This is a genomic window from Pseudomonas sp. SK (genome assembly GCF_012975065.1).
GTDB classification, from domain to species: domain Bacteria; phylum Pseudomonadota; class Gammaproteobacteria; order Pseudomonadales; family Pseudomonadaceae; genus Aquipseudomonas; species Aquipseudomonas anuradhapurensis.
In genome coordinates this window covers 2113895-2170369 of record NZ_CP051857.1, presented here as the reverse complement: position 1 = coordinate 2170369, position 56475 = coordinate 2113895, and the positions used below count along the sequence as shown (strand labels likewise).

The 56475-nt window shown below is 64.7% G+C and carries 53 protein-coding genes and 1 riboswitch (1 of these 54 running past the window's edge); of the genes, 31 read left to right on the top strand and 22 right to left on the bottom strand.

Annotated elements, in window-relative coordinates:
* Positions 1 to 92: 92 nt before the first annotated feature.
* Genes HG549_RS09955 through HG549_RS09945 form a run of 3 tightly spaced genes read left to right on the top strand, consistent with a single transcriptional unit; the run spans position 93 to position 2531 of the window.
* Positions 93 to 1016 carry a LysR family transcriptional regulator gene (locus tag HG549_RS09955; RefSeq protein ID WP_170029327.1) on the top strand — a complete coding sequence of 308 codons (924 nt, stop codon included), beginning with the start codon at positions 93 to 95 and terminating at the stop codon, positions 1014 to 1016.
* A 49-nt stretch (positions 1017 to 1065) separates the two neighbouring features.
* Positions 1066 to 1896 carry an AraC family transcriptional regulator gene (locus HG549_RS09950; protein WP_170029326.1) on the top strand — a complete coding sequence of 277 codons (831 nt, stop codon included), beginning with the start codon at positions 1066 to 1068 and terminating at the stop codon, positions 1894 to 1896.
* Positions 1897 to 1946: 50 nt separating this feature from the next.
* A complete protein-coding gene (locus tag HG549_RS09945; RefSeq protein WP_170029325.1) occupies positions 1947 to 2531 on the top strand; it encodes a LysE family translocator in 585 nt (194 codons plus the stop codon).
* A 51-nt stretch (positions 2532 to 2582) separates the two neighbouring features.
* Here the strand turns inward: HG549_RS09945 and HG549_RS09940 are convergent, their stop codons facing one another.
* On the bottom strand, positions 2583 to 3782 hold the full coding sequence (locus HG549_RS09940) for a sugar transporter (RefSeq protein ID WP_170029324.1): 1200 nt from the start codon (positions 3780 to 3782) through the stop codon (positions 2583 to 2585).
* A 206-nt stretch (positions 3783 to 3988) separates the two neighbouring features.
* Between HG549_RS09940 and HG549_RS09935 the strand changes: the two genes are divergently transcribed.
* Entirely contained in the window at positions 3989 to 5305 is a 1317-nt protein-coding gene (locus HG549_RS09935) for a hypothetical protein (protein ID WP_170029323.1), read from the top strand.
* Between the two features lie 60 nt (positions 5306 to 5365).
* Here HG549_RS09935 and calA read toward each other — a convergent pair whose 3' ends face one another.
* Positions 5366 to 6418, bottom strand: coding sequence for a vanillin reductase (gene calA / locus HG549_RS09930; protein WP_170029322.1), 1053 nt, complete (start codon positions 6416 to 6418; stop codon positions 5366 to 5368).
* A 180-nt stretch (positions 6419 to 6598) separates the two neighbouring features.
* On the opposite strand from calA, the gene HG549_RS09925 reads away from it, so the two are divergent.
* Complete coding sequence (locus HG549_RS09925) at positions 6599 to 7504, top strand: AraC family transcriptional regulator (protein ID WP_170029321.1); 906 nt, start codon at positions 6599 to 6601, stop codon at positions 7502 to 7504.
* 35 nt (positions 7505 to 7539) lie between these two features.
* Here the strand turns inward: HG549_RS09925 and HG549_RS09920 are convergent, their stop codons facing one another.
* Positions 7540 to 8136 carry a TetR/AcrR family transcriptional regulator gene (locus tag HG549_RS09920; protein WP_170029320.1) on the bottom strand — a complete coding sequence of 199 codons (597 nt, stop codon included), beginning with the start codon at positions 8134 to 8136 and terminating at the stop codon, positions 7540 to 7542.
* A gap of 92 nt (positions 8137 to 8228) precedes the next feature.
* On the opposite strand from HG549_RS09920, the gene HG549_RS09915 reads away from it, so the two are divergent.
* Positions 8229 to 8825 carry an NAD(P)H-dependent oxidoreductase gene (locus tag HG549_RS09915; RefSeq protein ID WP_170029319.1) on the top strand — a complete coding sequence of 199 codons (597 nt, stop codon included), beginning with the start codon at positions 8229 to 8231 and terminating at the stop codon, positions 8823 to 8825.
* A 1-nt stretch (position 8826) separates the two neighbouring features.
* Here the strand turns inward: HG549_RS09915 and thpR are convergent, their stop codons facing one another.
* A complete protein-coding gene (thpR, locus tag HG549_RS09910) occupies positions 8827 to 9372 on the bottom strand; it encodes an RNA 2',3'-cyclic phosphodiesterase (RefSeq protein WP_170029318.1) in 546 nt (181 codons plus the stop codon).
* A gap of 119 nt (positions 9373 to 9491) precedes the next feature.
* Here thpR and HG549_RS09905 point away from each other — a divergent pair, with 119 nt between their 5' ends.
* From HG549_RS09905 to HG549_RS09865, 9 genes are all read left to right on the top strand, one after another.
* Entirely contained in the window at positions 9492 to 9905 is a 414-nt protein-coding gene (locus tag HG549_RS09905; RefSeq protein ID WP_170029317.1) for a hypothetical protein, read from the top strand.
* 313 nt (positions 9906 to 10218) lie between these two features.
* A complete protein-coding gene (lpxO, locus tag HG549_RS09900) occupies positions 10219 to 11118 on the top strand; it encodes a lipid A hydroxylase LpxO (RefSeq protein WP_170029316.1) in 900 nt (299 codons plus the stop codon).
* 133 nt (positions 11119 to 11251) lie between these two features.
* Positions 11252 to 11596 (top strand): carboxymuconolactone decarboxylase family protein, encoded by a 345-nt coding sequence (locus HG549_RS09895; protein ID WP_170029315.1) that lies wholly within the window; start codon positions 11252 to 11254, stop codon positions 11594 to 11596.
* A 78-nt stretch (positions 11597 to 11674) separates the two neighbouring features.
* The gene (locus tag HG549_RS09890; protein WP_170029314.1) at positions 11675 to 12244 is read left to right on the top strand and encodes a GNAT family N-acetyltransferase; all 570 of its coding nucleotides are present in this window, start codon (positions 11675 to 11677) and stop codon (positions 12242 to 12244) included.
* Positions 12245 to 12441: 197 nt separating this feature from the next.
* Complete coding sequence (locus HG549_RS09885; RefSeq protein ID WP_170029313.1) at positions 12442 to 13608, top strand: DUF1624 domain-containing protein; 1167 nt, start codon at positions 12442 to 12444, stop codon at positions 13606 to 13608.
* A gap of 28 nt (positions 13609 to 13636) precedes the next feature.
* A riboswitch (cobalamin riboswitch) is annotated at positions 13637 to 13833 on the top strand.
* A gap of 107 nt (positions 13834 to 13940) precedes the next feature.
* Complete coding sequence (locus HG549_RS09880; protein ID WP_170029312.1) at positions 13941 to 14951, top strand: ABC transporter substrate-binding protein; 1011 nt, start codon at positions 13941 to 13943, stop codon at positions 14949 to 14951.
* Positions 14952 to 14953: 2 nt separating this feature from the next.
* Positions 14954 to 15967, top strand: coding sequence for an iron ABC transporter permease (locus HG549_RS09875; protein ID WP_170029311.1), 1014 nt, complete (start codon positions 14954 to 14956; stop codon positions 15965 to 15967).
* A complete protein-coding gene (locus HG549_RS09870) occupies positions 15964 to 16752 on the top strand; it encodes an ABC transporter ATP-binding protein (RefSeq protein ID WP_170029310.1) in 789 nt (262 codons plus the stop codon). Before HG549_RS09875 ends, HG549_RS09870 begins: the two co-directional genes overlap by 4 nt.
* Positions 16753 to 16768: 16 nt before the next feature.
* Entirely contained in the window at positions 16769 to 18109 is a 1341-nt protein-coding gene (locus HG549_RS09865; protein WP_170029309.1) for an OprD family porin, read from the top strand.
* Between the two features lie 47 nt (positions 18110 to 18156).
* Here the strand turns inward: HG549_RS09865 and HG549_RS09860 are convergent, their stop codons facing one another.
* On the bottom strand, positions 18157 to 18480 hold the full coding sequence (locus HG549_RS09860; protein WP_170029308.1) for a hypothetical protein: 324 nt from the start codon (positions 18478 to 18480) through the stop codon (positions 18157 to 18159).
* A gap of 219 nt (positions 18481 to 18699) precedes the next feature.
* Between HG549_RS09860 and HG549_RS09855 the strand changes: the two genes are divergently transcribed.
* From HG549_RS09855 to HG549_RS09835, 5 genes are all read left to right on the top strand, one after another.
* A complete protein-coding gene (locus HG549_RS09855) occupies positions 18700 to 19179 on the top strand; it encodes a hypothetical protein (protein WP_170029307.1) in 480 nt (159 codons plus the stop codon).
* A 79-nt stretch (positions 19180 to 19258) separates the two neighbouring features.
* A complete protein-coding gene (locus HG549_RS09850) occupies positions 19259 to 20830 on the top strand; it encodes a sensor domain-containing diguanylate cyclase (RefSeq protein ID WP_170029306.1) in 1572 nt (523 codons plus the stop codon).
* 91 nt (positions 20831 to 20921) lie between these two features.
* The gene (locus HG549_RS09845; RefSeq protein ID WP_170029305.1) at positions 20922 to 21332 is read left to right on the top strand and encodes a DUF2946 family protein; all 411 of its coding nucleotides are present in this window, start codon (positions 20922 to 20924) and stop codon (positions 21330 to 21332) included.
* 68 nt (positions 21333 to 21400) lie between these two features.
* Entirely contained in the window at positions 21401 to 23551 is a 2151-nt protein-coding gene (locus tag HG549_RS09840) for a TonB-dependent siderophore receptor (RefSeq protein ID WP_170029304.1), read from the top strand.
* 150 nt (positions 23552 to 23701) lie between these two features.
* Positions 23702 to 24460: a hypothetical protein gene (locus HG549_RS09835; RefSeq protein ID WP_170029303.1), complete on the top strand. Its 759-nt coding sequence runs from the start codon at positions 23702 to 23704 to the stop codon at positions 24458 to 24460.
* 7 nt (positions 24461 to 24467) lie between these two features.
* Here HG549_RS09835 and HG549_RS09830 read toward each other — a convergent pair whose 3' ends face one another.
* Genes HG549_RS09830 through HG549_RS09815 form a run of 4 tightly spaced genes read right to left on the bottom strand, consistent with a single transcriptional unit; the run spans position 24468 to position 27309 of the window.
* Positions 24468 to 25202: an amino acid ABC transporter ATP-binding protein gene (locus HG549_RS09830; RefSeq protein WP_170029302.1), complete on the bottom strand. Its 735-nt coding sequence runs from the start codon at positions 25200 to 25202 to the stop codon at positions 24468 to 24470.
* Entirely contained in the window at positions 25189 to 25839 is a 651-nt protein-coding gene (locus HG549_RS09825) for an amino acid ABC transporter permease (RefSeq protein WP_170034128.1), read from the bottom strand. The genes HG549_RS09830 and HG549_RS09825 overlap by 14 nt, the downstream gene beginning before the upstream one ends.
* Entirely contained in the window at positions 25836 to 26501 is a 666-nt protein-coding gene (locus tag HG549_RS09820) for an amino acid ABC transporter permease (protein ID WP_170029301.1), read from the bottom strand. The genes HG549_RS09825 and HG549_RS09820 overlap by 4 nt, the downstream gene beginning before the upstream one ends.
* Before the next feature lie 22 nt (positions 26502 to 26523).
* Positions 26524 to 27309 (bottom strand): transporter substrate-binding domain-containing protein, encoded by a 786-nt coding sequence (locus HG549_RS09815; RefSeq protein WP_170029300.1) that lies wholly within the window; start codon positions 27307 to 27309, stop codon positions 26524 to 26526.
* A 278-nt stretch (positions 27310 to 27587) separates the two neighbouring features.
* Between HG549_RS09815 and HG549_RS09810 the strand changes: the two genes are divergently transcribed.
* Together HG549_RS09810 and HG549_RS09805 are read left to right on the top strand one after the other, a co-directional pair.
* On the top strand, positions 27588 to 28271 hold the full coding sequence (locus HG549_RS09810) for a FadR/GntR family transcriptional regulator (RefSeq protein WP_170029299.1): 684 nt from the start codon (positions 27588 to 27590) through the stop codon (positions 28269 to 28271).
* Positions 28272 to 28425: 154 nt separating this feature from the next.
* Positions 28426 to 29763: an MFS transporter gene (locus tag HG549_RS09805; RefSeq protein ID WP_170029298.1), complete on the top strand. Its 1338-nt coding sequence runs from the start codon at positions 28426 to 28428 to the stop codon at positions 29761 to 29763.
* A 134-nt stretch (positions 29764 to 29897) separates the two neighbouring features.
* Here the strand turns inward: HG549_RS09805 and HG549_RS09800 are convergent, their stop codons facing one another.
* From HG549_RS09800 to HG549_RS09790, 3 genes are read right to left on the bottom strand one after another with little or no spacing between them, the layout of a single operon-like run.
* Positions 29898 to 33044, bottom strand: coding sequence for a CusA/CzcA family heavy metal efflux RND transporter (locus HG549_RS09800; RefSeq protein WP_170029297.1), 3147 nt, complete (start codon positions 33042 to 33044; stop codon positions 29898 to 29900).
* 16 nt (positions 33045 to 33060) lie between these two features.
* Positions 33061 to 34260, bottom strand: a complete 1200-nt coding sequence (locus HG549_RS09795; RefSeq protein ID WP_170029296.1) for an efflux RND transporter periplasmic adaptor subunit — start codon at positions 34258 to 34260, stop codon at positions 33061 to 33063.
* The gene (locus HG549_RS09790) at positions 34253 to 35506 is read right to left on the bottom strand and encodes a TolC family protein (protein ID WP_170029295.1); all 1254 of its coding nucleotides are present in this window, start codon (positions 35504 to 35506) and stop codon (positions 34253 to 34255) included. The genes HG549_RS09795 and HG549_RS09790 overlap by 8 nt, the downstream gene beginning before the upstream one ends.
* 219 nt (positions 35507 to 35725) lie before the next feature.
* On the opposite strand from HG549_RS09790, the gene aroQ reads away from it, so the two are divergent.
* Both aroQ and HG549_RS09780 read left to right on the top strand, forming a co-directional pair.
* Positions 35726 to 36175 carry a type II 3-dehydroquinate dehydratase gene (gene aroQ / locus HG549_RS09785; RefSeq protein WP_170029294.1) on the top strand — a complete coding sequence of 150 codons (450 nt, stop codon included), beginning with the start codon at positions 35726 to 35728 and terminating at the stop codon, positions 36173 to 36175.
* Positions 36172 to 37023, top strand: coding sequence for a shikimate dehydrogenase (locus tag HG549_RS09780; RefSeq protein ID WP_170029293.1), 852 nt, complete (start codon positions 36172 to 36174; stop codon positions 37021 to 37023). The genes aroQ and HG549_RS09780 overlap by 4 nt, the downstream gene beginning before the upstream one ends.
* Before the next feature lie 96 nt (positions 37024 to 37119).
* Here the strand turns inward: HG549_RS09780 and HG549_RS09775 are convergent, their stop codons facing one another.
* Both HG549_RS09775 and HG549_RS09770 read right to left on the bottom strand, forming a co-directional pair.
* A complete protein-coding gene (locus HG549_RS09775) occupies positions 37120 to 37635 on the bottom strand; it encodes a thioredoxin family protein (RefSeq protein WP_170034126.1) in 516 nt (171 codons plus the stop codon).
* A gap of 10 nt (positions 37636 to 37645) precedes the next feature.
* Positions 37646 to 37921, bottom strand: a complete 276-nt coding sequence (locus HG549_RS09770; protein WP_170029292.1) for a DUF2790 domain-containing protein — start codon at positions 37919 to 37921, stop codon at positions 37646 to 37648.
* A gap of 218 nt (positions 37922 to 38139) precedes the next feature.
* Here HG549_RS09770 and HG549_RS09765 point away from each other — a divergent pair, with 218 nt between their 5' ends.
* The 4 genes from HG549_RS09765 (at position 38140) to HG549_RS09750 (ending at position 41520) form a co-directional block, all read left to right on the top strand.
* Positions 38140 to 38880 carry a response regulator gene (locus tag HG549_RS09765; RefSeq protein WP_170029291.1) on the top strand — a complete coding sequence of 247 codons (741 nt, stop codon included), beginning with the start codon at positions 38140 to 38142 and terminating at the stop codon, positions 38878 to 38880.
* Complete coding sequence (locus HG549_RS09760; RefSeq protein WP_170029290.1) at positions 38877 to 40163, top strand: HAMP domain-containing sensor histidine kinase; 1287 nt, start codon at positions 38877 to 38879, stop codon at positions 40161 to 40163. Before HG549_RS09765 ends, HG549_RS09760 begins: the two co-directional genes overlap by 4 nt.
* 238 nt (positions 40164 to 40401) lie before the next feature.
* A complete protein-coding gene (locus HG549_RS09755; RefSeq protein WP_170029289.1) occupies positions 40402 to 41019 on the top strand; it encodes a ferric reductase-like transmembrane domain-containing protein in 618 nt (205 codons plus the stop codon).
* Between the two features lie 12 nt (positions 41020 to 41031).
* Positions 41032 to 41520, top strand: a complete 489-nt coding sequence (locus tag HG549_RS09750) for a DoxX family protein (RefSeq protein ID WP_170029288.1) — start codon at positions 41032 to 41034, stop codon at positions 41518 to 41520.
* Between the two features lie 138 nt (positions 41521 to 41658).
* Here the strand turns inward: HG549_RS09750 and HG549_RS09745 are convergent, their stop codons facing one another.
* The 7 genes from HG549_RS09745 to HG549_RS09715 form a co-directional block, all read right to left on the bottom strand.
* Positions 41659 to 42357, bottom strand: coding sequence for a DUF2063 domain-containing protein (locus HG549_RS09745; RefSeq protein ID WP_170029287.1), 699 nt, complete (start codon positions 42355 to 42357; stop codon positions 41659 to 41661).
* Entirely contained in the window at positions 42350 to 43198 is an 849-nt protein-coding gene (locus tag HG549_RS09740) for a DUF692 domain-containing protein (RefSeq protein ID WP_372241549.1), read from the bottom strand. Before HG549_RS09740 ends, HG549_RS09745 begins: the two co-directional genes overlap by 8 nt.
* 73 nt (positions 43199 to 43271) lie before the next feature.
* Positions 43272 to 43763 carry an EF-hand domain-containing protein gene (locus tag HG549_RS09735; protein WP_170029286.1) on the bottom strand — a complete coding sequence of 164 codons (492 nt, stop codon included), beginning with the start codon at positions 43761 to 43763 and terminating at the stop codon, positions 43272 to 43274.
* Between the two features lie 164 nt (positions 43764 to 43927).
* Positions 43928 to 44479, bottom strand: coding sequence for a DUF4174 domain-containing protein (locus HG549_RS09730; protein ID WP_170029285.1), 552 nt, complete (start codon positions 44477 to 44479; stop codon positions 43928 to 43930).
* Between the two features lie 195 nt (positions 44480 to 44674).
* Entirely contained in the window at positions 44675 to 49168 is a 4494-nt protein-coding gene (locus HG549_RS09725; protein WP_170029284.1) for an NEL-type E3 ubiquitin ligase domain-containing protein, read from the bottom strand.
* An 81-nt stretch (positions 49169 to 49249) separates the two neighbouring features.
* Positions 49250 to 51610: a DNA polymerase II gene (locus HG549_RS09720; protein ID WP_170029283.1), complete on the bottom strand. Its 2361-nt coding sequence runs from the start codon at positions 51608 to 51610 to the stop codon at positions 49250 to 49252.
* A 275-nt stretch (positions 51611 to 51885) separates the two neighbouring features.
* Positions 51886 to 53076, bottom strand: a complete 1191-nt coding sequence (locus HG549_RS09715) for an MFS transporter (RefSeq protein ID WP_170029282.1) — start codon at positions 53074 to 53076, stop codon at positions 51886 to 51888.
* 117 nt (positions 53077 to 53193) lie between these two features.
* Between HG549_RS09715 and HG549_RS09710 the strand changes: the two genes are divergently transcribed.
* Positions 53194 to 54090 carry a LysR family transcriptional regulator gene (locus HG549_RS09710; RefSeq protein ID WP_170034122.1) on the top strand — a complete coding sequence of 299 codons (897 nt, stop codon included), beginning with the start codon at positions 53194 to 53196 and terminating at the stop codon, positions 54088 to 54090.
* On the opposite strand, the gene HG549_RS09705 is transcribed toward HG549_RS09710, so the two are convergent.
* Positions 54071 to 54991 carry a LysR substrate-binding domain-containing protein gene (locus tag HG549_RS09705; protein WP_170029281.1) on the bottom strand — a complete coding sequence of 307 codons (921 nt, stop codon included), beginning with the start codon at positions 54989 to 54991 and terminating at the stop codon, positions 54071 to 54073. The two genes, HG549_RS09710 and HG549_RS09705, sit on opposite strands and share 20 nt — an antisense overlap.
* A gap of 159 nt (positions 54992 to 55150) precedes the next feature.
* On the opposite strand from HG549_RS09705, the gene HG549_RS09700 reads away from it, so the two are divergent.
* Positions 55151 to 55939, top strand: coding sequence for a YqcI/YcgG family protein (locus HG549_RS09700; protein WP_170029280.1), 789 nt, complete (start codon positions 55151 to 55153; stop codon positions 55937 to 55939).
* Positions 55940 to 55941: 2 nt separating this feature from the next.
* Positions 55942 to 56475 carry the 5' portion of a LysE family translocator gene (locus HG549_RS09695; protein ID WP_170029279.1) on the top strand. It continues 93 nt past the right edge of the window, so the window shows 534 of its 627 coding nt (coding positions 1-534); it begins with the start codon at positions 55942 to 55944; its stop codon lies off the right edge, out of view.

Genomic DNA, 56475 nt, shown 5'->3' with positions numbered 1-56475 from the left:
GAAATCGAACGGGGATGTGCCGGCAATCCTATCTTCCCGGCAAAAAAGAAAAACCGGCACAATGTAACAACACTTTAATTCCGGGAGTGAAAATGCTGCGCATCGCCGACCTCGAACTGTTTGTCCGCAGCAGCGTGCTGGGCAGCTTCACCGCCGCCGCCCATGAGGCCGATCTGCTGCCCGGCCAGGTGGCCGCCGCGATCAAGCGCCTGGAACGCGACCTCGATGTACGCCTGTTCGCCCGCACCACCCGCAGCCTGCGCCTGACCGCCGAAGGCGAGCTGTATCTGCCGACCGCAGTGAACGTGCTGGAAAGCCTGCGCCAGGGCCGCGAAGACCTGCATGGCAACTCCAGCATGCTGCGTGGCGTGCTGCAGGTGTCGGCACCTTCAGACCTGGGCCGCAACCTGCTGCTGCCATGGCTGAGCGCCTTTCGCCGCGAGCATCCGGCGCTGCACCTGCGCTTGTTCCTGTCCGACCAGATTGCCGACCTCAACCGCGACCCGGTGGACGTGGCTATCCGCTACGGCCTCAACCAGGATGCCAACTACATTGCCCTGCCCCTGGCCGACTGGAACCGCCGGGTGCTGGTCGCCTCGCCCGACTACCTCGCCCGCCACGGCCGCCCACTCACGCCTGAAGCCCTGCAGCAGCACGCCTGCCTGCTGTACATGCAGCACAATCGGGTCTACGACAAATGGCGGGTGGGCAACCGTACCGTGCAAGTGCGCGGACCGCTGGTCAGTGACGATGCCGACGTGATCCGCCGCCTGGCCTTGCAAGGCGAAGGCATCGTCTACAAGTCGTGGCTGGATGTGAGCGCCAACGTGGTCGCCGGCGAACTGGAAATCATCCTGCCCGAGCACCTCGGTGAGGCTGCCCCGGTCACCCTGGTATGCCCGCACCGCAAGCAACTCACGCCCGCGATCAGGCAATTGCATGTGTGGCTGCGCGAACGCTTCGAGGCCCTGCGCACACGGGCGCTGAGCAACGGTTGCACAATCGTTCCAGACTGAGCCAGGCCTTTACGCTAAGGTGGGCATTTTCCACCCGGGCACGCCGCCAATGAGCAACTGGATCGACCTCAAGCAGGACGCCGATACCGGCATCGAGTCGGTCCGCGCGCATTTCGTCGGGCATGCCTACGACCCGCACTGGCACGACAGCTTCCTGGTCGGCGTGACCGAACAGGGGGTGCAGCAGTTCAACTGCCGCCGGGTACGCCATCGCAGTACACCGGGGCAGGTGTTCCTGCTCGAGCCCGGCGACCTCCATGACGGCCTGGCACCGACCGCGGAAGGCTTCACCTATTCGACGCTATACCTGCAGCCCGCCTGGCTCGACCAGCAACTGCGGGCGCTGTTCGAGCACGTGCCAGGCGACAGCCTGCCCAGCTTTGCCGATACCCTGTGCCAGGACGAGCACCTGGCCCGCGCCACCGCCCTCGCCTTCCGGGCCGTGCACCAGCAGGACTGGCGGATTGTGCGCCAGACCGCCATGGACGACCTGCTGGCTTGCCTGACTCGCCACCTGCATTGGCGCCGGCGCCTCAACCCCGACCCGCGCCTGCCGCTGACCGCGCAGCGAGCGCGGGATTACCTGCACGCCCACCTGGCATGCGACATTGGCCTCGAAGACCTGGCCCAGGCCTCTGGCATCGACCGCTTCCGCCTGACCCGCGCGTTCAAGGCTGCATATGGCCTGGCGCCGCACGCCTACCTGATCCAGCTGCGCCTGGCTCGCGCGCGGCGCCTGCTCGCCGAGGGCCAGACACCCACCGAGGTGGCCATGGCCCTGGGCTTTGCCGACCAGAGCCACCTGGGGCGCTGGTTCCGCCGTGCCTACCAGCTGACCCCAGCCGACTACCGCAAGCGCTGCTCAAACCTTCCAGACTGAACGGCGGCAACCAGCCAGCATGGTGCTTCGTTCATCAGGAGCCATTGACCATGTCGCAGTCGCTGTTGCCTTTCATCCTGTTTGCCCTGGTGTCCAGCATCAGCCCCGGGCCAACCAACCTGTTGATCCTTGCGCATGGCGCCCGCGCTGGCCTGCGCGCGAGCCTGGCGCCGATCGTGGCGGCCTGTGGCGCAGCCGCCGCGATCGTGCTGATGGTCGGCCTGGGGCTGGGTGAGCTGCTGCTGCGCCACCCGCTGGCTCAGCAGTTGATGAGTGGCGCCGGTGTGCTGTGGTTGAGCTGGCTGGCGTGGAATATGCTGCGCAGTGCGGGCGCCCCGCTGCAGGCAGCCACGGGGCAAGGTTTCAGTGCGCTCAGCGCGGCCGCGTTGCAGGTGGTGAACCCCAAGGTGTGGCTGATGGCCGTGGCCGTGGTCGGGGTGTTTGCCGCACCGTCGCTGCCGGTGTGGCAACTGGCGCTGGTGTTCCTGCTGATCGCCCTGCCGTGCATGGCAGCCTGGGCGCTGCTGGGGGCAGGCAGCGCGCTCTGGCTGCAGGCGCCGCAGCGGTTGCGGCTGTTCAACCAGGTGCTGGCAATGGTGCTGCTGGTGTCTGCGTGGGCTGCCGTGCTGGCCTGAGCTGTCTGCGCAGGTCTGCAGGGTATCCGAGGAGCGCGTGCCTGCGTCAGCTCAGTGTGCCAGTGCCTCGCGGAACCGCGGTGCACTGGCAACCGCCAGCAGCAACCCGAGCACCGCCACGCTTCCGCCCACCATGCCGATGTACGCCACGTCCAGCTGGCTGCTGACGATACTGCCGAGCAATGCGCCACCGCCGATGCCGATGTTGTAGATACCCGAGAACAACGCCATGGCCACGTCGGTTGCATCGGAGGCCAGCTTCAGGGTCTTGGACTGCAGCGACAGGCTGAAGCTGAGGATTGCCACACCCCAGAACATGCTCAGCACAGCGAACGCATAGAAATTGCCTGACAGCGGCAACAGGAGCAGCAGGCACGCCGCCAGCAGACCGATCGAGCCGACCAGGAAGCCATGCGGGAAGCGCTCGCTGTAGCGGCTGAACAGCAACGAGCCGAATACCCCGGCGCCACCGAACAGCAGCAACAGCAAGGTGGTGCGTTCACCGCCAATCTGCGCCACCTGCAAGGCGAACGGTTCGATGTAGCTGTAGGCCGTGAACTGCGCGGTAATCACCAACGTCACCAGCACATAGGTGATCACCAGCGCCGGGCGCTTGAACAGGATCGGCAGGCTGCGCAGCGAGCCGGAGTTCTGGCTGGGCAGCAGCGGCAGCGACTTCATCAGGCACAACATGGTCGCCAGCGCCACACCGGCAATGCTCAGGAAAGTCACCCGCCAGCCCAGTGCCTCACCCACCACGCGGCCCAGCGGGATGCCCAGGACCATGGCCAGGGTTGTGCCCGTGGCCAACAGGCCCAGCGCCTTGGCCTGCTGGCCCGGCGGCGCCACACGCACCGCCAGCGAGGCGGTGATGGCCCAGAACACCGCATGCGCCAGGGCAATGCCGATCCGGCTGACCAGCAACATGGCAAAGCTCTGTGCCAGCCACGACAGCAGGTGGCTGACAATGAACACCAGGAACACCAGCAGCAACAGGCGCCGCCGCTCGATGTTGCGGGTCAGCAGCATCATCGGCAACGAGGCCAGCGCCACCACCCAGGCGTAGATCGTCAGCATCAGGCCGACCTGGGCGGTGCTCATGGCGAAGCTGCGGCCAATGTCGCTGAGCAGCGCCACCGGGACGAACTCGGTGGTATTGAAGATGAACGCCGCCAGGGCCAGGGCAATCACGCTCAGCCAGCTGCCGCTGCCGGCCGTAGGGGGCATGTGGGTGGGTATGGGTCCATTCATGGGTTGCAACCGGTTCTCCGCAGACAAGGCAACAGACCGCGCGCCAGCCACCCGGTTGCACTGGGTGTCGACGTACGCTTTGTTATTGGAAGGAATGCCCGGCATGGTACGCGTCACACCCGGGCCTCACAACCGCGCATCGGGCAGAAGGAGTACCATGCGCGCTTTGTGTGAAACGTGTATGCAACTTGGAGCCCGACCCGCACATGGACAAGCAGCCTCCCCAGCAACAGTGGCACCAGGCGGTCACCGCCTACGCCCAGGCCGTCAACGACTACGTCGCGCAGGGCCGCGCACACGGCTGGGACCACCTCGAAGCACCGCAGGCCGCTGCCACCGAGCACTTGCTGGAGGCCTGGCTGGCAGCCCTGCAGGCGGCCAACCGCCCCGGCGTTGATGACCAGCAGCGCCAGGCCTTCCGCGAGGCCTGGCCGCCTGCGCACCATCCCTTGCTGCCGTTGCTCGATACCCACGGCCAGGGTATCAGCAGTGTCCTGCTGCTGGATGACGGCAGCCTGCTGGCGCGCATCGGCATGCCCTATGAAAAAGGCCAGGTCGTACATATCGACAACCTCGGGGTAACGCCGGTGATCGGGGTCGAGCATTTCGGCCGCTGCCCTGGGCGTCGCTACTTCGCGCTGGCCAATGCCGAAGGCATACGCGTGACCGATGGCTGGGGCGGCCCCCAGGTACAGCGGCTGGCCTGGCCGACGGGGCTGGAGGGGTTGCCGCCAGGTTACCCGTTCGAGCCGTTCGAGCTACCGCCCACCCCCACCGCATTGATTCCCTTCCCGGATGGCCAGCGGGTACTGCTGGTAAGTGCCGAGGGTATCTTCCTGCTGACCTGCCAGGGCGCGACCCAGCTACTGCCGCAGCAGGCGCGGGTGCTCGATGAACTGGCCGAAGGCACCGACCCGGACGACATCAGCCTGGGGCTGAGCATGGAGCACGGTGCGGTGTCGGCGGATGGCCGCTTGATCGCGGTCGGTGAGCAGGGCAGCCGCCACCTGGTACTGGACGACCAGCTCAGGCCCGTGGCCGCAATCGGGCCGGCCAGCGAATACCCGCACTTCGCCCTGTTCAACCGCACCGGGGACCAGTTGATACTCAACGCCTGCCATTTCTACAGCGGTGCCACGCTGGCGGTCAGGGTGGCCGACCTGCCAGGGCTGGATACCGATTACTACAGCCAGGACCCGCGTACCCCGCAGGTGCAGGATGGTGCACGGGTGTATGCCGCCGTGGCGCGTGACGGCGAATACATCGTTGGCGATGCGTATGGTTACCTGCGGGCGTTTGGTGAAGATGGCGTGGAGCATTGGCAGCATTACCTGGGCTCGACCATCAGCGCGATGGATGTCAGTGCCGATGGGCGGACGCTGGTGGCGGCCAGCCATGCCGGGGTCGTTTCGCTGATTGCGCTGGACAGCCAGCGGCCAGCCTGGCAGATCGGCACCGGGGAACATGGTGAAGTGCGGCGCTGGTTGTTCTGGAAGGGCTGGGACAGGCCGATGGCCTGGTAACCGTGCGCGCAGCCCCGCGCCCGCGGTGCATGGACCAGCGGGAGCGGGATTGCCCGAGCATCAGCCCTGAAGTGTGGCCATGTCGATGACGAAGCGGTACTTCACATCGCCGGCAATCATCCGCTCGTAGGCCTGGTTGATGTTGCCAATATCCAGCAGTTCGATATCACAGCGAATGTCGTGCTCAGCACAGAAATCCAGCACTTCCTGGGTTTCGGCAATCCCGCCGATCAGCGACCCTGCCAGCACCCGACGCTTCAACACCAGATTGGCCGCATGCAGCGCGGGGTCGATCGGTTCGATCAGGCCCACCAGAATATGCACGCCATCGAACTTCAGTGTTTCCAGGTAGGGGTTGAGGTCATGCTGGACCGGGATGGTGTCGAGCAGGAAATCGAACCGCCCGGCAGCCGCGCGCATCTGCTCGGCATCGGTAGATACGATTACATGGTCGGCGCCCTGGCGACGCGCCTCGTCGGCCTTGGCCTGCGAACGGGTGAACAGCGTGACCTCGGCGCCCAGGGCCTTGGCCAGCTTGATGCCCATGTGGCCGAGGCCTCCCATGCCGAGAATGCCAACCTTGTGGCCAGGGCCGACGCCATGGTGCTTCAGTGGCGAGTAGGTGGTGATCCCGGCACACAGGATCGGCGCAGCGCTGGGCAGGTCCATGCCGGCCGGGATGCGCAGCACGAAATGCTCGTTGACCACGATGCTGCTGGAGTACCCGCCCATGGTATTGCTGCCGTCGACCCGGTCCGGGGTGGCGTAAGTCATGGTCGGGCCTTCAAGGCAGTACTGTTCAAGGTCCTTGGCACAGGCGTCGCAATGGCGACAGGCGTCGACCATGCAGCCAACGCCAACCAGGTCACCGACCTTGTGCGCAGTCACTTTGTCCCCGACTGCGGTGACCCGGCCGATGATCTCGTGGCCAGGCATCAGCGGGTACACGGCAATGCCCCATTCGTTGCGTGCCTGGTGGATGTCGGAGTGACACACGCCGCAATACAGGATTTCGATGGCGACGTCGTCCGGGCGCGGGCTGCGGCGCTCGAAGATGATGGGGGCCAGGGGGCTGGTTGGCGTCTGGGCGGCATAGCCGATGGCAGTGTACATACAGGGCCTCGCTGTGGAGTGAAACGATTCAGGCGGCGCATTTTGCGCGCCATGTACCGCCCCGCCCACCGCTGATCCTCCGGCATTCATGCCTGATTCTCCGAAGATGCCCTGCCGCAGCTGGCGCCCAGCCTCTAATCTGCGATGATCAAACTGTCTGATTCTCTGCCCTGGTCCACCATGCAACTGACCCGCCACGTCGACGCCAACGCGCCGCTTTGCGCGCTGATCCGCAGCCTCGCCACACGTCCAGGCTTCGTGCCCACACACCTGCCCCAGGTACAAGTACTGAGCTGGGACCATTACGTGGCCAGCAGCCCGCAGATCTACGAACCCAGCCTGATGATCCTGGCTCAGGGCAGCAAACTGGCACGCCTAGGGCTTCGAACCTTGGAGTACGGCGCCGGGCATTACCTGGTGCAGGCATTGTCGGTGCCGTTCATGTGCGAAACCTTCGCCACCCCCGAAGCGCCCTTGTTGGGCGTGGCAGTACACATCGACCGCGGCGTGCTCGGGGAGCTGGTACAAAGCATGGACCTGGCCGCGGATGCAGCGGTGCAGGCACAAACGCCGCAATCGATGACTTCGGCGGCGCTCGATGCACCAATGCGCGAATGCGTGGAACGCCTGTTGCACTGCCTGCAGGACCCGCTGGATGCAAAGGTGCTGGGGCCAGCGCGGGTACGCGAGGTGCTGTATACCGCCTTGCGTGGCCCACAGGCGGGCGTATTGCGGGCATTGGTCGAGCAACAGGGACATTTTGCCCGCATTGGCGCCGCCCTCGCCCACCTGCGCCAGCACTACGCCGAGCCACTGAGCGTGGAGGCGCTGGCCGCGCGCGCCAACATGAGCGTTTCCACCTTTCACGAACATTTCAAGCGCTGCACTGACATGGCGCCGATGCAATACCTCAAGCGCCTGCGCTTGCTCAAGGCACAGCAGATGCTGATTGGCGAAGGCCTGGGGGTGGCCCAGGCTGCCCACCGGGTGGGGTACCAGAGCACCTCGCAGTTCAGCCGCGAATACAAGCGCCAGTTCAACCGCAGCCCCGGCGACGAATTACCCTATCAAAGCTTGCCGGTTTGAGCTGATGGGCTTTGCAGCCGGGCAATCTCGAACCTTCACTGGCGCTCGACCATCGCCATGATGGCGGCCTGCAGTTCGGCCTTGGCCGCCTCAGCTTCCAGCTCTCCCGCCGCAGCCGCCTGTGACAAGGCATCCGCTGCCCCCACCAACAGGCGCATGCCAGCAGCCCCGACGGTACCGCTGGGGGAAAAGCCGGCCAGCGCCTCCCGGCATTTGTCCAGGAAGGGCTGCTCATAGGCCCGCTTGAGCGCTTCCATCTCCGGCGACCCGGCCAACGCGGCCGAGACACCAGGTATTTCCAGCCCCTGGCTCATCACGCAGTCGACATAGGCCTCGGCTATCACCCTGGCGCGGCTGGCCAGGCTGGCGTCACAGCGCGCCAGGGCCTGTTCCAGCATTCGAGACTGGCGGGCATCGTATTCCTGATACAGCGCCACCAGCAGCCCGGTACGGGTTTCGAAATGGTCATACACCACCGGCTTGGTCACTCCCGCCTGCTCGGCCAGACGGCCCAGGCTGAGGGCATCGGTGCCCTCCTCGCGCACCAGCTGCCAAGCCATGTCGAGCAGCTGGCGACGGCGCTCGTCACGGCTCAGGCGCTTGCGCGAGCGGGTTGGATCATCGCTTGACATCGCTAACCTACCAAAAGTAACTTACTGGACGTAACTTACCTTGAGTATATAGCGCTGAAGGTAACCCTGCATCCTCATCCAGGAGATTCACCATGCACGCCCTGATTGTTGTCGGCCACCACGACCCTCACTCATTGACCCACGCCCTGGCCCGGCAGGTCGCCAATGGCCTGGCCGAAGCCGGCCACAGCAGCGAAATCGCCGACCTCGCCAGTGAAGGTTTCGACCCCCGGTTCGGCCTGGCCGACCATGCCGTGCACCGTCGCCTGGCTGCCCCGCCGACGGATGTGCGCAAGGAGCAGGCACGCATCGAACGCGCCGATGCCCTGGTGCTGGTGTACCCGATTTACTGGTGGTCGCTGCCAGCCTTGCTCAAGGGCTGGGTTGAGCGGGTGTTCAGCAACGGTTGGGCGTTCGACTATGACGGCAGCACCACCGTGAAGAAATTGCGCGGCATGAAGGTGCACCTGGTCGGCGTCGCCGGCGCCGACCGCGGTACCTTCGAACGGCATGGCTATGGCGAAGCGATGCGCGTGCAGATCGAGCACGGCATTTTCGACTATTGCGGCGCCGAGGTGCTCAGCTCCACCCTGCTGGAAGATAGCGAAGGCGTGGACCCGACCCCGCACTTGCACACGGCGCGCACGCTGGGTGAACAGTTGTTCGCAGATTGCGAAGTGCCGGCCTGAATCAGTTCGACAGCGGCCACTGCGCCAATGGCCAATAGGCGCCCTTGCGCGACTCGTAGAGGGTGAAATGGCGGGCAGCGAGGAAGAAATCCGGCGTACTGCTGGCTTCTGGCGGCCGGCCGCGAAAGTCCCTGGCCAGGGTCAGGTGCGGGCGATAGTCACGGCTGGCCGCTTCCACGCCTAGCGGCAGCAGCGTTTGCTGCAGGCCGTACACCAGTTGCAACAGCGCCGCAGGAGGCTGTTGTGCCTCCAGCACCAGGGCGTTGGCCCGCTGCCACACCTGCAAGCGGTCGAGCAGCAGACGAGGGGGTGTGGTGGGTAGCGCCAGTTGATCGACCGCCGCGCAAATCGCAGGCACCTGAGCGGCATCCACAGCGCCGAGAAACAGGAGTGTCACATGGAAGTTGGCGGCTGGTACCGGCTTGCCGCTGCGCAACGCAAGGCCCCTTCGCCACTGCGCCACAGCCCGGCTTTGTTGCGCACTGAGCGGCAAGGCGAAGAACAGACGCTTGAATGGTTTTTCGATATCTCCGTAGACCGGTGCCATCGTGCCGCTCCTCAAGATGCGCGCGGTAGCCAGGATTGTGCAACTAGCAGTTCTACCAGTTTCGCGGACAGGCCGACAGCCATACGCTTGGGCCTCCATTCAATGATCTGGAGATGGCTATGACAATGCACCAGAAAAAACAAAACGACCTGTCGGTTATGGACGCAACAGTGATTGAGGCCACCGGGAATGGATTGGCCTTCGAGGGCCGTGACGTTACGACAGACTTCGAGGATAAATACCGTACAGTTACCGCCTCCTACTTCCTCGAGGATCTTAATCTTACCCACAGCATAACGTTGTATCTGGAGAAGGATCGCATCCGTGGAGGTGCAACCCTCGAATTCATCCCGGGCCCGCACTCTCCATACCATGTCCTTTATGCGTTGTCGGATGTAAAGCAGTGGGCGATCGCAGGTAAGATCACAATTACCAAGGTGGATGGTCCGTCGTTCAGCGCTACGTTTAGCTTTGAAACACCCGGTGGACATCACGTTGAGAACGGCTCGTTGTACTTAGCGGTCGCTTCTTAATCCGCTTGAATAGCCCAAGTCCCTGTCACTGGGCCACCCATGCAAGGCACTACAACGACGGCACCGGTCGCGTTCAGGCCAGACTCGACCCGCCGACAATTCCGCCGCTGCCACGGCACGGAGCAACGCATCATCGGATGGCAGCATCAACCTGGCTCTGGCCTGAAGCATCGCGATGCAGGCCTTGTACGGCGGTTGCGCTCGTACCAAGGTCTGCCATCGCTACGTAACATTCTTCTATAAAGCATCGGCTCGATTGTTTATGCTGGCGGGCTTAGCCATCACACATGGCCACTACTTGACGTATCCGCCCATGAAAATCGCCTTAGTCCTCCTCTTCGCCCTCTCGATCGCCTATGTTCACCTGCGCGGTCGGGTTCGCCACAAGCTGACCCGCCAGCTGGGTGATCACTCCAGCTTCCTGGCCCCGGTCAACAGCTTCCTGTACCTGTTTTCCAGGCACCCGGCCAAGCCTTACCTGCCGGTGGAAGCCTTCCCGGAACTGCAGACACTGCAGGACCACTGGCAGGAGATCCGCGAAGAGGCGCGCCAGCTGCTGCATGTGGGCGAGATCAAGAAGTCCGACAATTACGATGACGTCGGTTTCAATTCCTTCTTCAAGACCGGCTGGAAGCGCTTTTATCTGAAATGGTACGGCGAAAGCCACCCCTCGGCGATGACCCTGTGCCCGCGCACCACCGAGCTGCTCAAAGGCATCGGCACGGTCAAGGCGGCGATGTTCGCCACCCTGCCACCGGGCGCCAAGCTGGTGCGTCATCGTGACCCGTATGCCGGCTCGTACCGCTACCACCTGGGCCTCGACACACCCAACGATGACGGTTGCTACATCGACGTCGACGGCGAGAAGTACTCGTGGCGCGATGGTGAAGGTGTGGTGTTCGACGAGACCTACATCCACTATGCGGCCAACACTACCGAGCACAACCGCATCATCCTGTTCTGCGACATCGAACGCCCGCTCAAGTACCGCTGGGCAACTGCGTTCAACCGCTGGTTCAGCCGCAACGTCATGGCCGCCGCCGCCGCACCCAACGATGCAGGCGACAAGACCGGTGGCATCAACCGGCTGTTCACCCGTATCTACAAGATCCGCGAACGGGGCAAGGCGCTGAAAAAGCGCAACCGCACCCGCTACTACCTGGAAAAGTGGGCGTTCGTCGCTGCACTGGTGCTGGTGTTCATCTACATCTGAGCGGCCCGCTGGCAATTGCACAAGCGGCCGGGTCTGGCCGCTTCAACGCTGGCCAGCACCAAAGTACAAGTCTCTCTTGCCGCGCTTCGACTAGCCTGAAAGCTCCACTCGCAACCTTACCAAGGTGAAGACAATGAGCATGATGGACTGGGACGCCTACCGTAAGCAGTTGATGGCCGGCATCGGCGATCTCAAGCAACTCTCCCCCGACACCGTTGCCGGCTACATGACCGCCAGCGGCGCCGGCGCCAAGACCAACCACCTGGACGCCAAGACCCGCGAGCTGATTTCCCTCGCCGTGGCCGTGACCACCCGCTGCGACGGCTGCATTGCCGTGCACTCGCAGCAAGCCGTCAAGCACGGTGCCAGCCGCGAGGAAATCGCCGAGGCCCTCGGCGTGGCCGTGGCGATGAATGCCGGTGCTGCACTGGTCTACTCGGCACGGGCCATGGATGCGGTGGGCAAGGCGACCGACTGAGCGCAATCGGCGTCGCCGCCCTTGCGCGACGGCGCCGCGCCCACCAGACTGGGCGGCCCAGCCCTTGCAGGAACCCGCATGATCCATATCCGCCCCATGATGGCCGACGACTTCGAACGTTTCTGGCCTACCTTCCAGGCTGTCGTCCAGGCCCGCGAAACCTACGCATTCGACCCGGCGCTGAGTTTTGAACAGGCGCGCCAGCTGTGGCTGGAAATGCCGTTGCGTACGCTGGTCGCCGAGGACGACGGCGAATTGCTCGGTTCGTACTACCTCAAGCCCAACGCCGCCGGGCCTGGGGCGCATGTGGGCAATTGCGGCTACATGGTCTGCGAACGCGCCCGTGGCCGGGGTGTGGCGCGGTTGATGTGTGAACACTCGCAGAAACTGGCGCGCCAGGAGGGCTTTCTGGCCCTGCAGTTCAACTCGGTGGTCGCCACCAACGAGGTGGCCGTGGCGTTGTGGCACAAGCTCGGCTTCGAAACCGTCGGGCGTCTACCCAAGGCCTATCGCCATGCCAGCCTGGGGCTGGTGGACTGCCTGGTGATGTACAAGTGGCTGGCGGATGAACCGGTGCTGGAGAAACCACCGCTGCTGATCGGGCGCAAGAATATCGAGGCGCGGGTTTCGCGGCGGCGCGGGCGCTAAGCGTTTCTTCCCGAACTGGGCTTTTCGCGGGCACGCCCGCTCCCACAACTATCGCGCGGCTCGCCAGGCCGGCGCTGTAGCTGTGGGAGCGGGCGTGCCCGCGAAGAGGCCAGCACAGGCAAAAAGCGCTACCAACCGGGAATTTTTAGTTATAAGATAACGTTTCATTTGACATTCATTCCTAGCAGCGACCCGCCATGACAAGCGCCAGTGCCACCCCCACCCTGCTCACCCAGCGCCTGCAGAGCATCGATGCCCTGCGCGGCCTGGTGATCCTGTTCATGCTTCTTGACCACGTACGCGAAACCTTTTTCCTGCATCGCCAGGTCAGCGACCCGATGGCCATCGACGCCACCGAGCCCGCGCTGTTCTTCAGCCGCACCCTGGCCCACCTGTGCGCCCCGGTGTTCGTCCTGCTGACCGGCCTGTCGGCCTGGCTGTACGGCGAAAAGCATCAGGGCCGCAGCGACGTCTCGGCATTCCTGTTCAAACGCGGGCTGTTCCTGGTGGTGTTGGAGTTCACCCTGGTCAACTTCGCCTGGACCTTCCAGCTGCCGCCCAGCGTCATCTACCTACAGGTAATCTGGGCCATTGGTATCAGCATGATGGTCTTGTCGCTGCTGGTCTGGCTGCCACGTGGCGTACTGATCGCCCTGGGTGCAACCCTCATCGCCGGCCATAACCTGCTCGACACTGTGCACTTCGAAGTCGGATCGGCGCTGCATGTGCCTTGGGCGATCCTGCATGATCGCGGCTGGCTGGAACTCTCCGACAACCTGCGCCTGCGCACCTCCTACCCGGTTCTGCCGTGGCTCGGCGTGATCGCCCTGGGCTATGGCCTGGGCCCGTGGTTCGCCCGCAACAGTGATGACACTCAGCGCCAGCAACGCTTGCTGCTGGCCGGCCTGGCCGCCTTGCTGGGCTTTGTCGCGCTGCGCCTGTTCAACGGCTACGGCGATGCACCGTGGAGCGTCTACCCCGCCCTTACGCAAACCCTGATGAGCTTCTTCAACATCACCAAGTACCCACCGTCGCTGCTGTTCCTGGCACTGACCCTGGGCTGTGGCCTGCTGTTGCTGCGCGCCTTCGAACGCGCCGGGCAGGCGCGCTGGATCAATGGCCTGGCGGTGTTCGGCGCGGCACCGATGTTTTTCTACTTGTTGCACCTGTATGTGCTGAAGCTGCTGTACCTGGCCAGCGTGGCGCTGTATGGCCGCAATCAAGGTGACTACTTCGGTTTCGACAGCATCACCGCCGTGTGGCTGGGGGCACTGCTGTTGGCGTTTTCGCTGTACCTGCCAGTGCGCTGGTTCGCCCGGCTGAAGGCGCGGCGGCGCGACCTGGCCTGGCTGAAGTACTTGTGAAAAGCGTTTTCAGCCGGCGGCGCGATGGTCTACCATGCCGGCCGCCGGTTTCCATCACGGAATCAATAGGGAATCCCAGGCCCAAGCAAACGGGCCAAACGGAACTGCCCCCGCAACTGTAGGTGCCGAGCCTGCTCCAACGATGCCACTGGGTCTACCCCGGGAAGGCCGGAGCCAGGCCATGACGCACCAGTCAGGAGACCTGCCGGCCTACATTCACCAACCGGCGGGGTGTCCGGGATTGGCCATCTGTGTTGCCCTGCTGCCGCAGGGCTCGGCGATGCCTGTCCGTGTGTTCCTCACCAGAACTGTCCGATAGGAGATCGCCCAGCATGCTGCCCCGTTTTGCCACCCTGCTCGCCGGCCTCGGCCTCACCGGCCTGGCGCAGGCCGCAGCGACCCATTACCCGCTGACGATTGACAACTGCGGCAAGCCGCAGACCTTCGCCCAGGCACCGGAACGCGCCGTCACCATTGGCCAGGCCAGTACCGAGATGCTCTACGCACTGGGGCTGGGCGACAGGCTGGCAGGCACTTCACTGTGGTTCAACAACGTGCTGCCCGAGTACCAGGCACAGGATGCCAAGGTACCGCGCCTGGCCAACAACGAGCCCAGCTTCGAGGCAGTGGTTGGCAAGCGCCCGCAACTGGTCGCGGTGCAGTTCGAATGGATGGTCGGTGCCCAGGGCGCGGTGGCCACCCGCGAACAGTTCGACGAGCTGCAGATCCCCACCTACCTGCTGCCATCGGACTGCGAAGGCAAGGACAACCTGGTCGGCGCCGACGGTACCCGCCTGCAGGCGTTCCAGGTCGACAGTATCTACAAAAGCATCAGCCAGCTGGCCGAGATCTTCGACGTGCAGGCGCGCGGCAGCGCCCTCAACGCCGAGCTCAAGGGCCGCCTGGACAGCGCCAAGGCACAGCTGGCCGGCAAGGACTTGGCCAGCACCTCGGCGCTGTTCTGGTTTTCCAGCGCCGACCTGGGCATCGCGCCCTATGTAGCGGGCCGCCAGGGCGTTGCCGATTTCATGCTGCGCACCCTCGGCGTGCGCAACGTCGTCACGTCCACCGAAGAATGGCCCACCGTCGGCTGGGAAACCCTGGCCAAGGCCAACCCCACCTGGCTGATCATTGCCCGCATGGACCGCCGCCGCTACCCTGCCGACGATTACCAGAAGAAGCTGGCGTTTCTGCGCAGCGACCCGGTAACCCGCAACATGGAAGCGGTGAAGCACAACCGCATCATCGTCCTCGATGCCGATGCCATGCAGGCCGGCATCCGCCTGTTCAGCGGCCTGCAGACCTTGGCGGCCGCCTTCGCCAGCGGCAACCCAGGCCAGTGATCATGCGCTTGTCATTGTCCATCACGGTGGCCCTGGCGGCACTGCTGGTAGCCGTGCTGGCCGGTACCGCCATTGGCGAGAGCAACCTGGCACCTGCTGTGGTCGCCCAGGTTCTGGCCAACCAGCTGTGGCAGGCCGGTTACCCGGTCGACCCGATCGACGCCGGGATCGTCTGGAACTATCGCCTCACCCGCACCCTGGTTGCCGCAGCCTGCGGCGCCGGCCTGGCCACCTGCGGCGTGATCCTCCAGGCGCTGTTGCGCAACCCATTGGCCGAACCGTACCTGCTGGGGTTGTCTGCTGGCGCCTCGACCGGGGCTGTAATGGTCGGCCTGCTGGGCTTCGGCAGCCTGGCGTTGAGCATGTCCGGCGGTGCTTTCATCGGTGCCCTGGCGGCGTTCGCCCTGGTGCTGGTCCTGGCTCGCGCGGCCGGCAGCGGCGCCAACAACGCCCAGGTGATCCTCGCCGGCATCGCCGGTTCGCAACTGTTCAACGCCCTCACCGCCTTGCTCATTACCATGTCGGCCACTGCCGAGCAGGCGCGCGGCATCCTGTTCTGGCTTCTGGGCAACCTCAGTGGCGTACGCTGGCCTTCGGTGTGGCTGGCCGTGCCCGTGGCGGTGTTCGGCTTGCTGGTGTGCCTGTGGCACCGGCGCACGCTGGATGCGTTCACCTTCGGTGCCGACTCGGCGGCATCGCTGGGCATACCGGTGCGGCGTACCCAGTTGCTGCTGATCAGCTGCGCAGCGCTGGTCACCGCGGTCATGGTGTCGATCGTCGGCGCCATCGGCTTCGTCGGGCTGGTGATCCCCCATGCGCTGCGCCTGCTGCTCGGCCCGGGGCACAGCCGCCTGCTGCCCGCCAGCGCGCTGGGTGGCGCATTGTTCCTGATTGCCGCGGACATCCTGTCGCGCACCCTGATCCCTGGCCAGGTCATCCCCGTGGGGGTGGTCACCGCACTGATCGGCGCACCGGTGTTCGCGTTGATCCTGGTCAGCCGTCGGGGGCGCCCATGACCGCCATGACCGCGGTGAACCTCTCGCCGCTGAGTTGCCAGGGGCTGGGCCTGCAGTTGGCTGGCAATGCCGTGTTGCACGAGATAGACCTGCACCTGATCGCCGGCGAGACGCTGGGCATCGTCGGCCCCAACGGCTCCGGCAAGTCCTCATTGCTGAAAGTGCTGGCCGGGCTGCGCAAGCCAGCCAGCGGCAGCGTGCAGTTGCTCGGCGAAGCGCTGGCGCGGTTGCCCCGTCGGCGTATCGCCCAGGCCCTGGCGCTGGTCGAACAGCAGGCCGACACCCTCGATGCGATCAGCGTGTTCGACGCCGTTGCCCTGGGCCGCACCCCCTGGCTGTCGGCATTGGCGCCGTTCTCGCCGGACGACCACGCGATCGTCGAGCAGGCCCTGGCTGACCTCGATGCGCTGCACCTGCGTACGCGCCTGTGGGGTTCGCTGTCCGGTGGCGAGCGCCAGCGCGTGCATATCGCCCGTGCCCTGGCACAGCGGCCACAGGTATTGCTGCTGGACGAGCCGACCAACCACCTGGATATCCAGCACCAGCTGAGCCTGCTGCAACAGGTGCAAGCCTTGCCGGTGACCACTCTGGTGGCGCTGCATGACCTCAACCAGGCGCTCACCTGCGACCGCCTGGCAGTGCTCGACCAGGGCCGCCTGGTTGCCCTCGGCAAGCCAGCCGAGGTGCTGACCGCGGAACGCCTGCTGAGCACCTTCGGCGTGCACGCCCATTACCTCATCGACCCCTTCGACGGTGCACGCATCCTGCGTTTTCGCACCCCCTGAACAGGAAGTTCCACCCATGTCGCGCCCTCTTGCCCTGCTGCTCGCCAGCGCCCTGCTAGCCCCGACCGCGCTGGCCGAATCCGCGCAATCGCAGAGCAACGGCTGGGTTGAGGATGGCAGCTGGAGCCTGCTCAACCGCAGCGTATTCGACCAGCGCGACTACAAGCACGGTGGGCGCAACAGCGCAGCGCGCAATGCCTACAAGCCGCGCAATGAACGTAACGGCAAGGCTGAGGAGTGGGCCTATGGCCTGATGGCGACCTTGCAGTCCGGTTTCACCCAAGGGCTGATCGGCGTCGGGGTCGACGCCCACGCCTACCTGGGCGTGCAGCTTGACAGTGGTGGTGGGCGCGCGGGCAAGGCGCGCCTGCTCGCGGTCGATAACGCCGGGCACCCCAAGAGCGATTACAGCCGTGCCGGCGCAGCACTGAAACTGCGAATGTCCGATACCGTGCTGTCCTACGGCGAGCAAAGGGTCAAGACCCCGGTGTTCAGCGCCTCCGACAGCCGCCTGCTACCCGAGACCGTCAGCGGCCTGTTGCTCACCAGTAGTGAACTCGACAACCTCAAGCTGGTGGCCGGGCATTTCACCGAGGACACCGACCGCAATGCCTCCAGCCACGACCAGGGCTTCGTGGTGAACTACTCCAACGGCCGCCAGGGCAACAGCTTCGACCTGGCTGGCGTGGTGTGGGACCCGGGTGCTGCTTTCCGCGGCAGCCTGTACAGCTCACGCTACCAGGACAGCTGGAACCAGCATTACCTGGGCAGCACCTTCAGCCACGCCCTGGATGAACGCCGCAGCCTCAGCCTGGACCTCAACCTGTACCGCACCACCGACACCGGCAAGGCGCTGTCCGGGCGCATCGACAACACCACCTGGAGCCTGGTCTCGCGCTACGACCAGGGGCCGCACGGTTTCAGCCTGGGCTGGCAGCAGGTGCATGGCGACACGCCATTCGATTACGTGACGCGCGGGGCGATCTACCTGGCCAACGCGGTGCAGATGTCGGACTTCAACGCGCCCAACGAGAAGTCGTGGCAGGCACGTTATGACCTGAACATGGGCGCCTATGGCATGCCGGGTCTGAACCTGACGGCGTTGTATGTGCGCGGTTTCGATATCGATGGCACGCATGTCGACCCGGCGGGCGGTTACGCCTACCTGGGCTATGGCAAGGGTGGCAAACACTGGGAGCGCGACCTGGAAGCGCGCTATGTGGTGCAGAGTGGCAAGGCCAAAGGCACCGCGTTTTCGCTAAGGCACAACCTGCATCGAGGCAATACCGCCCAGGCGGAACTGGACGGGGACCAGATCCGCTTGGCCGTGGAATGGCCGTTGTCGGGTGCGCTCTGATCGACCGCATCAACCGAATCGGGGCTGCCAGGCAGCCCCGGGAGCGCTCAGGCGACCGAACTGCCGACAGGCTGCAAGCCCCACTGCGCCCGCTCCTGCGCATTCATCGCCGCTACCACCTCGGCGAACGTACGCTCAAGCTCGGCACTGACATTGCCAAATGCCTGGTAGTTGGTCAGCAGGTAGCGCTTCACCGTCCTAGGCCAACGCCGCTCCTTGTGCGCTGCATTGATGATGCTCTTGGCGTCGTGGTAAGTCGCACCACGCCACAGGTCCATCAACCGGTTCTCGAAATCACCGAAGGTCCACAGGTCTCTGCGGTCTTCGAACTCGTCCAGCAGTTTGAGTTTGTACAGGGCCAGGTGTGGCATGCCGAGTCTCCCTTGGTGCAGTGAACAATCCGTGCACCCGGAAGGTAAGCAAGGCGGGCAGGTTTGGAAATGAACGCGTGGATCATCAACCCAGGGCCTTTGTAGGCGTTTTCTGAACCGCAACGCAGCAACAACGGCAGACGAAGGCAAAGGATGGGTCGTCGTGGCCCGGCTGACGTCGGTATAATCCCCGCTATCATTGCCCGACCAGGCCACGCCATGCCTCGCTTCCTCACGTTGCTGTTGCCCCTGCTGCTGACTGCCGCCCTCACCGCCTGCGACCAGAAGCCCTCGCGTGAACAACAGATTCTGGCCCAGCTGCCCCTGCAGGATGCCTATACGCACAACATCGAGCGCATGGCCGTGCTGCTCGGCCGCAGGCACCCGCAGCTGTCGCAGGCGGCCATCGAGGATGTGCTACGCAAGCACCTGACCGTCGAAGACCAGCGCCAGGACCTGTTCCGGCTGTACAGCGAAAAGAACTTCAGCGATGCCGAGTTCGCCACCATCGTCGAGGCCACCCATGACCCGGCCAAGGCCCGCGCCCTGGAAGACACCGAAGCCGGCAAGCGCCTGGGCGAGAAGCTCACTGCACTGATGCGCGAAACGGCCCGCGACGTCAACGTCCAGGCTCTGGCCGAGCAGCGCATGCAGCAGGTGGAAGACGAACTCGATGCGCTGGAAAAGGCAGGCTCGTGAATACGGTTTCCCATCGCGTGCATAACGCGTAAGGTTATTCCTATTTCGTAGATGCTTATTCCATTATTCGAGGTCAGGATTGCCAAACAGCAAGCACGGATTGCGCCTGGATCTACGCACCCTCATCCTGGTGCTCTGCGCCCTTACCGCCTTGGTCATGCTGTGCGCCAGCTATTTTGCCAGCTACCGGGTGCAGCGCCAGTTGCTGATCGACCACGCCCTGGAAGCCAACCGGGTGTATGCGACGAAGCTGGCCAGCATTACCGAAACCTTCATCAGCAATGCCCAGCAACAGCTGTCGTTCAGTGCCGGCGTGCAAGCGCGGCAGCTGGGTGACGCCCAGGCGCTGCAGGCTGAAACAGAACGTGTGCTGAGCCAGAGCATGGCCTTCAACTCCACCTTCGTGCTCGATGCCAACGGCGTGCTGCTGGCCATTTCCCCTGCGCCGCTGCGGCATCTGGTCGGTAGCCGCATGCATTCGCCTGGTGTCCAGGAAGCATTGCAGGCGCGTAGCCCACTGGTGTCGACGCCCTACATGTCGGCGGCCAACAACCTGGTGGTGGCCTTGTCGCACCCGATTCTCGACAGCAACGGTCGCTACCTGGGGTACGTGGGGGGTAGCCTGTACCTGCGTGAGCGCAACATCCTCAACAGCCTGCTGGGCGAACATTTCTACAAGGACGGTTCGTACCTGTACGTGGTCGACCGCAACCGTCGCCTGCTCTATCACCCCGATGGCCAACGGGTGGGCAAAGTGGTTGAAGGCAATGCCTTGATCGACCAGCTGGCGACCCTGGGCAATGGCACCCGCCAGCTGACCAACAGCCACGGTGTGGCCATGGTTGCCGGTTTCGCCACCGTGCCCAGCGCCGGCTGGGGGGTGGTGGCGCAGCAGCCACTGGCGCAGACCGTAGCGCCGTTGAACCGGCTGATCCTGAACGTGGTGGGTATCTCGGTACCCTTGGCCCTGGTAGGCAGCCTGCTGCTGTGGTGGCTGGCCATGATCATTGCCCGGCCACTGTGGCAACTGGCCGCCGGCGCGCGCTCGATGGACCGCGCCGGCACCGCCGAGCGCCTGCATCGGGTATCGGCCTGGTACTTCGAGGCAGCGCAGCTCAAACGCGCACTGCTGTTCGGCCTCAACTTGCTGCATGAGCGCATCGGCCGGCTCAACCGTGACGCCCAGACCGACCCGCTGACCGGCCTGGGCAACCGCCGCAGCCTGGAGTTCAGCTTGTCACTGCTGGAGGCCGAAGGGCGGCCGTTTGCCGCCATCGTGCTGGATATCGACCATTTCAAGCGGGTCAATGACAACCATGGCCACGAAGTTGGCGACCAGGTCCTGCGCCGGCTGGCGGAGTTGATGCGCCGCTGCTGCCGGGAAGGTGACCTGCTGTGCCGTACCGGCGGTGAGGAGTTTCTGATGCTGTTGCCCGGGGCCAGCCCGGACGTGGCGGCGGTAGTGGCCGAGCGGCTACGGGTGACGGTGCAGGATACCCCGGTCGAGCCAGTAGGTGCGGTGACGATTTCGCTGGGAGTGGCGCACTGGGAAGGCGAGGCTGGTGGCGAGCCAGGGTATGTGCTGAGTGCCGCCGACCGGGCGCTTTACCGGGCCAAGCAGGAGGGACGCAACCGGGTTGTCATTGCCTGACATCTTGCACTGATCAAGGTTGCAGGACAGCGCTCAGGCATCGCACGCAAAAGCGCTACCCGACCGTTCATCCGGGTGGTAGATTCGCGCCATGAAAACCACCCGCCACATTCGCCTGCTGACTGCCTGGACGCTCTACGCCAGCGTCCTGTTCAGCCTGGCCTTGTGCGGCCTGCACCATGGCCAGATGGGCGGCCTGCGCCTGGCGGGCCTGCAAGGCAGTTTCTGTGCGCTCGACGGCGAGCACGGCATGGCCATCGACCTCGAGGGCACTGGCGGCGACCAGCACATGGCCCAGCTCGACTGCCCGGTGTGCTCCTCGTTCGGCCTGGCCGTGCCGCTCAACAGTGGCGGCTGGTCGTTCACCCCGGCCCAGGCCGTGGCCACTTCGCCCATGGTGATACGCAGCTGGGCGCAACCGCCGCCACGTCACCTGCGCCCAGCCCTCACCCCTCGCGCTCCCCCCGATGTTTTCCCCGCAGCAGCTATTCATTTCGCCTGACCCCAACCGGGCGCGCCTGCCGGCGCGCCCGCGGTCAGCCATGACCTTTGCGTGGAAAACCTGCCAACATGCTTCGCCATACTTCCCTGCTGCTCTTCATGGGCACCTGCAGCCTTGCCTGGGCGGACACCGCCCCCCTGGAACTCAGCGTCACCACCATCGACGGTGACCGCGACGCCGCCAGCGGCGTGCAACTGGACGAGCCGATCCGCACCGGCTCTCGCCTCGGCCTCACCGCCCGGGAAACGCCCGCCTCGGTCAGTGTCTCGGACCGCCGCCTGATCGAAGAACGCGGTGCCCGGGACAGCCAGGAGGTGCTCAACGCCATGACCGGGGTGAACGCCTCGGCCAACCCCGGCTTTGGCGGCTTCGTCGCCTACCGTGGCTTTACCCAGAACCAGGTCACCCAGTTGTACAACGGCATCAACCTCGGCTACAGCAGCGCCACCCGCCCGGTAGATGCCTGGGTGCTCGATCGCGTCGAACTGATCGGCGGGCCGTCGTCGTTCCTGCATGGCGCAGGTGCGGTGGGTGGCTCGATCAACTACCTCACCAAGCTGGCCAGCCGCGACCAGCACACCGTCGACGGGCGGATCCGCTACGGCAGCTTCGACGACAGCGAGATAGCCTTCGGCATCAACCAGGCATTGGCCAGCAACCCCGCCGATGCCCGCCATTTCCTGCGCCTGGACTTCAGCCGCGGGCACGGCAACGGCTACATCGACCGCAATGAACGGCACACCGACAGCCTGGCATTCTCGCTGCTCAGCGACCTCGCGCCCAACCTCACCCACACCCTGGCCCTGGAGTACCAGGAAGATCGCGAAGACAGCCCTTACTGGGGCTCGCCGATCCTGCCCGGGCGCAGCACGATGAAAATCGACAACAGCCGCCGCTTCGAGAACTACAACGTCGGCGATGGTCGCTATGAGCAGCGAGTACACTGGCTGCGTTCGATCCTCGATTACCAGCTCAGCGACAGCACCAGCGTGCAGAACACGCTGTACCACTACAACGCCCAGCGCGACTACCGCAACCTCGAACGCTACCGCTACACCGACGATGGCAAGGTCCGGCGCAGCAGCCCCTACCTGCAACGCCACGACCACAACCTGTTGGGCAACCGCATCGAGCTGCGCCACGACAACCAGCTGTTCGGCCTGACCAGCCAGTGGTCGCTGGGGCTCGAATACTCAACCATGCGCCAGACGCTGTACCCCACCTCAAGCAGCTGGAGCGACGTGGTCGATGCCGAGCACTTCGCCCCCGGCAGCTTCGATGACCTCCCCGGGGTCAACGCCGGCCTGACCAAGCAGCGCCGCCACGAGGTCAGCAACCGCGCCGTGTTTGCCGAAAACCGCCTGCAACTCACCGAGCGCCTGGCCCTGCTGAGCGCATTGCGCTACGACTACCTGGACATGCAGGTGACCAACTACGGCCCGGTAGCGCCAACCTCGCCGGCCTACTTCGAACGGCGCTGGGAGCCGCTGTCAGGGCGTATCGGCCTGACCTACGCACTGACCCCCTCTGCCAGCGTGTATGCGCAGTACAGCACCTCCGCCGACTTGCCGGCCGGTTCGCTGGCGGCAGCGACTTACTCCAACGTTGGCCTGTTCGACCTGTCCAAGGGAGAGCAGTGGGAAGTAGGCAGCAAGTTCGACTTCCTCGACGGGCGCGGCGCGACCACGCTGGCGCTGTACCAGATCGTGCGCAAGGACTTTGCCGTGCGGGATGCCAACGACGCCAACCTTACGGTCCAGGCCGGCCAGCAGACTTCGCGCGGCATCGAGTTGTCCGGGCGCCTGCAGGTCACCCCCAAGTTGCTGGCCGAAGCCAACTACGCCTACGTCGATGCCCAGTACGATGAATTCAACGAGGCGGTCAACGGCGTATCGGTGTCGCGCAAGGGCAATGCACCGGTGAACGTGCCGGCCAGCGTCGCCAACCTGTGGCTGACCTACAGCCTTTCACCAGCATGGTCGGTAGGCGCGGACGGGCGTTACGTGGGCTCGGTGTATGCCGACAATGCCAACAGCCTGAAGGCCCCGGCCTACACCCTGTTCGGCGTATTCGCCCGTTACCGGCTGGATGCAACCACCAGCCTGACCGGACGGGTACGCAACCTGACCGATGAGGTCTATGCCAAGCAGGCTTACAACAGCCAGTACTACATGGGGCCACCACGTACCTTCGAGCTGGCGCTGGACCTGCGTTTCTGATGTACAAGGCGGTGTCGGCCTGGCGCCGATACCGCCGAACAAGACACTTCCTACACACAACCACACAGAATCCCAAACCGTCCTGACGGATAATGCGAGTCTTCATTCACGCGGCAAGACGCTCGCTCATACCTCATCAAGGAAGTCCCTGTGTTCAGAACGCTGTTTCCCGTACTTGTGGCCGCCACACTCATCGCGTTGCCAGGTTGCCAGCACCAGCGCTCCTCCGAGGCGGAAAAACTGGCTCGCCGGGCATTCGTCAGCGACATGCAGCAAGCGTTGAAGCTGGGCATCGCCACCGCTGATACGGGCCCGCAAATCGGCGTGGTCATGCTGAAGGTCGAACTCGACTCATCCTCTGCACCGGTCAGTTGCAAAGCCAGCAGGGCGCCGCTGCGGTACGAAAACCAACTGCCTGCCGAACTGATCCGCACCGACTTCAAGTCACTGGCCAGCGTGGTGGAGGCGCAATGCTGGAACACCATCTATCCCGTGGTGCCCCAGGCGCTGCGCGAGGACAACGGTACTGCGCAAATCCGTGCGCCGCTGTTGGTGGTGCTGCCGGCGTCCGCCCAAGCACCTGGCACTGCACGGCGCCGGAGCAACGCGCAGCGTGAGTTCTTCTGGCAGCAGCTGTTCGGCAACCTGCCGGTCGACAGCATTGGCCGGGCCTCGGTGTATTACCAGGCGAATGCCCAGGGCAAGGTGCAAGGCTGCCTGGTGCAGATCTACCCTCACCCGCTACGGCCGGACGATTTCCGCCTCGATGGCAAACTGCAGGCCCGCCTGAACAGCCGTTGCATGACACTGGACCTGGCCAACCTGCCGGGCTTCAAGGCCGAAGATGATGGCTTGGCCAAGGGCTACAGCGAGATGGAATATGCCCCCTGGAAAGTCGGCGTGCGATGAAACGCAGCTAGGCCGACGCCACTGCCCCGATGAAGTTGGCCAGCTCCGCTGTTTGCGGCGCGGCGAACACCTCACGCGGGTTGCCCATTTCATGCACCTTGCCCTGGTGCATGAACACCAGCTTGTCGCCCACTTCACGGGCGAAGCGCATCTCATGGGTGACCATGATCAGGGTCATGCCTTCGCTGGCCAGTTGGCGCACCACGCCGAGCACTTCATTGACCAGCTCGGGGTCGAGCGCCGAGGTGATCTCGTCGCACAGCAGCACTTTCGGTGACATGGCCAGGGCGCGGGCGATCGCCACGCGCTGTTGCTGGCCACCGGAGAGCCGGTCGGGGTAGGCATCGAACTTCTCCGCCAGCCCCACCCGCGCCAGCATCTGCTCGGCCAGGCGGCGTGCTTCGGCGCGGCTGGCCTTCTTCACCACCTGCGGCGCCAACATCACGTTCTCGCCCACGCTCAGGTGTGGGAACAAGTTGAACTGCTGGAACACCATGCCCACCTTCTGGCGCAAGGCGCGCAGGTCGGCGCGGCTGGCGTCGAGGTATTCCCCGTCCACCTCGATCACCCCGTCGCTGATCGACTCCAGGCCATTGAGGGTACGCAGCAGGGTACTCTTGCCCGAGCCGCTGCGGCCGATGATGGCCACCACCTCACCCTCTTCGATGCTGAGGTCGACGCCCTTGAGCACGTGGTTGTCGCCGTAGTACTTGTGCAAAGCAGACACTCTAAGCAGGGGCATGCAGCCTCCTTTCCAGGTAACGGGCGCTCAGCGAGAGCGGGTAGCAGAGAATGAAATAGCCCAGCGCGACCAGGCCGTAGACCATGAAGGGTTCGAATGTGGCATTGGCCAGCATGCCGCCGGTCTTGGTCAGCTCGGTGAAACCGATGATCGAAGTGACCGCCGTGCCCTTGACCACCTGCACCGAAAAGCCCACGGTCGGCGCCACGGCGATACGCAACGCCTGTGGCAGGATGACGTGGCGCAGCTGCTCCAGCCGGCTCAGCGCCAGGCTGCCGGAGGCTTCCCACTGGCCACGCGGGATCGCTTCGACGCAACCGCGCCAGATTTCGGCGAGAAAGGCACTGGTGAACAGCGTCAGGGCAATGGCCGCAGCCATCCATGCCGACACATCCAGGCCGAACAGGGCGATCCCGAAAAACACCATGAACAGCTGCATCAACAGCGGCGTGCCCTGGAACAGCTCGATATAGCCGCGCGCCAGGCCGCGCCACAGCCGCTGCCCGGACAGCCGCGCGACCAGCACCAGCAAGCCGGCAGCACCACCGCAGAGGAACGCCACCAGCGACAGCAGCAAGGTCCATTGCAGGCCGATCAGCAGGTTGCGCAGAATGTCCCAGAAGGTGAAATCCATCAGCGTCTCCCCATCAACAGGCGCTGCCCCAGCCACGCCAGCAACTGGCGCAGGAGGATGGCCATGAGCAGGTACAGCGCGGTGGTCAGCAAGTAGGTCTCGAACGCGCGGAAGTTGCGCGACTGGATGAAGTTGGCGGCGAATGACAGCTCTTCGGTGGCAATCTGCGAACACACCGCCGAACCCAGCATGACGATCACGATCTGGCTCGACAGCGCCGGCCAGACCTTGGCCAGCGCGGGTTGCAGCACCACGTGGCGGAACGCTTCGAAGCGGCTCATGGCCAATGCTGCGGCCGCTTCCAGCTGGCCCTTGGGAATGGCCTGGATGCCGGCACGGATGATTTCGGTGGAATAGGCGCCCAGGTTGATCACCATGGCCAGCACTGCCGCCTGCCACTCGGTCAGGCGCAGGCCCAGCGCCGGCAGGCCGAAAAAGATGAAAAACAGTTGGACGATGAACGGCGTGTTGCGGATCAGCTCCACATACAGCCCGAACAACGCATCGAAAGGCCGCACGCGCCAGGCACGCACACCGGCGCCCAGCACGCCGATGGCCACCCCCAGCAGGGTGCCAACCGCCGTCAGCTGCAGGGTGAACCCGGCGCCCTTGAGCAACAGGTCGGCCTGGCCCAGCACGGGGGCAAAGTCGAATTCATAGGCCATGTCGACAGGCTCCAGGCAACACTCAGAGGTCCGCCGGCAGCGGCTGCTTCAGCCATTTTTCGGCATTACGGTTCAGGCTGCCGTCCGCCTTGGCGGCGTCCAGCGTGGCGTTGACCTTTTCCAGCAGCGCCGGCTCGTGCTTGGCCAAGCCCACGTAGACCGGCGAGTCCTTGAGCTTGACCTTGACCACCGGCACCTTGGCCGGGTTCTTCTCGGCGATGGCCGCCATCACCACGCTGCCACTGGCGATCAATTCGACCTGGCCGGAGAGGTAGGCGGCGATGGTCGAGTTGTTGTCTTCGAAGCGCTTGATCACCGCGCCCTTGGGCGCCACGGCACTGAGTTCCATGTCCTCGATCGAGCCGCGGGTGACGCTGATGGTCTTGCCGGCGACCGCGTCGATGCCGGCGATGTCCACGTCGGCCGGGCCGAACACTGCCAGGTAGAACGGCGCATAGGGGCGCGAGAAGTCGATTACCGCGGCACGCTCGGGGTTCTTGCCCAGGCTCGAAATCACCAGGTCGACCTTGCCGGTGGTGAGGAACGGGATGCGGTTGGTGCTGTTCACCGGGGTCAGGGCCAGCTTTACGCCCAGTTTGTCGGCCAACAGCTGCGCGGTATCGATGTCCAGGCCACGGGGCTTGAGGTCGGGGCCGACCGAGCCGAACGGTGGGAAGTCCTGCGGTACTGCCACTTTGAGCACGCCACGGGCGCTGATGTCGGCCAGCGCATCGGCCTGGGCGGTTGGCAGTGCCAGGGTGCCGCTGCAGAACAGGCTGGCCAGGAACAGGGTGCGGAATGTCTTCATCGAACGGCCTCGCAGAAATCAACGGAAGGAAGGTGCCGGCTGGGCAGTGCACAGGGCATGCCAGCGAAGGCCGCCACCCCTGCACGAACGTGGAGAAGGGCGGCATTGCACGGTCTTACTGGTCTGAACAGTCAGCCGGCGCCGATGGACGGCCAAACGCCTACGCCCCGCTTTTGTGCAGCCCCGCTGCAGCTTGCGCCAGCGCGGCGCAACACTTGCCAGCACCGGGCAATAGCCGTAAAAAGCCAAGGTCATCGCCTCCGACCGGTCTGAACAGCATGCTCGACACCCTCCCCCGCGCCGTCCCCGAACAGGCCCTGCAAGGCATCCGCAAGTTGATCGATGAAGGTGCCTATCAGCCCGGCGATGCCCTGCCCTCGCAGCGCGACCTGGCCGAGCAGTTGGGGGTCAGCCGGGCGTCGTTGCGCGAGGCCCTGTCATCCCTCAGCGCCCTGGGCCTGGTCAGCGTCCAGCCGGGCAAGGGTGTGTTCGTCCAGGTGCCGGCGCCCGCGGCGTTCGCCTGGCCCTACGCCGAACAGGTGTCGGCCAGCGACACTTTCCAGCTGCGCTATGCCCTGGAAGGGTTTGCCGCCGGTCAGGCGGCACTGGCGCTGACGGCGGACGACATCGACCGCCTTGAGGAAAATGTCGAGGCGATGCGCCAGGAGCTTCGTGCCGGCCGCTTCGAAGCCGCCGCCCAGCTGGACTTCGCTTTCCACCAGTTGCTGCTGCAAGCCTGTGGCAACCACGCCATGCTGCAGGTGATCACCGCCAGCCAGGACATCTTCCTGGAAAGCCAGAAGCTGCCGTTCATTCGCCCGGAGCGGGCCATGGAGACCTGGCAGGAACACCGCAAGATCCTTCGCGCCCTGAGCCGTCGTTCGCAGGCTGCGGCGCACAAGGCAATGCACGAGCACATTCGCAATGCCGCTTCACGCACCGGCGTGGTGTTTGCGGTGTAGCGCCTGCCCGAAACGGTCGAAACAGGCATCCCAAGGTCGCCCTGAACGAAGCACGCCGCTGGCCGACTCGGTCTACTGGCGCTGATAACAACGATGGCGCGCTGAAGCGCGCCACATTCATCCAGGCTGCCTATGGAAACCGGAGAGCTTCCGTATGTCTGCATCGCATGAGGTATCCCCCGCCACCCTGCGCCGGGTCATCGCCGCCTCGGCCATTGGCAATTTCGTCGAGTGGTTCGACTTCGCCGTCTATGGCTTTCTCGCTACCCTGATCGCCAGCCAGTTCTTCGCCAGCACAGACGCCAGCGTGGCCTTGCTGAAAACCTTCGCCGTGTTCGCCGTGGCCTTTGCCCTGCGCCCGCTGGGCGGCATCGTGTTCGGCGCGCTGGGTGACCGCCTGGGACGCAAACGCATCCTGTCGCTGACCATCCTGCTGATGGCCGGCTCGACGACCCTGATCGGCCTGCTGCCGACCTATGCCAGCATCGGCCTGGCGGCCCCCGCGCTGCTGACCTTGGCGCGCTGCCTGCAGGGTTTTTCTGCCGGTGGCGAGTATGCCGGGGCGTGTGCCTACCTGATGGAGCATGCACCCCACGACAAGCGTGCCTTCTATGGCAGCTTCGTGCCGGTCTCGACCTTTTCCGCCTTTGCCTGCGCGGCGGTGATTGCCTATGGCCTGGAGGCCAGCCTGTCGGCCGAAGCCATGAATGCCTGGGGCTGGCGCATCCCGTTCCTTATCGCTGCACCGCTGGGGCTGGTTGGCCTGTACCTGCGCTGGCGCATGGAGGAAACCCCGGCGTTCCGCGAAGCCCTCGCCGAAGGCAAGGCGCATGAGCATTCGCCGCTGAAGGAAACCCTGCGCCACCATGGCCGGGCGATCCGCAACCTGGGCGCGTTCATTTCGCTCACTGCGCTGTCGTTCTACATGTTCACCACCTACTTCGCTACCTACCTGCAACTGGTCGGCAACCTGACCCGGGCGCAGGCGCTGCTGGTGACCACGGTAGCCCTGCTGTTCGCTGCTGTCGGCTGCCCGCTGGCCGGGGCGTTCTCGGACCGCGTCGGGCGGCGCAGGACCATCGGCTTTACCTGCCTGTGGGTGATGCTGTGCGTGTTCCCGGCCTACTGGCTGGCCAGCTCCGGTTCGATAGCCGGCGCGCTGCTGGGGGTGATCCTGCTGGCGGTCGGGGCGTTGTGCAGTGGCGTGGTGACCGCGGCGTTGCTCTCGGAAAGCTTCCCTACCCGTACCCGCTATACCGCTTCGGCGATTACCTACAACGTGGCCTACACGCTGTTTGGCGGTACCGCGCCGCTGGTGGCGACCTGGCTGATCGGGCAGACCGGCAGCAGCCTGGCTCCGGCGTTCTACCTGGTGGTGATCGCGCTGGTGGCGTTGCTGGGCGGGTTGGCGTTGCCGGAGACTTCCCGGATTTCCTTGCATGATGAGGTGGAAGGCGACGGTGTGCGGGCTGCGGCTCGTCGTACAGCCTGAGCATTCGCGGCTGCTTTGCAGCCCATCGCGACACAAGGCCGCTCCTGCAACGGTACGCGTTCACCGCAGATTGACGCATAGCGTTGCAGGAGCGGCCTTGTGTCGCGATGGGCCGCGAAGCGGCCCCGGCAATCTCAACCCTCCTGCCCCTCCTCGTGCCGATACGCCCACTGGTACAACGCCGGCAACACCAGCAAGGTCAGCGCGGTGGAGGACAGGATCCCGCCAATCACCACCGTCGCCAACGGTCGCTGCACCTCCGCCCCGGTCCCGCTGGCCAAGGCCATCGGAATGAACCCCAGCGACGCCACCAGTGCCGTCATCAGCACCGGCCGCAAGCGCGTCAGCGCGCCCTCCTCGACCGCCGCGCGCAGCGTGCGCCCCTGCTCGCGCAGGCCACGGATGAAGGCAATCATTACCAGCCCGTTGAGCACCGCCACCCCCGACAAGGCAATGAAGCCCACGCCTGCGGAAATCGACAGCGGAATGTCCCGCAGCCACAGGGCCAGTACCCCGCCAGTGAGGGCGAAGGGAATGCCAGTGAACACCAGCAGGCCATCCCTGAGGTTGTTGAACATCATCAGCAACAGCGCCATGACCAGCAGCAAGGCCACCGGCACCACCACCTGCAGGCGCGCAGCCGCCGATTGCAGTTGCTCGAACTGGCCGCCCCAGCGGGTCCAGTAACCCGGCGGAATCTGCACCTGCGCGAGCAGCGTCTGTTCAGCCTCCTTGACGAACGAGCCCAGATCGCGGCCACGCACATTGGCACTGACCACCACCACCCGCTTGCCATCCTCGCGGCTGACCTGGTTCGGCCCCAGTTGCAGGTTCAACGCGGCCACCTGCGACAACGGGATGAAACCGATCTGCCCAGTGCCCGCCGCCGCACTGGCAGGTACCGGAATCAACAGGCTGCCCAGCCCGTCGACATCCGTACGCAAGGGTTCCGACAGGCGCACCACCATGTCGAAACGGCGGTCGCCTTCATACAGCGTACCGGCCGTGCGCCCCCCTACGGCTATGGCGATGGCATCCTGCACGTCACCGACATTCAAGCCATGCCGCGCCGCCTTGTCGCGGTCAATGTCGATGGTCAGCACCGGCAGGCCGGTGGTCTGCTCGACCTTTACCTCGGACGCGCCCGGCACACCCTGCAGGCTGCTGGCGATCTGCCCGGCGGTGCGGTTGAGCACGTCCATGTCATCGCCGTACAGCTTCACCGCCACATCGCTGCGCACTCCGGATATCAGCTCGTTGAAACGCAACTGGATCGGCTGCGACAGCTCATGGTTGCTGCCCGGCACGCTGGCCGCGGCACGCTGTACCTCGGCAATCAGTGCCTCTCGCGGCTTGCCCGGGTCCGCCCATTGCTCGCGCGGGCGCAGCATCACATAGGCATCGGAGATGTTCGGCGGCATCGGATCGGCGGCGATCTCGGCGGTGCCGGTGCGGGCGAACACCCGCTGCACTTCCGGCACCTGGGCAATAATCGCCTGCTCCAGGCGCTGCTGCATGTCCACCGACTGCGACAGGCTGGTGCCCGGCACACGCAGGGCCTGCAGGGCGAAATCGCCCTCGCTGAGGCTGGGGATGAACTCGCTGCCCATGCGGCTGGCCAGCAGCCCGGACAGCAGCACCAGGCTGGCGGCAGCGGCAAACGCCAGCCGGCGCCGGCCCAGCACCCAGGCCAGCAGCGGCGCATAGCGCTGGCGCGCCGTGCGCATCAGCAAGCCTTCTTCTTCCTTGACCTTGCCGCTGACGAACAGGGCAATGGCCGCCGGTACGAAGGTAACCGAGAGGACCATCGCACCGAGCAAGGCCATGACCACGGTAAAGGCCATGGGGTGGAACATCTTGCCCTCCACCCCCGTCAGGGCAAAGATCGGCAGGTACACCACCATGATGATCAGTTGCCCATAGATCAGCGGCCGACGTGCCTCACGTGCCGCGGCAAACACCTCATGCAAGCGCTCGGCACGCGTCAGCATGCGGCCATGCCGCTGCTGGGCATGGGCCAGGCGGCGGATGGCGTTTTCCACGATCACCACCGCGCCGTCGACGATGATGCCGAAATCCAGCGCACCAAGACTCATCAGGTTGGCACTGACCTGGTTGGCGAACATACCGGTGAAGGTGAACAGCATCGACAGCGGGATGACCATCGCAGTGATCAGCGCCGCGCGGATATTGCCGAGGAACAGGAACAGCACGGCGATGACCAGGATGGCGCCTTCGACCAGGTTCTTCTTCACCGTGGCGATGGCTTTCTCGACCAGATTGGTGCGGTCGTAAACCGTTACGGCAACCACGCCCTTGGGCAGGTTGCGGTTGATTTCCAGCAACTTGGCAGCGACCGCCTGGGCCACCGTACGGCTGTTCTCGCCAATCAGCATGAACACGGTGCCCAGCACCACTTCCCGGCCGTTTTCGGTGGCCGCACCCGAGCGCAACTCTTCCCCCAGGCCCACCTGGGCGACATGGCTGACCCGGATCGGCGTGCCGTCGACGCTGGAGATGACAATATTGGCAATGTCTTCGGCCGACGCCAGCTGGCCTGGCGCGCGAATCAGCCATTGCTCGCCGTTGCGCTCGATATAACCGGCGCCGACGTTGGCGTTGTTGCGTTCCAGCGCCGCGACCAGGTCGTTGAGGGTGAGCTTGTACGCCGCCAGGCGCTTGGGCTCCGGTGCGATCAGGTATTGCTTGGCATGGCCACCGATGCTGTTCACCTCGGCCACCCCCGGCACATTGCGCAACTGCGGCTTGATGATCCAGTCCTGGATCACCCGCAGGTCGGTGAGGGTGTAGGGCGTGCCGTCCTCCTTGAGGGCGCCCGGCTCGGCCTCCACCGTCCACAGGAAGATTTCACCCAGCCCCGTGGAAATCGGCCCCATGCCCGCTTCGATGCCGTCGGGCAGCTGTTCGCGGGCTACCTGCAGGCGCTCGTTGACCAGCTGCCGAGCGAAGAACAGGTCGGTGCCGTCGTCGAAAATGACCGTGACCTGGGACAGGCCCGAGCGCGACAGCGAGCGGGTCTGCTTGAGCCCGGGCAGGCCAGCCATGGCAGTCTCGATGGCAAAGGTGATGCGCTGCTCGGTCTCCAGCGGCGAGTAACCGGGCGCGGCGGTGTTGACCTGCACCTGGACGTTGGTGATGTCCGGTACAGCATCGATCGGCAGCTTCTGGTAGCTGTGGATACCCACCGCGGCCATCAGCACCACGGTCAGCATCACCACCAGGCGCTGCTCGATGGCGAATTGAATCAGGCGTTCGAACATGCAGGGGTCCCCAGGATCAATGGCTGTGTTCGGCCGAGCCTTTGCCCAGCTCGGACTTCAGGACAAAGCTGCCGGCGGCGGCCACCTGGGTTCCGGCGGCCAGGCCGCCGGTGATTTCCACCTGGCCAGCGTCGCGCCGGCCGGTCTGCACTGGGCGGGCCTCGAAACCTTCCTCGGTACGGGCAAACACCACGGTCTGTGCTTGCCAGGTTTGCAGAGCGCTTTGCGGTACCACCACGGCGGCAGTGAAGCGTTCGATGCTGACCGCGACATTGACGAACAGCCCGGGGCGCCATGCGCCATTGGGGTTGGCCAGGGTGGCGCGCACGGTGGCGGCGCGGTTCTGCTCGCCGAGCAGGCTGCCGACGTAGTTCACCCGGCCCTCGACCTGGGCCTCCAGATCCGCCGCGCTGACCGTGACATGACGGCCGGTCACCACCTTGCCCAAGTCGCGCGGGGCCACGGCGAAGGTGGCCCAGACCCGGCTCAAGTCGGACAGGGTGAAGGCATTGCTGGTCTCATCGACCACCTCGCCCACGGACAGGTGCTTTTCCACCACCACCGCATCGAACGGTGCGCGCAATTCATAGCGGTTGCCGGCGCCGGCCGGGCCCACGGCGGCAACCTTCTGCCGGGCATTGGCCATGGCGATCTCGGCCTCCTGCAGCGCCTGGCGGGCTTGCAGGTAGTCCTGCTCGGCGCTGATGCGTGCCTGCCACAGCTGCTGCTCGCGCTGGAACGTCAGGCGCGCCAGTTCCAGGCGGCGCTGGGCGGCCTGCTGTTCGCTGCGCAGGTCGGAAATCTGCTGGCTGGCAATCACCGCCAGCACCTGGCCACGCTTGACCGCCTGGCCCAACTCGGCTTGTACCGCCTCGACCACGCCTGGCACGCGTGGCACAACGTGCGCGGTGCGGTCTTCGTCGAAGCGGATCTCACCCGGAAAACTGATGGTGCTGCCCAGTTCACCGGGGCCGGCGGTGGCCAGCTGTATCCCGGCAGCTTCGAACTGGGCAGGGGTAAGGTGCAGCGCGCCCGCTTCTTCGCCGTGGCTTTCGCTGGCCGCTGCTTTGGCATGGCCGTGGCCGTCTTCGCCCTGCTCATCGTGCACGGTCTGCGCGCTGGAGGCCTTGCCAAGGGTGCCGGTCCAGGCCAGGCCAGCAAGGCCGAAAACGGCAACCGCCGCGAGCACAAGGGCGATCTTGCGTGGGTTAGTCATTGTTGCTCCTGCTGTGCGGAAATTTGCTGAAGTCATCGAGGTCGCCATAGATGCGTTCGACCTGCGCCCGCGCGTCACTCGCCAAGGCCAGCGCCTCGAGGTACAGCCCACGTGCGTCGATCAGCGTGCGCTGGGCATCGAGTACATCGAGAAAGGCGAACTTGCCCATTTCGAAACCGCGGGTGGCCGTGTCCACCGCCTGCTGCGCAGCGGGCAGGATGGTGCGGTCATAGGCCTGCACGTCCTGCATGGCCGTCGCCCACTGGCTGACAGCGTTGCGCGTTTCACTGCGCAGGCGCAGCGCCACGGCATTGCGCAGGTCCCGCGCCTGGTCGGCCCGGCGGGCTGCAGCCAGCACGTTGCCCTGGTTGCGGTCGAACAGCGGCAACGGCATCGACAGGCCGACCACGTTGACCCGCTCGCGGTCTTCGCGGCTGTATTGGCTACCAAGGCTGACGGTGAGGTTGGGAATACGCAGGGCCTTTTCCGCGCCGAGGGACGCGTCGCCGCGCTCGACCTGGGCGGCAGCCAGGCGCCACTCGACGGTTTGCTCGACCTGGTCGAGCAACGCGTCAGCGCTGGGCGCAGCACCGGGCGACAGGTTGGCCGCCTGCAACTGCCCGAAGCTTGCCTGCGGGCTGCCAGTCAAGCGTGCCAGGGCCTGGTTGGCCACGCTGCGCTGGGTTTGCGCGCGGCGCACTGCAGCCACGGCCTGAGCCAACTGCACCTGGGCGCGGGTGGCTTCCAGCGGTGACGACTGGCCGGCAGCTACCCGCCCCTGCGCCACCCGCAAGCCACGCTCGGTCAACGCCTGCGATTGCTGCGCCAGCGCCACGGCAGTTTGCGCGCGCAAGGCGGCGTGGAAAGCCTGCACCACGTCGGCGCGCAGGCCGTTGCGCTGGCGCTCGAGGTCCAGCTGGGCGATGGCCTGGCCGGCACTGGCCACGGCGATGCGTGTGCCGCGTTTGCCGCCCAGTTCCAATGGCTGGCTGAGGGTGACTGTGGTGGTGCTGGTGTCGCGGCGGGTGTCCTCCCGTTCCCAGGCCAGCTCCGGGTTGGGAATCAGCCCGGCCTGGCGCCGTTCGCCGTCGGCGATGCCGATTTGCTGGCCGGCCGCAGCCAGCTCCGGGTTATTCGCAAAGGCGGCGGCCAGCGCCTGGGGCAGGCTCAGGCTCGGGCCGGCCTGGGCGCTGGTGGCGCCCGCCAGCAACAGGCAGAGCAAGGCGATCTTGCGGGGGGTGGGCACGAAACAGCTCCTCGTCGGCGAACGTTGGCGAGGCACTGTAGAAAGCGCTGCTTATCGGCGCGGTGGCGGCAAAATGACAATTCTGTAATGCGTACGCTTGTCGGTAATCAGGGTTCGATAATCGCCCACTTTCCCGGGGTCACGCTTCAGCTCGATTGACTAAACTAACCAGGCGGTACAAAACTGGGTGCATCCAACAACAACAAAGCGATGCTCGTCATGAAGCCTCTCATTCTCGTGCTCAACGGCCCCAACCTGAACATGCTGGGTACCCGTGAGCCTGCCCAGTATGGCTACGAAACCCTCGCCGACCTGGCCCAGGGATGTGCCGATACCGCCCATGCCCATGGCCTGGAAATCGAATTCCGGCAAACCAATCACGAAGGCGAACTGATCGACTGGATCCATGCCGCCCGCGGCCGCTGCGCCGGCATCGTGATCAACCCCGGTGCCTGGACCCACACCTCGGTGGCCATCCGCGATGCCCTGGTCGCCGCCGAACTGCCGGTGATCGAGGTGCATCTGTCCAACGTGCACAAGCGCGAGCCGTTCCGCCACCTGTCCTTCGTATCCGCCGTTGCCGTTGGCGTGATCTGCGGCCTGGGCAGCCACGGCTACCGCATGGCCCTCAGCCACTTCGCCGAAATGCTGCAGGAGCGCGGCGCATGAGCCAGCAAGCCATTCTCGCCGGCCTGATCGGCCGCGGTATCCAGCTATCGCGTACCCCAGCCCTGCACGAACACGAAGGCGATGCCCAAGCCCTGCGCTACCTGTACCGGCTGATCGATGCCGACCAATTGCAACTGGATGACAGTGCCCTGCCCGGCCTGCTCGACGCCGCGCAGTACACCGGCTTTACCGGGCTCAACATCACCTACCCGTTCAAACAGGCAATCCTGCCATTGCTCGACGAGCTGTCGGAGGAAGCCCGCGGCATCGGCGCGGTGAACACCGTGGTGCTCAAGGACGGCAAGCGGGTCGGCCACAACACCGACTGCCTGGGCTTTGCCGAAGGCTTGCGCCGTGGCCTGCCCGACGTGGCCCGGCGCCAGGTGGTGCAGATGGGTGCCGGTGGCGCCGGCTCGGCTGTGGCGCATGCCCTGCTGGGGGAAGGGGTCGAGCGGCTGGTGCTGTTCGAAGTGGACGCGGCACGTGCGCAGGCCTTGGTGGACAACCTGAATATGCATTTCGGCAGCGGACGCGCCGTGGTCGGCAGCGACCTGGCCGTGGCGCTGGCCGAAGCGGACGGGCTGGTCAATACCACCCCGGTGGGCATGGCCAAGCTGCCTGGCACACCACTGCCGGTGGCGCTGCTGCATGCGCGCTTGTGGGTAGCCGAGATCATCTACTTCCCGCTGGAAACCGAACTGCTGCGCGCCGCCCGGGCACTGGGCTGCCGCACGCTGGATGGCAGCAACATGGCGGTGTTCCAGGCGGTGAAAGCATTCGAACTGTTCAGCGGGCGCCAGGCTGATGCGGCGCGGATGCAGGCGCATTTTGCCAGCTTTGGCGGATGATGCGGCGCAGGCTGCTTCACCGCCGGCCCGCCCTCACAGGTACTGCGTACCTCCTGTGGGAGCGGGCTCACCTGCGAACAGGCCGGCACAGGCCAATCATCCCTGCTCATCCAGCAACGCCTGTATCACCTGCTCCTGCCCGGCGTAATCGCCCTCGCCAAAATGCACATGGCGCACCTGGCCCTTGCGGTCGACGAAATAGTGCGCCGGCCAGAACTGGTTGCCCCAGGCATTCCACACCTGGTAGTCGTTGTCGACGGCCACCGGGTAAGCAATCCCCAGCCTGGCCACCTTGTCACGCAAGGTGCCGACATCGTGCTCGTAGTCGTACTCCGGTGTGTGCACGCCGACCACTACCAGGCCCTGGTCGGCATAGCGCCGTGCCCACTCGTTCACATGCGGCAGGCTGCGCTGGCAGTTGATACAGTCCCAGGTCCAGAAATCCACCAGCACCACCTTGCCCTTCAGTGCCGGGGCATCCAGCGGCGCCGAATTGAGCCACTGGCTGGCGCCCGACAGCGACGGCATCGCACCGTAGCTGTCGCGGGCCAGCAGGTGCCCGGCCAGGCCCAGGCCGACCACGGCCAGGGCAATACCGCCCACCTTCAGCATCAGGCGGCGATCAATTTTCATGGCAACCGCCAGTGGCGTAGCTGCGGTACTGCACGCTTTGCTGCTGGCCCTTGGAGTCGAGGTAGTCCATGCGGGTGTTCACCAGGCCGCAGGCGTTGCTCTGGTCATCCTGCACCGATAACACTTTCTGCACATCCAGGTGGTCGCCGTAGCGGTACTGCATCACGGCAGCGTCGTCCATCGGTGCGCTGGCAGCGTGGGCGGCCAGGGTGCCGAAGCTGAGCACGGCGAACAGGCTGGCGCTGGCGAAGGTCTTGAAGTTCATGGCATCTCTCCTGTGTGACGCTTTGGGGGTGGGGAGTCGTGCTCCCCGGTCGAGAGCCATTTCAGCGCTGCCAGGTATCCCGTATGTGTCGCCCAGCGGGGTGATCTGCTTCCTCCTGTATCAGCCGCCGAGCCAGATACACTGCAATACAAACCCCAGCAGGCAAGCGCGCATGCGCTCGGTACACTGCGCCCACACCCTCTGCACAGGAACGCAGCATGGAACATGTCGATCACATCCTGATCGTCGACGACGACCGCGAAATCCGCGAACTGGTCGGCAATTACCTGAAGAAGAACGGCCTGCGCACCAGCATCGTCGCCGACGGCCGGCAGATGCGCGCCTTTCTCGAAGCCAACAGTGTCGACCTGATCGTGCTCGACATCATGATGCCCGGCGACGACGGCCTGTTGCTGTGCCGCGAGCTGCGCGCCGGCAGGCATCGCAACACCCCGGTGCTGATGCTGACCGCGCGTAACGACGAGACCGACCGCATCATCGGCCTGGAAATGGGTGCCGACGACTACCTGACCAAGCCGTTCTCGGCTCGCGAACTGCTCGCACGCATCAATGCCGTGCTGCGCCGCACCCGCATGCTGCCGCCCAACCTGACCATCAGCGAAAGCAGCCGGCTGCTCGGCTTCGGCCAGTGGCGCCTGGACACCACTGCGCGCCACCTGCTCGACCGCGAAGGCACCCTGGTGGCCCTGAGCGGCGCCGAATACCGCCTGCTACGGGTGTTTCTCGACCACCCGCAGCGGGTGCTCAGCCGTGAGCAGTTGCTCAACCTGACCCAGGGCCGCGAGGCCGACATCTTCGACCGCTCCATCGACCTGCTGGTCAGCCGCCTGCGCCAGCGCCTGGGTGATGACGCGCGCGAACCCAGCTGCATCAAGACCGTGCGCAGCGAGGGCTACGTGTTCTCGTTGCCGGTGCAACTGCTCGAGTCGCCGTCATGAAGTGGCCACGCACCCTTGCCTCGCGCCTGGCACTGATCTTCTTCACCGGCCTGGTCCTGGCCTATGGCCTGTCATTCGGCCTGCAGGCCTATGAGCGCTACATCAGCAGCCGCTCGATGATGCTCAGCACCCTGGAACAGGACGTGGCCACCTCGGTAGCCATCCTCGACCGCCTGCCCGCAGCTGAACGCGCCGCCTGGTTGCCGCGCCTGGAGCGGCGCACCTACCGCTACCGACTGGACCAGGGCCTGGCAGGCGAGGCAATGCCCAGCAGCGACCCACCCATGGCCGCCGATTCGATCGTCAAGGCAATCGGCAGCGACTACCGCCTGACCTTCCAGGAAATCCCCGGCCCGATCGCGCACTTCCAGGCCCACCTGCGCCTGGCCGACGGCGCACCGCTGACCATCGACGTGACCCCGGCGCCGGTCCCGGTGGCCCGCTGGCTGCCGGTGGTGCTGCTGATCCAGTTGGCCGTGCTGTTGCTGTGCACCTGGCTGGCCGTGCGCCTGGCGATCAGCCCGCTGACCCGCCTGGCCCGCGCGGTGGACAACCTCGACCCGGACAAGCCCGGCGTGCAGCTGGATGAAAGCGGCCCGCGCGAAGTGCGCTACGCCGCAGTGGCGTTCAACGCCCTGCAGGCGCGTATCGCCGCCTACCTGAAAGAGCGCATGCAGTTGCTGGCGGCAATTTCGCACGACCTGCAAACACCGATCACGCGCATGAAGCTGCGTGTCGAGGTGATGGACGACGGGGTGGAAAAGGACAAGCTGTGGAGCGACCTGGGCGAGATGGAACACCTGGTGCGCGAAGGCGTGGCCTATGCCCGCAGCATGGACACCAGCACCGAGGCCCCCTGCCGGGTCAACCTCGATGCATTCCTCGACAGCCTGGTATTCGACTACCAGGACAGCGGGGCCCGGGTCGAGCGCCATGGCAGCAGCGACAGCCTGCTGGAAACCCGGCCGCACGCCTTGCGCCGGGTCCTGGTGAACCTGGTGGACAATGCCCTCAAGTTCGCCGGCGCTGCCGAGCTGGAAGTATGCCGCGAGGGCGACATGACGGTGATCCGCGTGCTCGACAATGGGCCGGGGATACCCGCTGGCGAACTGGATGAGGTGTTGAAGCCGTTCTACCGCGTGGAAGGCTCACGCAACCGCAGCACCGGTGGTACCGGGCTGGGTCTGGCCATCGCCTACCAGCTGATCCAGGCCATGGGCGGCCGACTGACCCTGAGCAACCGCTCGAGCGGCGGGCTGTGCGCACAGATCGAACTGAAATGACAGCGTTCGCAGTAGCGCCGTGATGCGCCACAGGGCTGGGCAGCCGCCTGCGGTTTTCAGCTTCGCCGCCTGAGTTGCCGCGGCCGCTGTGCGGCCCTGGCGCGACACAAGGCCGCGCCTACAAAAAGCGGGCGTCGGCGCTACAAACAGATACACAACCCAACGTCCGCCGACACACTGCAGATACCCCGCTCCGACACACTCCCGGTCACACCCAAACAACCCGGGAGCCTCCCTGATGAAAGCCCTCACCCTGCCCTCTGGCTGGAAGCTGTTCGCTACCCTCGCCGGGCTGACCCTGGCAATGACCGCCGTGGTCCTGGCCAGCCAGCCTGACCCGGACGGCCTGCGCAGCGCCATCCGCGCCACCGCCCGCAGCTCGTTCGCGCTGTTCCTGCTGGCATTCCTGGGCTCATCCCTGGTGACTTTGCTGCCGGGCCCCCGCAGCCGCCGCCTCCTGCAGGAACGGCGCTACCTGGGCTTGGCATTCGCCTTCTCCCATACCGTGCACGGCGTGCTGATCTACCGCTATGCCCAGCAGTTCCCCGAATTGTTCTGGGCCAACCGCACGGTCACTTCCAGCCTGCCCGGCAGCATCGGCTACCTGTTCTTGCTGCTGCTCACCGTGACCTCGTTCAAGGCCGCCATGCGCCTGCTGGGTGGCCGTGCCTGGCAGGCCCTGCACAGCACCGGCATGTGGCTATTGGCGGCCGTGTTCTGCCTGTCGTTCTACAAACGCATCCCCATGGGTGGCTGGTACCCGCTGGCGTTCGCCCTGATGTGCAGCGCCATCGCCATCAAACTCACCGCCAAGCTGGCCCGCCAGCAACGCCGAAACACCCACGCCCTTTCCTGAGGAGAACACAGCATGACCACCTTGACTCGCACCCTGGGCACTTTTGACCGTTTCGGCGCCTGGAGCGCCGACCTGCCGTTGCGACTGTTCCTGGCCTGGGAGTTTTTCGAATCCGGCTGGGAGAAGTTCAATGGCAGCAACTGGTTCGCTGATTTGCAAGCGAACTTCCCGTTCCCCTTCAACCTGCTGCCAGCGGAGCTGAACTGGCAGCTGTCGATGTGGGCGGAACTGATCCTGCCGTTGCTGCTGTTGCTGGGCCTGGGTACCCGGCTGGCATCGGCGGGGCTGATCGTGGTGACGGTGGTGGCGATTGCCGCAGTGCATTGGCCCGCGCACTGGTCGAGCCTGGCCGAGCTGGCCCAGGGTTACGCCATTACCGACCAGGGTTTTGGCAACTTCAAATTGCCGCTGATCTACCTGGTGGCATTGCTGCCACTGCTGCTCAAGGGGGCTGGGCGATTGAGCCTGGACCATTGGCTCAGAGGGCGTTTCTGCAGGTGAACCGCCGCGGGCTGCTGTGCAGCCCATCGCCGGCAAGCCAGCGCCTGCGGCGAGAGCACATGGCTTGAGGTCAATGCTGCCCAGGCAAGAGTTGGCTTGCAAGAGCAAGGGGGCGCAACGCGCCCCCAGTACCTCGCCTCAACGCGTCCCGATAATGACCCCCTGCTTGCGCAGCCCTTGCAGCAATGCCAACCCCTGCTGCACATCCCCGCCCAACGCCTCCAGCCGCGCCCGCCCACTGCCCTGCTCCAGCGCCAGCAACCGATACGCCAGCGGCGCCAGGCGCGCGAAGCGCACCTGCAACTGCGCATCGCGATACACCAGCAACAAGGTCGGCGCCTCAGGCGCAGCCACAGGCTGGTAGTCCGCACCGATCCGCTCCACTGGCCAACGATACGCCAACACCCGCGCCACACATGACAACAGCGGTTGCCCTTCGAGCAAGTCGCCCGCCGGGTCGTGAGCCGGGTCCTCGGCATCACTCAGGTACAGCTGCGCCTCGATCCACTCATAGTGCGCCAGTTCCAGCTGCCACGGCGCATCCAGTTCGACCCCTTGCAGATAATCGACAAAGGCCCCGGCGAGTTCGGTAAACAACGGCGTCTGGCTGCGATAGTTGGCATAGAAGTCGCGCACCCGGGCGTGCCAACGCTGCTCACCCAATGCCTGGCGCATCACTGGGAAGCTGCCACCGAGCAGGCCTTCGATAGCACCATAGAACAGTTCACGGTAAACCTGCAGCCGCCGCGCCTCCACGCCGGGTGGCGGGGCATGACGCTGAGGGTCGCGCAGATGGCGGGCCAGGGTGTACTGCTGTTCGCGCAAGGTCTCATTCATTGGCTTGCCCCTCCGACACACGCTGGAGCGTGCGGATGCGCGCCGTCTCGGCCAGCAGTTCGGCCAGCGGTGGGTAGTTGAAATCTCGCTCGAGCACGGTCGGCTGCACGCCAAAGCGCGCACAGGCAAGCGCGAACAGCGCCCAGACATCTTCCTTCACCGCAGCCCCATGGGTGTCGACCTTGAGGTCCGGTGCTTCGTCGTAATGACCCGCGATGTGCATGCCGGTCACCCGTGCCTGGGGTAGGCCTGCAAGAAAGGCCTGGGCGTCGTAGCCATGGTTGCAGGCGTTGACGAAGACATTGTTGACGTCCAGCAGCATGTCGCAGTCGGCCTCCTCGATAACTGCACGGATGAACTCGAGTTCGCTCATCGCCTGGTATGGCGCGGCGTAGTAACTGATGTTCTCGACCGCAATGCGCCGCTCCAGGTGCTCCTGGGCCTGGCGTATACGCGCGGCGACATGGCGTACGGCTTCGTCGGTGAACGGGATGGGCATCAAGTCATACAAGTGCCCGTCATCGCTGCAGTAGCTCAGGTGCTCGCTGTACAAGCGCACCTGGTAGCGATCGAGAAACTGCCGGGTCTGGTCCAGGAAAACCCGGTCCAGCGGCGCGCTGCCACCCAACGACAACGACAGCCCGTGGCAGGCAATGCTGAAACGCTCGGCCAACTGAGCCAGGCCCTTGCCGTAGGCACCACCCACGGCGATCCAGTTTTCCGGCGCACATTCAAGAAAATCCACCGCGCCGGCATCCATGGCCAGCAACTGCGGCAACAGCCCGCGGCGCAGGCCAAGCCCTGCCCGCAAGGGCCGAGGAAACAATGATGTAAGCTGCATAACGGCTCTCCAACAGGCACAACGCCCCGCCTGGCCAGCAGGAGGGGCGTTGCGCGTTTCACGGGATTTACAGTCAGGGCTTGCCGGTCAGATGGCTGAACAGCCCTTCAGGCATGCTTTTGCCGTTGGCCTGGTAGATCGCCTTGAGGTGATCCGCAGCTTCCTGTTCGGAAATGAAGCCATCATGGTTGCGGTCGATCTTGTCGAAATCGCCAGCACGGTCCTTGGCCACTACCAGGAACTCATCGCGCGAGACCTTGCCATCGTGGTTGCTGTCGGTCCTGGCGAACGAGGCGTCACCACACTTGCCTTCGCCGCACTTGCCTTCAGTACCGGCCTTGGCGCTGGCACCGCACTTGCCCTCACCGCACTTGCCTTCACTCTGGGTGGCCTTGCCGCTGCCGCCGCACTTGCCTTCACCACATTTGCCTTCGCCAGGCACCTTGGCCGACGCCAGCTGGTAACCCTGGGCCAACGGTTCGACGGCAAACGCACTGCTGCCCAATGCCATGCTGCCAATCAGGGCAGCGCCGAGCAGGCCGAGGGTGTTTCGTACTTGAGTCATGGTGTCGCTCCACTGTGGTTGGAATGTGGAGCCATTAGGCCGTTGCGGTATGTCGTGGATGTATCCCGCAGCAAGCGGTTTTGTATGGGAATGGGTCAGCAACGTGACCAGATACAGTGCGATACACAACGGCCCCAGGGCGAAGCTGGGGCCGTTGTGCAGGGTCAGTCTTCCAGCGGTTTGGGCGGTGCCGCGGGCTTGGCTGGTTTGCCAGGCTTGCTGTCCTTGGCCTTGGTTTCCGGTGCAGCCGCTACAGGCTCGGGCGCCGTCACCGCCTTTTCGCTGGCGGGCAACTCATCGACTGCCTTGAGAATCACCTGCGGGTCAAGGGTATCGCCGCTGTCGTCGTCCTTGAGCATGTGCCGCTCGCCGTCCTTGCCCACCAGGATTACCTTGGTGCCCTTGCTCGCGCCCAGCTTCAGCTCACGGATCAGGGCCATGGTGGTCTGCTGTTCGAGGTTCTTGTCCTCACGCTTGCCCATCATGTTGGCGACGCTGTAGAGCACCAGGTTGCGCTCTTTGAAGGCCGCCTGGGTGGCCGGGTCCTTGAGGGCTTCGTTCAAGCCGCGCAACGTCGGGTCGGCGCTGCTGGGTGCAATGACGACCAAGGGCCTGGCCTTGCCCAGTTCCTTGGCCAGCGGCGCGTCACTATCGGCAGCGGACACAGGGCCGACCAGTGCAAGCAAGGTGGCGAGGGTCAATGACCGGACGAGCATGCGTATCTCCTTATTCTCTCGATAAACCAGAAGACTACAGATCAGGGAGAAAGATCCGACAAGCGAGCGTAAACCAACCTGGCGCTGCGGGGCTTCAACGAAAAGTAACTGGCCATTACCAGACGTAGCCTGTCACCCGTTCCATTCGCACCCCCTCGCGCTCAGCCATGACCTGAGAATAGCCCAATGTGCCCCTTACACCCAGCGATGCAGAGCGTCGGTAGTCAGTTGCAACCGGGTATCTGCAGTCCACTGCTCGACCTTCGCTTTGGCCACTTCGTCGGCAAGGCTGGCCAACTCGGTTTGCATGCTCTCCGGCAGCAACAGCTTTTTCTCGTAACGGGTCTGCAGGTACTTTTCCCAGAACGGTTGTTCGACCATCCACACTGCCACCAATTCGGCGGTTTCATTCTGCATCACCTCACTCAGTGCGCGTGTGACCGCGGCATTGTCCAGGTTCGGAATCCCCTCGTGGAGCATGCTCTGCGTGTTCACCGGTAGGTCCAGGTCGTCTCGCAAGCGGATCGAATAAGCCAGCGCCCATTCGATCGACTCGTTCCCGGCACCTGCCGCCTCGGCCTCGCGCAACGCGATGAAGTTGACCTGCTGCTGTCTCCACAACCGCCGCGCCAGTTTCACCAGCGTGCTCTCCCGGTCACGCGACGGGGCCCCCTGCTCTGCATCCCAGACGAGACATCGGATTTCGAGCTGCTGGAAAACCACCGTTGCATTGTCCGCGCAGTTCTCGATCACGGCATTGGCGAATATGTCTTTGGCCAGTGCCGGCGCATCCTCGATCTTTTGCATCATCGCCAAAACCCGCGAAGCCAGCATCTCCCCATACCGGGGGTGGAGGAAGTCCCGCGAGCGCAGGAGCTGCGCCAGCAAACGCATGAAGTTCGCCGCCCCATCCATCAGCTCGGTACTGATCCACAGGCAACCAAGGTCCTCGCGCTGTTCACCGTCCAAGCGGTCCAGCCAGCGCAGTTTATGAGGAACAGTGCTGGTTTCCGGAATTTCCCACGCCTCCTGCAGCTCTGCAGCCTGGCGCTCCAGGACCGGGTTGCCCGAGAGCACCACGTAGCCGTTCTGCCACAAACGGGACTGGGTGAAATCGCGGGGCAGCGATGCAATGGCGTTGTTGGAAGCGTCGAGCATGTACAAACTCTGGCAGTCCATGGTGCCTTCGGGAAGCGCGGCCAGCCCGGTATTGCGCAAACGCAGTTCGGACAAATGCTCCATCCGCGCCACCGAAAACGCGCATTGCAAGCGATTGTTCGACAGGTTCAGGTAGCGTAACTGCCGACAACTTGCCAGCATCTCCGCCTCAAGCGCGTCCAGCGAGATCTGATTGCCGCTCACGTCGAGTATGCGCAGGTTGCCAAGCAACCGCAGGCTGCTTGGCAGATGTCGCAGCTGGTTGTAGCCGAGTTCCAGAGATGTCAGGTTCGGAAACGAGAGCAGAAACTGCGCCGGCACCGCTTTCAACAGCAGGCTGCGCAGGGAAAGTTCGGTGACATGCGGGAAGGTGAACAGCGGCCCCAGCTCTGGCAACGCGTGCAGGTCATGCCCGCTGTACTGCCAGGTTACCGACCGCCGTTGCCCCTCGGGGGTAACCTGAGCAGGCACCCGTTCCCGCCAGCATTGCATGATCGCTTTGCGAAACCGCCTGCGTTCAGCCTTTTCACCGGCCATCAACCCGTGGCGCTCCCAGCTTCGAAGATGGTCACTCAGCCGGCGTGCCTGCTCTTCGAGGATGCCAAGCTCACTGGCGGTATCGCGTCCAGAGGCGTGCAACCTGGCCAGCCATTCTTCGATTTCTTCATCCGAGTAATCCGGGTAAAGGTCGCGCAGACGCGCCGCGAACGCCCGGGGTCGCGACGCAGGCCGGGCAAAGCGTCCCTGACCGCCGCCCAACGGGTAGCCGACCCTGCCGTCGTCCAGCCGCAGCGGCGTCAGCAGCCACGGCTGTCGAGGATCTTTGCCCAACGCTTGGGCGAGCACTTTGCTGTGCGCCTGCACTTGCCGAGCCAGCAGTTCTCTCAGGCCTTGGGCATAGGGTTGATGGAGGCCAAGGGCCGCAAGATCTGCAGGGGCGAACGCATCAACCAGTATTTCGAACAGCTCGCCGGGGCCACGCAACTCGACGCCCAGCGCGTCCTCAAGCCAGAATCGCCCGTTTTCATGCACAAGCCTGTAGTTCGCGCCATAGCCACTGGTCGTCATGACCGGCCGCGGACTATCGCCGTCGTAGAGCCGCCAGCGCGGCCTGATCTCCCTGGTGTCGAAGTTATCGAGCAGCGTCAACGCTACCTTGGCCTGGTCCAGCGACTGAGGCGTCTGGATGAACAGCGCTTCGCAGGCTCGCGCAACGCGAATGCGCAATACGCTCAACCTGGCCCGGGCGACCAGCCGGAACGGCACCGTGCCGCTGGCCAGGGCCTGAAACTCGGCGCCGTCCTGTGACAACCCGTTCACAAGCTGGCGGGCAGCCAGGCGATGCAGGCTAGGGAATGTCCGGCGCAACGTCGCCGATGCCGCGTCGTCTGGTTGCTGCTGCTCTTCGTACAGCTGTTGGAACAGTTGGCGACGTCTTGTCGACAGCTGCGCTGCCAATGCTGGCCCCTCGTGCTCGGTAACGCCAGGTAATGCGCGGGCCTTCAGCAGTAAGGGTGCGTCAGCCGCTACCCGCCCAAGCCTCAAACCGTCCAGCAAGGCCTGCAGCCGGCGGTCGATCAGCAGGCGTTCAACGGTATCGACCAGCTCAGCTTCAGGCGGCCGACCATAAACATGCAACGCCCGAAGGTAATCTGCATCCAGTGCGTGGATGGCCATGGCCTGGTCAATCCGTTCATCATCCAGGCGAGCGAAACGCTCACCAAGGCGGCGGAACATCCTGTGCTTGTCCGTCCAGTTGGCAGGTTGCTCGGTCCATAACCGCCAGGCACCGGCGTCATTGTGACGCAACAAAGGTCCATGGCCATCTCGTGGCGCCAGCTGCCATTCTTCGTCCGCTCGCTGGACGATCTGGTAGTAATGGCCGTCCATGACCATCCAGCTGCTGTCCTGAACGCGGTACACCCCCCTGGCATCGGCCACTTCGCCGGCAGGAGGTGCCACGCTGCGAAACGGCCTCAGGTCGGCATTCCAGAGCTTCTCGGTCCCGTCCTCCAGGCGCGCCGGCACACATTGGTCCAACGCGACCCAGGCCCGGCTCGTTTCGCGCCAAACCACCGCGGCGGCACCGATCACAGCTAGGTCCTTGGTCACACTGAGGACATGCTCCAGCGCTGCGCTGGTATCGCCCTCACGCCAGTCTTCCACCGCCTGGAACAACTCGCTCAGAAGGTCCCACACCATCACCGCCAGGAGCAGCGCATTAAGTGCAGGGATGAATACCCCGGCCACGCTGAGCAGTGTCCAACCCTCGACCGCCAACCTCTGTCGATGGGCCTCCTGGGCCGTGCGGTCCAGATCTGCCACCGGAGTGGCGATCAGCGCTGCATCATCCTTGATATGGGCAATCCGCGCAGCGGCAAGGTGTTCGAACAACGGCAGCGGGTAATCGTGCAGGTGCTGGTCCATTTCCCGCGTTGCCCAATCAGCGACCCCCACCAGCTCCTTGGCGACCCTGGAAAAGAACTGCTGGCTGTCGCGTCGTCGTACGAAACGTTTGAAGAACGCCTGGTAGTGCGTATCCCGCAGTCGCTTGCCCAGTACCTTGCGGGTGAAGGTTTCCAGATCACGGCTTACGCTCCAGGGGCCAAACGGGTCATCGGGAATGTAGACAATGATCTTGCGGCTGGCGTTGAACAGCCATCCTTCGTGCAGCACCTCGAGTACCACGATCTGTTGCAAATCGCTGTCGAAGGCCCGCAGCTGCCGAGCTACAACCTTCGATCCGTAAAACGTGCCGGGCCGTCCATGCTTGCACAGGTCCAGCACCAGCGCCGTTTCGGCAGCGGTCAACGCTCCATCGTATTTGGCCTTGCAAGCGTCTATCAGCATGGCCGAGCTGTACAGTTGCGCAAGGGTCGACGCCATGCTGCGCCAGCCGCTGGCCTGGCTGGCCGGCGCTTTCAGTACGCTATCGAGGTGCTGCTGATAGCGTTTGCCCAGGTCAAGCCGGCGGCACAGGCGGGCGAAGGCAGGCGCGGTTGCGGTTGGTGTAGCGAGCGGTTGCGACAGGCTGTCGACGATGCCGTTGTCCTTGTGCTGTTCGTCCCGCCCTTCGCCAGGCGTGAAATTGTCCAGTACCGCCTCGATCAGCGGGACCTCGAAATAGTCCTTTCCCGGGATCGGGTAGCGGCCCCACACGGTTCCCTGGCTTGGCGCGGTGTAGGTATACCAGCGCCTGAAATACAGGCCGTCTACATCCTGCGTGATGCCGAATTCTTCACGCATGGCATGTTGAAGCAACGGCTTGACGAAACGGTCGATGCCGTCAATCCGCGCAAGTTCCTTTGCCAGCCATTGTCGGCAGGCAAGGCTGGCTTTGAACGCGTCACGCAAAGCGACATGTTGCGACTCATACAGGCCGTTTGCCGGGATGTTCTGTTCGGTCGGCGCTACGATACGAAGCCGGCGGATCCATTCGGGCAGCCGCTTGGCAATGAGGCTGTCCTGATAGGCCTGTTCCATGGCCAGCGTATCGGCGGGTGGCGGCTGTCCTTCAAGGGGTGTGGTCACGTCGTTGTGCCTCTGGTTGAGCCAAAGGCCCGACAATAGACACAGGCATGCCAAGCGCGAGGCTAGATAAGTACCACCCCTTCAGAACAGCGCCAACTGTTGGCCGATCACCCCCTCGAAACTGTCGCCGACAAAAGGCAGGATGGCATCGGCAACCGGTTGCAGCTGCCGCCTCAGGTAATGTTCGTAGTCCACCAGCGCTTGCAGGTTTTCCAACGGTTCCGGGCCCGCCACGGTGATCACGTAGCTGATCCAGCCGCCGCGCTGGTACTGCATCGGGCGGCCAATGCGGCGGTTGTAGTCATCGGCCAGCCGGGCCGCACGCACGTGCGGCGGCACGTTGCGTTGGTAGTCGGCCAGCGGCCGGCGCAGGCGCTTGCGGTACACCAGCAGCGCGTCCAGCTCACCGGCCAGTGTCTGTCGCACATAGTCACGCACGTAGTCGCGGTACGGCTGGCCACGGAAGATCCGCGCGTACAGCGCCTGCTGGAACTGGCGGGCCAACGGCGACCAGTCGGTGCGCACCGACTCCAGGCCCTTGTAGACCATTTCCTCGCTGCCATCGGCGCGCAGCACCAGCCCGGCATAGCGCTTCTTGCTGCCTTCATCGGCACCACGGATGGTGGGCATCAGGAAACGCCGGTAGTGCACCTCGTACTGCAGCTCCAGCGCGCTTTCCAGGTTCATCTGCTGACGCAGGTGTTCGCGCCACCAGCGGTTGACCTCGGTCACCAGCTCGCGGCCGATGCGGGCCGCAGCCTCATCCTCATGTGGCCCCTTGAGCCAGACGAAGGTGGAGTCGGTATCGCCGTAGATGACCTCATAGCCCCGGGCTTCGATCAAGGCCCGGGTCTGGCGCATGATCTGGTGGCCACGCAGGGTGATCGACGAGGCCAGGCGCGGGTCGAAGAACCGGCAGCCGCTGGAGCCCAGCACGCCGTAGAAGGCATTCATGATGATTTTCAACGCCTGTGACAGCGGCGCGTTGCCCTCGCGCTTGGCGGCTTCGCGGCCCTGCCAGACCCGCTCGACGATGGCCGGCAGGCAATGCTGGCTACGCGAGAAACGCGCGCCCCGGAAGCCTTCCACCGAGTGCGCCTGGTCGGGCAGGCGCAAGCCTTCGACCAGCCCGACCGGGTCGATCAGAAAGGTACGAATGATCGACGGGTACAGGCTCTTGTAGTCCAGCACCAGCACCGAGTCGTACAGCCCCGGGCGCGAATCCATGACGAAACCACCGGGGCTGGCTTCCTCGGGGCGGCTGCCAAGGTTGGGCGCGACGAAGCCCAGGCGGTGCATCTGCGGGATGTACAGGTGACCGAACGCCGCCACCGAACCACCACTGCGGTCCACGGCAAGGCCGGTAACCGACGAGCGTTCGAGGAGGAATTCGAGCAGGCGGGTGTGGGCGAAAATGCGCGTGACCAGCTCGCAATCCTTGAGGTTGTAGCGCGCCAGGGCCGGTTTGTCCTCGGCGAAGCGGCGGTTGATTTCATCCATGCGCTGGTACGGTGTGTCGATCGCCTTGCCTTCGCCGAGCAAGGTCTGGGCGACGCTTTCGAGGCTGAACGACGGGAAGCTCCAGGTTGCCGAACGCAGGGCCTCGATACCGTCGATCAGCAGCCGCCCCGGGGCCTCGGCGAACACGTGGCCGCCACTGGCCTGGCTGCGCAGGGTCATCGGCGCGCCCTTGCGCCCCAATGCCAGCGGCACCTGCAGCAGCTTGGCGTGCTCATGCAACAGGCGCAGGTCGAACTGGACCAGGTTCCAGCCGATGATTGCGTCGGGGTCATGTTCGGCGAACCACCGGTTGAGGCAGGTGAGCAACGCAGCGCGGTCGGCGCAATAGTGCAAGTCGAAGTCGAGGCCGGCGGCGGTACCGTTGGCCGGGCCAAGCATGTACACCTGGCGCTGGCCACAGCCTTCCAGGGCGATACTGTACAGCTCACCGCGCTCGCTGGTCTCGATGTCCAGCGACACCAGGCGCAGCGGCGGGCGATAGCCTGGCAGCGGCTTGATCTGGGCATCGCAGAGCACGCCATGGGCATCCGCCTGGCCGGTGAACTGCACCGGGGCGGTGATGAAGCGCTCCATCAGGTAACGCTCGGGCGGGCGGATATCGCCTTCGAACACGTCGATACCGGCCGCGCGCAGGCGTTGCTCCAGCTGCATCAACTGCCGGTGCTGACGGCAGTACAGGCCCAGCACCGGACGCTGGTCGAAGTCCTTGAGCTGCAGCGGCCGCAGTTCCACGCCGGGTTCGTTGGCCAGCAATGCCCGGGCATGCGCTTCCTGCGCCTGGGGAATGAAGGCCACCGACACCTGCGGCGCCAGGCGCAACTGCCGCGGCCCCTGGTCGGTCGCCAGCCAGAACTCCACACAGGTGCCTTCGGGCGTGTCATGCCAATGCCGGGTCAGGACAAAGCCCTGCTGCAACTCCACCGCGTCGACCTCTGAATCGTTTGTTGTGCTGATCGTGGCGATTCTACCTCTGACGCACCGTTGCCGCGCATTTTTGTAGAGCGGGATCGTGCCGCTTCCTCAGGATATTTGTGAACAGCAAAGCAAAGGGATTTTCTGAGGGCAACGGCCTTGTGTTGCCTGGACGGGCGGCATCGTCAGCACGCCAGCGCCCACAAGTACAGCTCTGGCGTTGAAGCCGTCGCGGTAGCTGTGGGCGCTGGCTTGCCGGCGCTAGGGCTGACCGCTGAAACCCTCTACCGAGCCCCCGCCACGAAGCCATTGCGCCGCCCAGCCCAGGCCAACAGCCAGGCAACCCCGACCAGCCCCAGCACTACCGCGCCAAACCACTCCACCCCTGCCCCGCTCAGCAACAGCCCGCCAACGATCCCGCCCAGGGCAATGGCGCTGTTCCACACCGTCACCAGCATCGACTGCGCCACATCCCCACCCTCACCTGCCGCATCCGCACAGGCGGTCTGCAGCAGGGTCGGCGCGCCACCATAGGTCACGCCCCACAAGGCGATGCCCAGGTACACCTGCCACGCCGACGCTTGCCCCAACACCAGCGTGGCCAGGGCAAAGCCAGCCAGGCTCAACAACACCAGCGGGCGCAGATGCAGGTCTACCAGTAGCCCCACCAGGCCGATCCCGGCCAGGGCCGACAGGCCAAACACCAACAGCGCCGGGCCGATGTCGGCGGCCATGCCGGCTGCCGCCAGCAACGGCACGATGTAGGTATAGAGAATGTTGTGGCCCAGGATCCAGCAGAGGATCACCAGCAGCACCACCAATACCCCTGGCGTGCGCAGCACCTGCAGGGCCGCCGGACGCTTGCCGGCAGGATGCCCCGGGTAATCCGGCACCGACCGCAGCACCCAGGCCAGCAGCAGTAGCGCTACCACGGTGACCACCACGAAGGTGGCCCGCCATCCCAGCCCCGCGCCCAGCCAGGTGGCGATCGGCAGCCCGAGCGACAAGGCAATCGGCTGGCCGAGCATGGCCACCGCCATGGCGCGGCCCTGCAGCGCCACCGGCACCATGCGCCGGGCGTGGCCGGCAATCAGGCCCCAGGCCAGCCCGGCCGCAGCGCCGGTACAAAAGCGTAACAGCAGGGTCAGGGTGTTGGACCACGACAAGGCGGTCAGCCCGTTGAACAGCACGAAACCGGCGATCGCCAGCAACAGGGCGCGACGGCGGTTCCAGCCTTGGGTCAGGGTCACCAGCGGGATCGCGGTCAGCAGCGAGCCCAGGGCATAGGCCGTGACCCATTGCCCGGCCATGGCCTGGCTGATGTGCATGCCATTGGCGATCTGGTCTAGCAGGCCGGCCGGCAAGGTTTCGCTGAGGATGGCGATGAAGCCGGTCATGGCCAGCGCCAACAGCCCGCTGAGGGGTAGACGTTCACTGCCGGCGGCCAGCAGCGATGCGGAGGATGTCTGGGACATTGCAGATGCCTTGTGTGGGAAACCAGGCGGACAGTCTGCAAGCCAAAACCATTGCGGAAAAAGACGGCTACAATGCCGTTCACCCAGGACACCAATGTCCGCAATCAGGGATACCGCATGGACAGCCTCAGCGGCTTCGTGGTTTTCAACCGGGTGGCCGAGACCCGCAGCTTCGTCGCCGCCGGCCAGTCGCTGGGCATCAGTGCCTCGGCCGTGGGCAAACGCGTGGCGCGCCTGGAAAGCCGCCTGGGCGTGCGCCTGTTCCACCGCAGTACGCGCAGCATCACCCTCACCGCCGAAGGCTCGCTGTTCCTCGAGCGCAGCCGGCGCATCCTGGCCGAAATCGAGGCCACCGAGCAGGAACTGTCCCAGGCCAGCGAGACCCCGCGCGGTCGCCTGCGGGTGAGCATGCCGCAAGTCACCGGGCTGGTGATGCCGGCGCTGGCCGAGTTCATGGCGCGGTACCCGCAGGTGGAACTGGACCTGGACTTCTCCGACCGCATGGTGGACATCGTCGGCGAAGGCTTCGATGTGGTGATGCGTGGCGGGCAACCGGGCGATTCACGGCTCAACGCCAAGTTCCTGGGGCACTTCCAGCACTGCCTGGTGGCTTCGCCCGAATACCTGCGCGAACGCGGTACGCCCCTGCACCCGCGCGACCTCGCGGCGCATACCTGCCTGCACTACCGCTTCCCCAGCAATGGCAAGCTGGAAACCTGGCCGCTGCGCCAGGAGCAGCCCGAGCAGGGCTACGACATCCCGATCTCGATGGTCTGCAACCATGTCGAGACACGCGTCTGCTTTGCCGTGAACCATCGCGGCATCACCTGCCTGCCGGACTTCACCGTACGCCGCGAACTGGCCAGCGGCGCGCTGGTCAGCGTGCTGGACGATTTCATGGAGCGGCGCGGCAGCTTCTACCTGCTATGGCCATCCGGGCGGCAGATGCCGCCGAAATTGCGGGTCTTCATCGACTTCATGGTCGAACGCGTGTTCAACCGTACAGGTAGTTGATGTCCTTGCTCGCCAGCGGCGGCACCTGGCCAAGCAGGAACTCGCGCAGCTTGTGCATTTGCCGCGCCTTGGGGCTGGCCTTCAGCCAAGTCATGTAGTAGCCGTCGCCAGTGGCCACCGCGTGCTTGAATGGCGTGACCAGGCGCCCCGCGCCGAGGTCGGCGCTGGCCAGCACCAGGTCGACCACCGAGATACCCAGGCCTTGCTGGGCAGCAGAGATGCCCTGGTCGAGGGTATCGAACACCTGCCCGCGGTCGATGCTGATGTCCAGCGCATCCATGCGTGCCAGCCAGCGCCGCCAGTCGCGGCGGTCGGGTGACGGGTGCAGCAGCTCGCACTGGGCCAGGTCGGCCAGGTCCGGCTGCGCCTGGGCCATGTAATCGGGATGGCACACCGGGATCAGCCACTCGTCGAACAGCTTGAAACTCTCGATATCGGCGGGGAAACGCCCGTTGGCCAGGAGAATTGCGCAGTCGTAGGGCTCGGAATAGAAGTCCACGCTGTCAATGTCCATCCACACGCTGGACAGCTGCACGCTGCAGGTGTCCTCGACCTTCTTGAAGGCATCCAGCGCGCGCAGCAACCAGCGCACCGTGAGCGTGGACGGAGCCTTCAGGCGCAGGCCATAGCGATCCTGGCGCAGCAGGGCGCAGGCATTTTCGATGATCTTGAAACCGACCTTGAGCTCCTGCGCCAGCAGGCGGCCGTGCTCGGTCAGGGCCAGTTTCGGCCCGCGCCGCTCGAACAGGTCGCAACCGAACATGGCTTCGAGCGTCTTGATGTGGTGGCTGACGGCCCCTTGGGTCAGGGCCAGTTCTTCCGCGGCACGGGTAAATGAGCCATAGCGAGAGGCCACCTCGAAGGCACGCAGCGCGTGCAAGGCCTGAATCCGTTCCGACATGGCGACGCCCCGAGCATGAATGAGACTAATAGTAGGTCATAGTTCCACGCGTTTTACAACGCCCGGATCGTCTCGGAAAATGCAGCTAAATAATAAAGATAACCAAGATCCTGCCTGCATATGACTGGAAATATCATCTAATAAACGCCTGGGGAAATCATGTTTACGGGTTATGGAACTTGCTATCGCCTGGACGCGCTGGAGCTGGCCGCTGAACATGTCCGGTACACGCAACACTGGACCTACAAAACCATAGAACATTTTCGCACTGTCCTTGCCAACCCCGAGTTCCCTTGCCTGTTCGGCCGCAAGGCGGTGAACGGCGCTACCTGCCACATCCTCTTCGCCCGCGCCGAGCAACTGGCCGACGACATCGCCCAGGGCCTGGCCGACTACGTACGCACGGTCGCCCCGATCCCAACCAAGCAGCGTATCGGCAGCCCGCTGGTGGTATTCCTCGAAACCGCTGCCGACTACACCCTGGCCGAGCAACAGGCGCTGGCCTGGAAAGTGTTGCGAGGTGTGCACGCGCGCGACCCGCACCCTTGGCCGCAAGGCATGCCGACCGATCCCGAAGACAACGGCTGGTCGTTCTGCTATGCCGGCATGCCGCTGTTCATCAACATGAATTTTCCCGGCCACCAGCAGATGAAAAGCCGCAACCTGGGGCCGCACATCACCTTCGTCATCAACCCCAGGGCCAACTTCGACGAAGTGGCCAATGCCAATACCGAAAGTGGCCAGCGGATCCGCGAACGCATTCGCGAACGCGTGCGCCACTACAACGACGGGGTCGTGCCCGACACCCTTGGCTTCTTCGGCGACGCCGACAATTACGAGTGGAAGCAGTACCAACTGCAGGAGGCAGGGTCGCTCAACCCCTCCCGCTGCCCGTTCCATGCCCATGCCGCACACTCGGCCACACCCGACCTACTGATCGAGACCTGACCGTGAATACCGCACTCACCGCTACCTACGCCCTCACTGTCCTGCTGCTGATCGCCACCCCCGGCCCGGTGGTGGCACTGATCGTCAACACTGCGGCCGCCTCGGGCTCGCGCAAGGCCATGTTCACCGCCGTCGGCACCAACTGGGCATCACTGGTGCTGATCGGCGCAGCCGCCTGGATCATCCTCACCAGCGCCGCCATCGACAAGACCTGGCTGAGCGCCATGAGCCTGCTGGGCTGCCTGTTCATCGGCTACATCGCCGTGGGCACCCTGAGGGAAGCCCTGGGGGCCGCTGCAGCGGAGGCCCCGGCCGAAGTGGCCAAGCCCGGCCGCGGCGGGCTGCTGCAAGGCTTCATGGTGGGCATTTCCAACCCCAAGGACATCATCTTCTTCATCGCCTTCTTCCCGCAGTTCATCCAGATCACCGAGTCATTCGGCAAGAGCATGGTGGTGCTGTCGCTGCTGTGGGTGGCCATCGACTTTGCCGTACTCAGCCTGTACATCTTCGCCATCGGCAAGATCGCCTCGCAGCGC

Coding starts and splice junctions, on each gene's coding strand:
- HG549_RS09895 (WP_170029315.1), top strand. CDS start 11,252: ATGAGCATGATGGACTGGGACGCCTACCGTAAGCAGTTGATGGCCGGC.
- HG549_RS09710 (WP_170034122.1), top strand. CDS start 53,194: ATGGACAGCCTCAGCGGCTTCGTGGTTTTCAACCGGGTGGCCGAGACC.
- HG549_RS09925 (WP_170029321.1), top strand. CDS start 6,599: ATGCAACTGACCCGCCACGTCGACGCCAACGCGCCGCTTTGCGCGCTG.
- calA (WP_170029322.1), bottom strand. CDS start 6,418: ATGTACACTGCCATCGGCTATGCCGCCCAGACGCCAACCAGCCCCCTG.
- HG549_RS09915 (WP_170029319.1), top strand. CDS start 8,229: ATGCACGCCCTGATTGTTGTCGGCCACCACGACCCTCACTCATTGACC.
- HG549_RS09905 (WP_170029317.1), top strand. CDS start 9,492: ATGACAATGCACCAGAAAAAACAAAACGACCTGTCGGTTATGGACGCA.
- HG549_RS09770 (WP_170029292.1), bottom strand. CDS start 37,921: ATGAACTTCAAGACCTTCGCCAGCGCCAGCCTGTTCGCCGTGCTCAGC.
- HG549_RS09740 (WP_372241549.1), bottom strand. CDS start 43,198: ATGCAGCTTACATCATTGTTTCCTCGGCCCTTGCGGGCAGGGCTTGGC.
- HG549_RS09810 (WP_170029299.1), top strand. CDS start 27,588: ATGCTCGACACCCTCCCCCGCGCCGTCCCCGAACAGGCCCTGCAAGGC.
- HG549_RS09880 (WP_170029312.1), top strand. CDS start 13,941: ATGCTGCCCCGTTTTGCCACCCTGCTCGCCGGCCTCGGCCTCACCGGC.
- HG549_RS09760 (WP_170029290.1), top strand. CDS start 38,877: ATGAAGTGGCCACGCACCCTTGCCTCGCGCCTGGCACTGATCTTCTTC.
- HG549_RS09940 (WP_170029324.1), bottom strand. CDS start 3,782: ATGAATGGACCCATACCCACCCACATGCCCCCTACGGCCGGCAGCGGC.
- HG549_RS09955 (WP_170029327.1), top strand. CDS start 93: ATGCTGCGCATCGCCGACCTCGAACTGTTTGTCCGCAGCAGCGTGCTG.
- HG549_RS09795 (WP_170029296.1), bottom strand. CDS start 34,260: ATGACTAACCCACGCAAGATCGCCCTTGTGCTCGCGGCGGTTGCCGTT.
- HG549_RS09840 (WP_170029304.1), top strand. CDS start 21,401: ATGCTTCGCCATACTTCCCTGCTGCTCTTCATGGGCACCTGCAGCCTT.
- HG549_RS09945 (WP_170029325.1), top strand. CDS start 1,947: ATGTCGCAGTCGCTGTTGCCTTTCATCCTGTTTGCCCTGGTGTCCAGC.
- HG549_RS09950 (WP_170029326.1), top strand. CDS start 1,066: ATGAGCAACTGGATCGACCTCAAGCAGGACGCCGATACCGGCATCGAG.
- HG549_RS09765 (WP_170029291.1), top strand. CDS start 38,140: ATGGAACATGTCGATCACATCCTGATCGTCGACGACGACCGCGAAATC.
- HG549_RS09870 (WP_170029310.1), top strand. CDS start 15,964: ATGACCGCCATGACCGCGGTGAACCTCTCGCCGCTGAGTTGCCAGGGG.
- lpxO (WP_170029316.1), top strand. CDS start 10,219: ATGAAAATCGCCTTAGTCCTCCTCTTCGCCCTCTCGATCGCCTATGTT.
- HG549_RS09800 (WP_170029297.1), bottom strand. CDS start 33,044: ATGTTCGAACGCCTGATTCAATTCGCCATCGAGCAGCGCCTGGTGGTG.
- HG549_RS09755 (WP_170029289.1), top strand. CDS start 40,402: ATGAAAGCCCTCACCCTGCCCTCTGGCTGGAAGCTGTTCGCTACCCTC.
- HG549_RS09890 (WP_170029314.1), top strand. CDS start 11,675: ATGATCCATATCCGCCCCATGATGGCCGACGACTTCGAACGTTTCTGG.
- HG549_RS09920 (WP_170029320.1), bottom strand. CDS start 8,136: ATGTCAAGCGATGATCCAACCCGCTCGCGCAAGCGCCTGAGCCGTGAC.
- HG549_RS09860 (WP_170029308.1), bottom strand. CDS start 18,480: ATGCCACACCTGGCCCTGTACAAACTCAAACTGCTGGACGAGTTCGAA.
- HG549_RS09845 (WP_170029305.1), top strand. CDS start 20,922: ATGAAAACCACCCGCCACATTCGCCTGCTGACTGCCTGGACGCTCTAC.
- HG549_RS09830 (WP_170029302.1), bottom strand. CDS start 25,202: ATGCCCCTGCTTAGAGTGTCTGCTTTGCACAAGTACTACGGCGACAAC.
- aroQ (WP_170029294.1), top strand. CDS start 35,726: ATGAAGCCTCTCATTCTCGTGCTCAACGGCCCCAACCTGAACATGCTG.
- HG549_RS09815 (WP_170029300.1), bottom strand. CDS start 27,309: ATGAAGACATTCCGCACCCTGTTCCTGGCCAGCCTGTTCTGCAGCGGC.
- HG549_RS09855 (WP_170029307.1), top strand. CDS start 18,700: ATGCCTCGCTTCCTCACGTTGCTGTTGCCCCTGCTGCTGACTGCCGCC.
- HG549_RS09745 (WP_170029287.1), bottom strand. CDS start 42,357: ATGAATGAGACCTTGCGCGAACAGCAGTACACCCTGGCCCGCCATCTG.
- HG549_RS09705 (WP_170029281.1), bottom strand. CDS start 54,991: ATGTCGGAACGGATTCAGGCCTTGCACGCGCTGCGTGCCTTCGAGGTG.
- HG549_RS09875 (WP_170029311.1), top strand. CDS start 14,954: ATGCGCTTGTCATTGTCCATCACGGTGGCCCTGGCGGCACTGCTGGTA.
- HG549_RS09735 (WP_170029286.1), bottom strand. CDS start 43,763: ATGACTCAAGTACGAAACACCCTCGGCCTGCTCGGCGCTGCCCTGATT.
- HG549_RS09700 (WP_170029280.1), top strand. CDS start 55,151: ATGTTTACGGGTTATGGAACTTGCTATCGCCTGGACGCGCTGGAGCTG.
- HG549_RS09730 (WP_170029285.1), bottom strand. CDS start 44,479: ATGCTCGTCCGGTCATTGACCCTCGCCACCTTGCTTGCACTGGTCGGC.
- HG549_RS09865 (WP_170029309.1), top strand. CDS start 16,769: ATGTCGCGCCCTCTTGCCCTGCTGCTCGCCAGCGCCCTGCTAGCCCCG.
- HG549_RS09885 (WP_170029313.1), top strand. CDS start 12,442: ATGACAAGCGCCAGTGCCACCCCCACCCTGCTCACCCAGCGCCTGCAG.
- HG549_RS09935 (WP_170029323.1), top strand. CDS start 3,989: ATGGACAAGCAGCCTCCCCAGCAACAGTGGCACCAGGCGGTCACCGCC.
- HG549_RS09805 (WP_170029298.1), top strand. CDS start 28,426: ATGTCTGCATCGCATGAGGTATCCCCCGCCACCCTGCGCCGGGTCATC.
- HG549_RS09715 (WP_170029282.1), bottom strand. CDS start 53,076: ATGTCCCAGACATCCTCCGCATCGCTGCTGGCCGCCGGCAGTGAACGT.
- thpR (WP_170029318.1), bottom strand. CDS start 9,372: ATGGCACCGGTCTACGGAGATATCGAAAAACCATTCAAGCGTCTGTTC.
- HG549_RS09775 (WP_170034126.1), bottom strand. CDS start 37,635: ATGCTGAAGGTGGGCGGTATTGCCCTGGCCGTGGTCGGCCTGGGCCTG.
- HG549_RS09820 (WP_170029301.1), bottom strand. CDS start 26,501: ATGGCCTATGAATTCGACTTTGCCCCCGTGCTGGGCCAGGCCGACCTG.
- HG549_RS09750 (WP_170029288.1), top strand. CDS start 41,032: ATGACCACCTTGACTCGCACCCTGGGCACTTTTGACCGTTTCGGCGCC.
- HG549_RS09780 (WP_170029293.1), top strand. CDS start 36,172: ATGAGCCAGCAAGCCATTCTCGCCGGCCTGATCGGCCGCGGTATCCAG.